Origin of the sequence: Pedobacter sp. KBW01, assembly GCF_003852395.1 — a bacterium.
GTDB lineage: Bacteria > Bacteroidota > Bacteroidia > Sphingobacteriales > Sphingobacteriaceae > Pedobacter.
Map to the genome: position 1 here is coordinate 115,344 of NZ_QAJQ01000027.1, position 57,671 is coordinate 173,014.

54 protein-coding genes (2 of these 54 cut by a window edge) are annotated in these 57,671 nt (G+C 36.5%); 45 read left to right on the forward strand and 9 right to left on the reverse strand.

Translation table 11 applies throughout. The features are described 5' to 3' along the window. The 4 genes from upp to DBR40_RS22745 all read right to left on the reverse strand — a co-directional run. Window positions 1–344, reverse strand: the 5' portion of a protein-coding gene (gene upp, locus DBR40_RS22730; RefSeq protein ID WP_124562029.1) for a uracil phosphoribosyltransferase. It extends 301 nt beyond the left edge of the window; the window shows 344 of its 645 coding nt (coding positions 1–344); the start codon lies at window positions 342–344; the stop codon falls past the left edge of the window. Between the two features lie 93 nt (window positions 345–437). Next, the gene (locus tag DBR40_RS22735) at window positions 438–1,706 is read right to left on the reverse strand and encodes a DUF7033 domain-containing protein (RefSeq protein WP_124562030.1); all 1,269 of its coding nucleotides are present in this window, start codon (window positions 1,704–1,706) and stop codon (window positions 438–440) included. A gap of 133 nt (window positions 1,707–1,839) precedes the next feature. Next, window positions 1,840–2,346, reverse strand: coding sequence for a DUF6702 family protein (locus DBR40_RS22740; protein WP_124562031.1), 507 nt, complete (start codon window positions 2,344–2,346; stop codon window positions 1,840–1,842). 43 nt (window positions 2,347–2,389) lie between these two features. Continuing rightward, entirely contained in the window at window positions 2,390–3,055 is a 666-nt protein-coding gene (locus DBR40_RS22745) for a class I SAM-dependent methyltransferase (protein ID WP_124562032.1), read from the reverse strand. Between the two features lie 240 nt (window positions 3,056–3,295). Between DBR40_RS22745 and DBR40_RS22750 the strand changes: the two genes are divergently transcribed. The 7 genes from DBR40_RS22750 to DBR40_RS22780 all read left to right on the forward strand — a co-directional run bounded on the left by DBR40_RS22750 (window position 3,296) and on the right by DBR40_RS22780 (window position 10,983). Next, window positions 3,296–3,880 carry a HupE/UreJ family protein gene (locus tag DBR40_RS22750; protein ID WP_124562033.1) on the forward strand — a complete coding sequence of 195 codons (585 nt, stop codon included), beginning with the start codon at window positions 3,296–3,298 and terminating at the stop codon, window positions 3,878–3,880. 11 nt (window positions 3,881–3,891) lie between these two features. After that, entirely contained in the window at window positions 3,892–6,264 is a 2,373-nt protein-coding gene (locus tag DBR40_RS22755) for a M1 family metallopeptidase (protein WP_124562034.1), read from the forward strand. 153 nt (window positions 6,265–6,417) lie between these two features. After that, window positions 6,418–8,460 carry an excinuclease ABC subunit UvrB gene (gene uvrB / locus DBR40_RS22760; RefSeq protein WP_124562035.1) on the forward strand — a complete coding sequence of 681 codons (2,043 nt, stop codon included), beginning with the start codon at window positions 6,418–6,420 and terminating at the stop codon, window positions 8,458–8,460. 77 nt (window positions 8,461–8,537) lie between these two features. Next, window positions 8,538–9,830, forward strand: coding sequence for a DUF3472 domain-containing protein (locus tag DBR40_RS22765; protein ID WP_124562036.1), 1,293 nt, complete (start codon window positions 8,538–8,540; stop codon window positions 9,828–9,830). Between the two features lie 56 nt (window positions 9,831–9,886). Continuing rightward, window positions 9,887–10,084: a YwbE family protein gene (locus DBR40_RS22770; RefSeq protein ID WP_090766720.1), complete on the forward strand. Its 198-nt coding sequence runs from the start codon at window positions 9,887–9,889 to the stop codon at window positions 10,082–10,084. Further along, window positions 10,084–10,626 carry a hypothetical protein gene (locus tag DBR40_RS22775; protein WP_124562037.1) on the forward strand — a complete coding sequence of 181 codons (543 nt, stop codon included), beginning with the start codon at window positions 10,084–10,086 and terminating at the stop codon, window positions 10,624–10,626. Before DBR40_RS22770 ends, DBR40_RS22775 begins: the two co-directional genes overlap by 1 nt. A 105-nt stretch (window positions 10,627–10,731) precedes the next feature. Further along, the gene (locus DBR40_RS22780) at window positions 10,732–10,983 is read left to right on the forward strand and encodes a DUF4834 family protein (protein ID WP_124562038.1); all 252 of its coding nucleotides are present in this window, start codon (window positions 10,732–10,734) and stop codon (window positions 10,981–10,983) included. A 34-nt stretch (window positions 10,984–11,017) separates the two neighbouring features. Here DBR40_RS22780 and DBR40_RS22785 read toward each other — a convergent pair whose 3' ends face one another. The 5 genes from DBR40_RS22785 to DBR40_RS22805 all read right to left on the reverse strand — a co-directional run bounded on the left by DBR40_RS22785 (window position 11,018) and on the right by DBR40_RS22805 (window position 15,061). Then, a complete protein-coding gene (locus DBR40_RS22785) occupies window positions 11,018–11,470 on the reverse strand; it encodes an SRPBCC family protein (protein ID WP_124562039.1) in 453 nt (150 codons plus the stop codon). Window positions 11,471–11,517: 47 nt separating this feature from the next. After that, complete coding sequence (locus DBR40_RS22790) at window positions 11,518–12,435, reverse strand: TIGR01777 family oxidoreductase (RefSeq protein ID WP_124562040.1); 918 nt, start codon at window positions 12,433–12,435, stop codon at window positions 11,518–11,520. Window positions 12,436–12,439: 4 nt separating this feature from the next. Beyond that, complete coding sequence (locus tag DBR40_RS22795) at window positions 12,440–13,255, reverse strand: DUF393 domain-containing protein (RefSeq protein ID WP_124562041.1); 816 nt, start codon at window positions 13,253–13,255, stop codon at window positions 12,440–12,442. Between the two features lie 151 nt (window positions 13,256–13,406). Then, entirely contained in the window at window positions 13,407–13,913 is a 507-nt protein-coding gene (locus DBR40_RS22800; protein ID WP_124562042.1) for a GbsR/MarR family transcriptional regulator, read from the reverse strand. 47 nt (window positions 13,914–13,960) lie between these two features. Then, window positions 13,961–15,061: an alginate lyase family protein gene (locus DBR40_RS22805; protein ID WP_124562043.1), complete on the reverse strand. Its 1,101-nt coding sequence runs from the start codon at window positions 15,059–15,061 to the stop codon at window positions 13,961–13,963. 129 nt (window positions 15,062–15,190) lie between these two features. Between DBR40_RS22805 and DBR40_RS22810 the strand changes: the two genes are divergently transcribed. The 38 genes from DBR40_RS22810 to DBR40_RS22995 form a co-directional block, all read left to right on the forward strand. Then, a complete protein-coding gene (locus DBR40_RS22810; RefSeq protein WP_124562044.1) occupies window positions 15,191–17,692 on the forward strand; it encodes a YfhO family protein in 2,502 nt (833 codons plus the stop codon). Between the two features lie 379 nt (window positions 17,693–18,071). After that, complete coding sequence (locus DBR40_RS22815; RefSeq protein WP_124562045.1) at window positions 18,072–18,926, forward strand: UDP-2,3-diacylglucosamine diphosphatase; 855 nt, start codon at window positions 18,072–18,074, stop codon at window positions 18,924–18,926. A gap of 21 nt (window positions 18,927–18,947) precedes the next feature. Then, window positions 18,948–19,937 carry a glycosyltransferase family protein gene (locus tag DBR40_RS22820; protein ID WP_124562046.1) on the forward strand — a complete coding sequence of 330 codons (990 nt, stop codon included), beginning with the start codon at window positions 18,948–18,950 and terminating at the stop codon, window positions 19,935–19,937. A gap of 85 nt (window positions 19,938–20,022) precedes the next feature. Then, window positions 20,023–21,003, forward strand: coding sequence for a DUF6427 family protein (locus DBR40_RS22825; protein WP_124562047.1), 981 nt, complete (start codon window positions 20,023–20,025; stop codon window positions 21,001–21,003). A 153-nt stretch (window positions 21,004–21,156) separates the two neighbouring features. Continuing rightward, window positions 21,157–21,891, forward strand: a complete 735-nt coding sequence (locus DBR40_RS22830) for a type III pantothenate kinase (RefSeq protein ID WP_124562048.1) — start codon at window positions 21,157–21,159, stop codon at window positions 21,889–21,891. Window position 21,892: 1 nt separating this feature from the next. After that, complete coding sequence (locus tag DBR40_RS22835) at window positions 21,893–23,191, forward strand: OmpP1/FadL family transporter (protein WP_233603963.1); 1,299 nt, start codon at window positions 21,893–21,895, stop codon at window positions 23,189–23,191. Next, window positions 23,191–23,757 carry a hypothetical protein gene (locus tag DBR40_RS22840; protein ID WP_124562050.1) on the forward strand — a complete coding sequence of 189 codons (567 nt, stop codon included), beginning with the start codon at window positions 23,191–23,193 and terminating at the stop codon, window positions 23,755–23,757. The genes DBR40_RS22835 and DBR40_RS22840 overlap by 1 nt, the downstream gene beginning before the upstream one ends. A gap of 262 nt (window positions 23,758–24,019) precedes the next feature. Continuing rightward, the gene (locus tag DBR40_RS22845; protein ID WP_124562051.1) at window positions 24,020–26,104 is read left to right on the forward strand and encodes a SurA N-terminal domain-containing protein; all 2,085 of its coding nucleotides are present in this window, start codon (window positions 24,020–24,022) and stop codon (window positions 26,102–26,104) included. 66 nt (window positions 26,105–26,170) lie between these two features. Beyond that, on the forward strand, window positions 26,171–26,686 hold the full coding sequence (locus DBR40_RS22850; RefSeq protein WP_124562052.1) for a DUF2480 family protein: 516 nt from the start codon (window positions 26,171–26,173) through the stop codon (window positions 26,684–26,686). A 100-nt stretch (window positions 26,687–26,786) separates the two neighbouring features. Then, the gene (locus DBR40_RS22855) at window positions 26,787–27,560 is read left to right on the forward strand and encodes a DUF3108 domain-containing protein (protein WP_124562053.1); all 774 of its coding nucleotides are present in this window, start codon (window positions 26,787–26,789) and stop codon (window positions 27,558–27,560) included. Between the two features lie 2 nt (window positions 27,561–27,562). Next, complete coding sequence (locus tag DBR40_RS22860; RefSeq protein ID WP_124562095.1) at window positions 27,563–28,126, forward strand: DUF3109 family protein; 564 nt, start codon at window positions 27,563–27,565, stop codon at window positions 28,124–28,126. Between the two features lie 191 nt (window positions 28,127–28,317). Next, complete coding sequence (rfbB, locus tag DBR40_RS22865) at window positions 28,318–29,370, forward strand: dTDP-glucose 4,6-dehydratase (protein ID WP_124562054.1); 1,053 nt, start codon at window positions 28,318–28,320, stop codon at window positions 29,368–29,370. Further along, complete coding sequence (gene rfbC / locus DBR40_RS22870) at window positions 29,370–29,918, forward strand: dTDP-4-dehydrorhamnose 3,5-epimerase (protein ID WP_124562055.1); 549 nt, start codon at window positions 29,370–29,372, stop codon at window positions 29,916–29,918. Before rfbB ends, rfbC begins: the two co-directional genes overlap by 1 nt. Further along, complete coding sequence (gene rfbD, locus DBR40_RS22875) at window positions 29,915–30,769, forward strand: dTDP-4-dehydrorhamnose reductase (protein ID WP_124562056.1); 855 nt, start codon at window positions 29,915–29,917, stop codon at window positions 30,767–30,769. Before rfbC ends, rfbD begins: the two co-directional genes overlap by 4 nt. A 104-nt stretch (window positions 30,770–30,873) precedes the next feature. Further along, window positions 30,874–31,734, forward strand: coding sequence for a glucose-1-phosphate thymidylyltransferase RfbA (gene rfbA, locus DBR40_RS22880; RefSeq protein ID WP_124562057.1), 861 nt, complete (start codon window positions 30,874–30,876; stop codon window positions 31,732–31,734). 283 nt (window positions 31,735–32,017) lie between these two features. Further along, window positions 32,018–33,154, forward strand: coding sequence for a GDP-mannose 4,6-dehydratase (gene gmd / locus DBR40_RS22885; protein ID WP_124562058.1), 1,137 nt, complete (start codon window positions 32,018–32,020; stop codon window positions 33,152–33,154). 260 nt (window positions 33,155–33,414) lie between these two features. Continuing rightward, window positions 33,415–34,143 (forward strand): tyrosine-protein phosphatase, encoded by a 729-nt coding sequence (locus DBR40_RS22890; protein ID WP_124562059.1) that lies wholly within the window; start codon window positions 33,415–33,417, stop codon window positions 34,141–34,143. Window positions 34,144–34,319: 176 nt separating this feature from the next. Beyond that, the gene (locus DBR40_RS22895; protein WP_124562060.1) at window positions 34,320–35,126 is read left to right on the forward strand and encodes a polysaccharide biosynthesis/export family protein; all 807 of its coding nucleotides are present in this window, start codon (window positions 34,320–34,322) and stop codon (window positions 35,124–35,126) included. Between the two features lie 11 nt (window positions 35,127–35,137). Beyond that, window positions 35,138–37,483: a GumC family protein gene (locus DBR40_RS22900; RefSeq protein ID WP_124562061.1), complete on the forward strand. Its 2,346-nt coding sequence runs from the start codon at window positions 35,138–35,140 to the stop codon at window positions 37,481–37,483. A 120-nt stretch (window positions 37,484–37,603) separates the two neighbouring features. Continuing rightward, window positions 37,604–38,893, forward strand: a complete 1,290-nt coding sequence (locus DBR40_RS22905; RefSeq protein ID WP_124562062.1) for a nucleotide sugar dehydrogenase — start codon at window positions 37,604–37,606, stop codon at window positions 38,891–38,893. Window position 38,894: 1 nt separating this feature from the next. After that, complete coding sequence (locus DBR40_RS22910; RefSeq protein WP_124562063.1) at window positions 38,895–39,890, forward strand: SDR family oxidoreductase; 996 nt, start codon at window positions 38,895–38,897, stop codon at window positions 39,888–39,890. Continuing rightward, the gene (locus DBR40_RS22915; RefSeq protein ID WP_124562064.1) at window positions 39,884–40,282 is read left to right on the forward strand and encodes a sugar 3,4-ketoisomerase; all 399 of its coding nucleotides are present in this window, start codon (window positions 39,884–39,886) and stop codon (window positions 40,280–40,282) included. The genes DBR40_RS22910 and DBR40_RS22915 overlap by 7 nt, the downstream gene beginning before the upstream one ends. Next, the gene (locus DBR40_RS22920; protein ID WP_124562065.1) at window positions 40,282–40,701 is read left to right on the forward strand and encodes a sugar 3,4-ketoisomerase; all 420 of its coding nucleotides are present in this window, start codon (window positions 40,282–40,284) and stop codon (window positions 40,699–40,701) included. The genes DBR40_RS22915 and DBR40_RS22920 overlap by 1 nt, the downstream gene beginning before the upstream one ends. Beyond that, window positions 40,691–41,242, forward strand: coding sequence for an acyltransferase (locus DBR40_RS22925; RefSeq protein WP_124562066.1), 552 nt, complete (start codon window positions 40,691–40,693; stop codon window positions 41,240–41,242). Before DBR40_RS22920 ends, DBR40_RS22925 begins: the two co-directional genes overlap by 11 nt. Beyond that, window positions 41,235–42,335 carry a DegT/DnrJ/EryC1/StrS family aminotransferase gene (locus DBR40_RS22930; RefSeq protein WP_124562067.1) on the forward strand — a complete coding sequence of 367 codons (1,101 nt, stop codon included), beginning with the start codon at window positions 41,235–41,237 and terminating at the stop codon, window positions 42,333–42,335. Before DBR40_RS22925 ends, DBR40_RS22930 begins: the two co-directional genes overlap by 8 nt. After that, window positions 42,325–42,936 (forward strand): DapH/DapD/GlmU-related protein, encoded by a 612-nt coding sequence (locus tag DBR40_RS22935; RefSeq protein WP_124562068.1) that lies wholly within the window; start codon window positions 42,325–42,327, stop codon window positions 42,934–42,936. The genes DBR40_RS22930 and DBR40_RS22935 overlap by 11 nt, the downstream gene beginning before the upstream one ends. Continuing rightward, on the forward strand, window positions 42,933–44,189 hold the full coding sequence (locus tag DBR40_RS22940; protein WP_124562069.1) for an O-antigen translocase: 1,257 nt from the start codon (window positions 42,933–42,935) through the stop codon (window positions 44,187–44,189). Before DBR40_RS22935 ends, DBR40_RS22940 begins: the two co-directional genes overlap by 4 nt. 61 nt (window positions 44,190–44,250) lie before the next feature. After that, window positions 44,251–45,171, forward strand: a complete 921-nt coding sequence (locus DBR40_RS22945) for a glycosyltransferase family 2 protein (RefSeq protein ID WP_124562070.1) — start codon at window positions 44,251–44,253, stop codon at window positions 45,169–45,171. Then, window positions 45,168–46,442 carry a hypothetical protein gene (locus DBR40_RS22950; RefSeq protein WP_124562071.1) on the forward strand — a complete coding sequence of 425 codons (1,275 nt, stop codon included), beginning with the start codon at window positions 45,168–45,170 and terminating at the stop codon, window positions 46,440–46,442. The genes DBR40_RS22945 and DBR40_RS22950 overlap by 4 nt, the downstream gene beginning before the upstream one ends. Before the next feature lie 59 nt (window positions 46,443–46,501). Further along, window positions 46,502–46,993: an acyltransferase gene (locus DBR40_RS27315; RefSeq protein WP_199748415.1), complete on the forward strand. Its 492-nt coding sequence runs from the start codon at window positions 46,502–46,504 to the stop codon at window positions 46,991–46,993. Window positions 46,994–47,113: 120 nt separating this feature from the next. Beyond that, window positions 47,114–48,988 carry an asparagine synthase (glutamine-hydrolyzing) gene (gene asnB, locus DBR40_RS22960; protein WP_124562073.1) on the forward strand — a complete coding sequence of 625 codons (1,875 nt, stop codon included), beginning with the start codon at window positions 47,114–47,116 and terminating at the stop codon, window positions 48,986–48,988. A 48-nt stretch (window positions 48,989–49,036) separates the two neighbouring features. After that, window positions 49,037–50,158 carry a glycosyltransferase gene (locus tag DBR40_RS22965; protein WP_124562074.1) on the forward strand — a complete coding sequence of 374 codons (1,122 nt, stop codon included), beginning with the start codon at window positions 49,037–49,039 and terminating at the stop codon, window positions 50,156–50,158. Window position 50,159: 1 nt separating this feature from the next. Further along, on the forward strand, window positions 50,160–51,302 hold the full coding sequence (locus DBR40_RS22970; RefSeq protein WP_124562075.1) for an N-acetyl sugar amidotransferase: 1,143 nt from the start codon (window positions 50,160–50,162) through the stop codon (window positions 51,300–51,302). Continuing rightward, window positions 51,299–51,913 (forward strand): imidazole glycerol phosphate synthase subunit HisH, encoded by a 615-nt coding sequence (hisH, locus tag DBR40_RS22975; protein ID WP_124562076.1) that lies wholly within the window; start codon window positions 51,299–51,301, stop codon window positions 51,911–51,913. The genes DBR40_RS22970 and hisH overlap by 4 nt, the downstream gene beginning before the upstream one ends. Continuing rightward, a complete protein-coding gene (locus tag DBR40_RS22980; RefSeq protein ID WP_124562077.1) occupies window positions 51,913–52,683 on the forward strand; it encodes an AglZ/HisF2 family acetamidino modification protein in 771 nt (256 codons plus the stop codon). Before hisH ends, DBR40_RS22980 begins: the two co-directional genes overlap by 1 nt. 3 nt (window positions 52,684–52,686) lie before the next feature. Beyond that, window positions 52,687–54,813 carry a bi-domain-containing oxidoreductase gene (locus tag DBR40_RS22985; protein WP_124562078.1) on the forward strand — a complete coding sequence of 709 codons (2,127 nt, stop codon included), beginning with the start codon at window positions 52,687–52,689 and terminating at the stop codon, window positions 54,811–54,813. Between the two features lie 6 nt (window positions 54,814–54,819). Next, the gene (gene wecB / locus DBR40_RS22990; protein ID WP_124562079.1) at window positions 54,820–55,917 is read left to right on the forward strand and encodes a non-hydrolyzing UDP-N-acetylglucosamine 2-epimerase; all 1,098 of its coding nucleotides are present in this window, start codon (window positions 54,820–54,822) and stop codon (window positions 55,915–55,917) included. 12 nt (window positions 55,918–55,929) lie between these two features. After that, window positions 55,930–57,671 carry the 5' portion of an alginate lyase family protein gene (locus DBR40_RS22995; RefSeq protein WP_124562080.1) on the forward strand. The gene runs 142 nt beyond the window's last position, so the window shows 1,742 of its 1,884 coding nt (coding positions 1–1,742); it begins with the start codon at window positions 55,930–55,932; its stop codon lies off the right edge, out of view.

A 57,671-nucleotide genomic window follows, 5' to 3' on the forward strand; every position in this document is an offset into this window, starting at 1 on the left:
ATAATAAAATCGCCACTCTTTTTAACTTTCCGGTAGGCCGAAATGAAACAGCACGGTGCTTTATCGAAAATGTTAAGTAAACCCTGCTGTAATGGCAAACCTGCACGGAGTATGGTAGCCAGCACAGGTTGTTCGGTTAATACTTCGCATGTTGACAATCCAAGTGGGGTAGTGATTTCTGTGGATGTATATTTAAGTGATTTACTGATCTCGTAAGCAAAAAATTCTCCAACCCTTTCCATATTTTTTCGAAAACGCATCGAGTCTTTCTGGATATTTTCATCCCGAAGTTCGGCAATAAAGGTATTGGCGATAGACTGGGTTTTGCTTAGATCGAAAATCATAATATTGGTTTTGCTGTGCCTGTTTAAAGATAGACGATAACAGGTTTTCTGCCCTAAATTTAGCAATTTTAAGCTTAAGAATTTAAATTAAAATCAATTGCCGGCGTAATTAAGCATCTCATTAAACACTCTTTTTAGTTTTTTATACTTAGGGTTCTCAGATAAACTTTTTAGCTGCCAGCTGCTGTAAAAAGTGCCGTTTACCACTTTTACCGCATCTACATATTGGTTCACCGTTTTTATAGCGTCGTCGGTAGTTAAATGCTGAAGCATGTGGTCGGTTAGGCAGTAAGGGTTTACAGTTAAAGGCGTAACCTTTTCGAGTTGTAAATCGTACCAGTTAAAAGGTGTGCAGGTTCCTGCCCTGAAACCGGGTACTGTGCTGTAACCCATAGAATAATCGGTAGTGATGCCAGAATTGAGGATGTTCAAATAACAGACCGGAAATTTTAAAATTTCCAATTGTTGGCTGCTTAAAGGAACTATATTCGGACGAATTTTCTTCAGCTTTGCCAGGCCATCTTTAATTTCGTTTATTTTATGTTTGTCGCTTGCACATGGCCTTAATAATCCAACTGCTTTCGCGGTAAGGGCTTTTGAGATCCCATTTATGTTACTGTGAGCTAATGGTACTGATGGGAAATCTACAAAGTATAAAGGCTGGTGTTTTTTAGTAAGGAATAGCTGGTTTACCTGATACAGTACCTCTTCACTTTTTACACTAACACCTGTTAGCTGATCAAATTTTGAACGGAAATAGCCGTTTTCCTTTTTGAAAACCGAACTGAAAATAAATCTGGCCTTATTTAAAACACCTTTCGGCATTTTGGGTGTAATGTTGAAATTGATGGTGGGTTGATGATAGAATTTTTTCTCATGGAATTTAAAATTCGGATGCTTTTTCAGGATCATGCTCTTGATGATCAATGCCCATTCATCGATAACCGGCCGGTTTAAAACCCGCCATTTGTGTTGCCGGCTTTTAGCGGGGTTAAAATCCGTTGCAGAAGTTTTTTGATGGAGATATTCTTCATACCTGCTGATGATGAAAAATGAAGCTGCAAAAACATCAAAAGTCAATGCAGAGCCCTCTACCGCAAACGGAACCTGGTAATCGCCAAACGAAATGCTTTTAAGTTTGATTTCTTCGAGTTTTTTGGAGAAGAGCAACGGTGTACTTTTAAAGAAAAGTTCATCACCCAGGGCTTCATCGCCATAGTTGATTTTTACACAGTCGCTTTGCAGAAAATACTGACTATTGCCTGTAAATTCCACTTCTGTTTTCAGTATATCCTTAAAAATAAAACTGAAAATATATTTAATCCGAGGCGTTAATATGTTGGAGAAGATGATTAGGTGCATAACTTATTTTAACAATACGGATTTAAAAAAAGATAACAAGAAATATTCCTCAGCTCATACTAACTTAAATAATATAGCTACTAAAATTAATGGTAATCTAACGCCTAACCATTATCTAATACAAAAAATACAATTAAAAGTTTGCCACAAACTTCTTTTCAGGGTAGAGTATTTTGCTGCTTTTACGGACAGGACCTTTCACAATATGTACAATACTCATCTGGTCATCAAATAGGTCGTAGAGAATGGTATTGTTAATTTCAATCGATTTTACAGCTGATATTTTTTCAACTTCCATGTAAATATTGGTGGCTTCGTGGTCTATTTCAAAGCCAATATAATTCATGGTTGTTACTTTTCCATTGGCCTTAACCTGCAAATGCGATAACAAGTATTTTTTAACCAGCTCATCCATCGCGTTTTTCATGTTGGGGTTGCTTAAGTCTGTTTTTTGTTTGTATAATCTGGCTAGAATCGATTCAAAATCATCTGAAAAAATTTTGCAGCTAATTTCAAGCGTTTTGTCTTTTGCATTAAAATTTACTTCTGTAGTACTCACATGTAAAGGGTGCTTAATGCCTGCCTCAACAGCAAAAAATGTACAACACAACAGCAGAACAACAAATTTTAATTTACGCATAGGTATATTTTGGACTATAACGCAAAGTTAACAGATAAATTGGCTACTTGTTAAATGTAATCAAGGTGTTATGTCCGAGGCGTTCTACCTGCAGGCTTTTAAAATCTAAACGGGCAAATATTCTGCTCAGTTTCTGGTGTGAGGGATGTACGTGTGTAAGTTTAATATTAAAATTTTCGTTGATCCAGTAACTGAGTCTGATAATTATTTTTTTTAATCCGCGTTCTTTTGTGAGTTCTTCCTGAAGAAATTTTTCGTTATTAACAACAATAAAACCGAAGCCATTTTTTTTAACCAGGTTATAAATACGTGTGGCAAACTGATCATCGTTAATGCAGTAGTACCAGCATATCCGGTTAAAAATCATGTCGTATTTACCCCGTGCCTCTTCCAGGTAACCCAGCGAAAAGTTTAGCGCTATGCTTTCGCTTTCAGCTTTGTTTTTAGCGATCTCCAAATAATTGCGGCTAATGTCATGCCAGGTAACTTTCGCGCCCCTTTTGGCGAATTCAATACTGTACTGGCCCGGGCCTGCTCCCAGGTCCAAAATACTTTTATCCCTGAAATCGGTTACACGGGTATTTATTGCATCTATAACCGCACCATCTACCTTTCTGTATTCGTTGGCCGCATATTTTTCTGCAAAGGCTTTTGGAACAGGATCAAAACCCTTTTGGGGCTTTTGAAAATAATATTTAAGCCTTAGCATAACACCATATAAAATGAAATAAATTACCCGTACCAATATACCTTGTTGGCCCTGTATAATGAAACAACAATTTAGTTTACAACTGTAAATACAGGTGTTTCTTAGAACTAGCTGTTTTAAAAACAGTAACAAATTTGGGATTTATCGTTTTCTGTAAAGGATATTTGGTGTTTTTGTAATTAAAAGTATAATTTTAGTCTTTATAAACTATTTTTAACCGAGATAGTTAGCTTACTATTCATGCCGTTACAAGATTTTGTCTTTTATTTTAAACTAGGTTGGGAACACATTATCAGTATTGATGCTTTGGATCATCAGCTTTTTGTTTTGGCACTTGTTGCCATTTACAGCTACAAAAATCTGAAACAAGTACTCATATTGGTTACCGCCTTTACCATTGGTCATTCGCTAACTTTGCTTTTAAGTGTTTTAGATTACATCAGGTTCGATAGTAAATGGGTAGAGTTTTTAATCCCCTGTACCATTGTAATTACCGCAATCAGTAATATGTTCAGAAAGAACTTTTCATTGAAATCGGTTAAAATTAACTATTCCCTGGCCCTGGGTTTTGGTTTAATACATGGAATGGGCTTTGCCAATTCCATCAGAATGATGCTGGCCAAAGACCAAAATATAGGTTGGGGGCTCTTTGGCTTTAATGTTGGCCTGGAAGCAGGGCAGATTTTTCTAGTAATGATTGTATTGTTCATTACCTTTTTAATTTTTAATTATACCCGGATCAAGCGCCTGAGCTGGGTTTTATTTATATCGGCAGCCGTATTTAGCCTGGCTTTAAAAATGGCTTTAGAACGAATTCCATTTTAACTAACATCATAATGAATAAACTGTTTACTTTAACAGGCTTGCTACTTTTTTCAGGTAGTTTAGCTTTTGCCCAAAATACTCAGAATAATCCTGGTAGTAACCACGGGAATAAATTTGAACAATTGGGTACCATTTTACCTACACCAAACGAACAACGTACTGCCAGTGGCGCACCAGGGGTTAAATATTGGCAACAACGTGCCGATTATAACATCAAATGTGAATTGGATGAGAAAAACCTGTTACTCACCGGGTCAGAAACGGTAACCTACACCAACAACTCGCCCGATCCGTTAACTTACATTTGGCTGCAACTCGATGAAAACGAACACAGTACCGATAAAAATGCCAATTACCAGGATGCAACTAAAATGCCTGCTTTTGGCACCACACAAAGTTTAGATCAGTTAAGTGCAAAAGGCAATAATGGTAACGGTATAAATATTACTAAATTAACTGATGCTACGGGTAAAAATTTAAAATATACCGTTAACAAAACCATGATGCGTGTTGATTTACCTGTTGCGTTAAGGACCGGACAGAAATTGATTTTCAACATAGATTGGAACTATAAAATTACAGACCGTATGGCTGTTGGCGGCCGTGGAGGTTACGAGTTTTTCCCGGCTGACGGGAATTATTTGTTTACCATGACTCAATGGTACCCACGTTTATGTGTATACAGCGATTTTCAGGGATGGCAAAACCATCAGTTTACAGGAAGAGGCGAATTTGCCTTAACCTTTGGCGATTTTAAAGTGCAAATGACCGTTCCGGCTGATCACCTTGTAGGCTCAACCGGCGAATGTATTAACTACAGTGCGGTTTTAAACCCAACTCAGTTAAGCAGATATAATGCAGCCAAAACTGCTGCAGCGCCAGTTGAAATTCAGACTTTAGCTGAGGCTAAAGCTGCCGAAGCTAAGAAATCGGCCGCTAAAAAGACCTGGGTTTTCAACGCAAACAATGTGCGCGATTTCGCCTGGACCTCTTCACGTAAGTTTATCTGGGATGCCATGCCTCAAAAAATACAGGCTAATAACAATACCGTAATGTGCATGAGCTTTTATGGAAAAGAAGCCTACAATTTGTATAGCAAATTTTCTACCCGTGCCGTAGCCCATACCATTAAAACCTATTCTGATTTTACGATCCCTTATCCATATCCGGTTGCGCAAAGTATTGAGGCAGCTAATGGAATGGAATATCCGATGATCTGTTTCAACTATGGTCGTACAGATGCAGATGGGACTTACAGTGAGAGCACCAAAAATGGGATGCTGGGTGTAATTATTCATGAAGTTGGACACAACTTTTTCCCGATGATTGTAAATAGTGATGAGCGTCAATGGACTTGGATGGATGAAGGTTTAAATTCCTTTGTTGAGTATTTAACAGAAGAGCTTTGGGACAATAAATTCCCAAGTAAAAAAGGACCGGCTTATACCATTGTAGATTACATGAAACTGCCAAAAGATGAGTTGGAACCAATTATGACCAATTCAGAAAATATTGCTCGTTTTGGCCCGAATGCCTATTCAAAACCTGCAACTGGTTTAAATATTCTTCGCGAAACGATTATGGGCAGAGAACTATTTGACTACGCATTTAAAGAGTATGCCAGAAGATGGGCTTTTAAACACCCAGAACCTGCCGATCTTTTCCGTACCATGGAAGATGCCAGTGGTGAGGATTTAGATTGGTTTTGGAGAGGTTGGTTTTACGGAACCGATCCATGTGATATTGCTTTGGACAGTGTGAAATTTGCAAAAGCCGATTTCCCGAAAGAAGTGCCTGCAGCAAGATCTAGAATGGTTAAGATTGATAAGCCTGCTGTAAATGCCTTTGAAGATATTTCGAAAATCAGAAACCGCGAAGACAAGAAAATCAATTTCTATGTAGATAAAAATACTGCCGCTCAGGATTTCTATTATAAATACGATAGAGGAATGGTGAGCATCGATACCACTGTGGTAACCAAAATGGAAGGAGCTGTTCCTGTTGAAGTAGTCGCATCTGCTGATCAGGATAAATATGAAAACAAATTCCTTTACGAGCTAAGTTTTAGCAATAAAGGCGGTTTGGTTATGCCAATCATTGTTGAGTTTACCTATAAAGATGGCACCAAAGAAATTGATCGTATCCCTGCGCAGATTTGGAGACACAATGAATTGAAAACTTCTAAATTTTACGTAAAAGATAAGGAAGTGGCTTCCATTTTAGTAGATCCATTACGTGAAACAGCTGATATCGATACCAGTAACAATGGCTGGGGTGGTAAAGCAAAAGAAAGTAAATTTAGAGTTTACAAAGCCAAAACCGGTGGTGCCGTTAGAGGCCAGTCGGTTGGGAAGAACCCAATGCAGCAGGCTGCAAGTAAATAACAAGAAAATCCCCGTTGAGCCTCAGCGGGGATTTTTTATTTGTAAGCAGTTTAAGTATTTTTTCAATTCACCCACACAAAATTACTTTTCGATGGTTGAATAAAGCATGCTAAATTGTTTAGCATCATAAAATTTCAGTAAATTTGGTTACCAATGAAATTTAAAATCACCTCAGAATACCAACCTACCGGAGATCAACCCAATGCCATCAAACAACTGGTTGATGGTGTAAACGCTAACGAACATTATCAAACTTTACTTGGTGTAACCGGATCAGGCAAAACCTTTACGGTAGCTAACGTAATTGAACAAACCCAAAAGCCAACATTAATTTTAAGCCACAATAAAACACTGGCTGCCCAGCTTTACGGCGAGTTTAAGAATTTCTTCCCCGAAAATTCTGTCAATTACTTTGTTTCTTACTACGATTATTATCAGCCAGAGGCGTTTATTGCTTCAAGTAATACCTACATCGAAAAAGACCTGAGCATTAACGAAGAGATAGAAAAGCTGCGCTTGCGCACCACATCATCTTTAATGAGTGGCAGGCGCGACATTATTGTCGTATCCTCTATTTCCTGTATTTACGGTATGGGTAACCCCGAAGATTTTTCTAAAATGGTTTTCCGTTTTGGGGTTGGACTAAGGATTTCGAGAAATGCTTTTTTACACAGTTTGGTGGAGATTTTATATTCGCGTACCACAACTGATTTTAAACGCGGAACATTTAGGGTTAAGGGCGATACTGTGGATATTTATCCTGCGTACCTCGATCATGCCTACCGCATTTCATTTTTTGGAGATGACATTGAAGAGCTGTCCTCCATTGATCCGGTTTCGGGTAAAACTTTAGAAAAATTAGAAGATATGGCCATTTATCCGGCCAATCTTTTCGTTACGCCTAAAGATCGCTTCAATTCTTCTATCTGGGGTATTCAGGAAGAACTGGAGATCAGAAAGAACCAGTTAATTGCCGACAGGCATTTACTCGAAGCCAAGCGTTTAGAAGAGCGGACTAATTTTGATATCGAAATGATGAAAGAACTGGGCTATTGCTCAGGTATTGAAAATTACTCGCGTTTTTTCGACGGCAGGCAGCCGGGTATGCGCCCATTTTGTTTGTTAGACTACTTTCCTGATGATTATTTAATGGTGATTGATGAAAGTCATGTTACGGTGCCGCAAATCAGGGCCATGTACGGAGGAGACAGGTCACGTAAACTTTCGTTGGTTGAATATGGTTTCCGTTTGCCGGCTGCGCTGGATAACAGACCGTTAAATTTTAATGAATTTGAAGCACTTGCCCCACAAACCATTTACGTAAGCGCAACACCAGCCGAGTATGAACTGGAAAAATCAGAAGGTGTAGTAATAGAGCAGGTAATCAGACCAACCGGCTTGTTAGATCCAATTATCGAGATCAGACCAGCCATTAACCAGGTTGATGATTTACTGGATGAAATAGACCTGACTATTAAAGATGGCGGGCGTATTTTGGTAACAACTTTAACCAAGCGTATGGCCGAAGAGTTAACCAAATATCTGGACCGTTTGAATATAAAAACACGGTATATCCACTCTGAAATTAAGACTCTGGAACGTGTAGAGATTCTTCGTGGTCTGCGATTGGGTGAGTTTGATGTGTTGGTTGGTATTAACCTTTTACGTGAAGGTTTGGATTTACCCGAAGTAACATTGGTTGCCATTTTGGATGCCGATAAGGAAGGCTTTTTGCGTTCAGAGAAATCGTTAATTCAAACCATTGGCCGTGCTGCACGTAACGATAAAGGAAGGGTTATCATGTATGCTGATGGTATGACAGACAGTATGGAGAAAACCATCGACGAAACTAACCGGCGTCGGGAAAAACAGATTGCTTACAACCTTGAGCATGGTATTACACCTAAAACGGTAGGCAAATCGCGCGAAGCAATTTTAGAACAGACTTCTGTCCTCGATTTCTCTCAAAAAGCAAGCGATAATAAAGCCAGGGCTTATATCGAAAATGCCGAAATCAGCATTGCTGCCGATCCAATTGTTCAATATATGGGCAAGGGAGAAATGCAGCGTGCAATTGACAATACCCGTAAGGATATGCAGAAGGCTGCCAAAGAGATGGACTTTTTACAAGCTGCAAAGTTGCGTGATGAAATGTTTGCGCTTGAGAAAATGTTTAACGAAAAATTTAGTAAGTAACGTTTTAGTTTTAATGCCTGATTTTTCAATAATTTGAATTAGAATTGCACTTCAACGAGTTATCTAAAAATCATTAAATGAAATCTTTAAAACTAGTAACGCTGATCGTACTCGGCGCTATCGGGCTGGATGGTTATGCCCAAAATCAAGCAAATATTACGCTCCCATTAGCAGGTAATGCATACAGTTCGCTTCACGAGGATTCTGAGAGAACCTTATCCAACAGGGGAATAGTAAACTGGTCAAACCAAAAAGAGTATTTCACCGCTTATTTCAGGGTTTCTAAGCCAGGTACGGTGATTGTTTCGCTTAATGAAAAGCCACTTGTTGATGGTCAGTCAACTATTGAATTTTCAATCAATAATCAACCTAAAAAAGTAAATTTTGATGAAAGTAAAGCTTTTGATGGCAAAATTGGCGAGTGGACGGTTAAAGATACCGGATACGTTGCCTTAACCATTAAGGGTTTAAGTAAAAGCGGAAACAAGTTTCCTTCCATTGCAAATTTGGTAATCAACGGATCGGCTATTGAAGGCAAAACAGCCTATGTTAAAAATAACGAAGGCAATTTCTTTCATTGGGGCCGTCGCGGACCATCTGTTCATTTAAACTATCTACAACCTGAAAATGTAAATGCCGAATGGTATTATAACGAAGTTACCGTGCCAAAAGGAGAAGATATTCTGGGTTCTTATTTTATGGCCAATGGCTTTGGCGAAGGTTATTTTGGGATGCAGGTTAACAGTCCTACCGAAAGACATATCCTGTTTTCGGTTTGGAGTCCTTTTAATACCGACGATCCTAAAAGCATCCCTGAATCGCACAAAATTAAAATGCTTAAGAAAGGTGAGAATGTGCATACCGGCGAATTTGGTAATGAAGGAGCAGGCGGTCAGAGCTATTTAAACTATATGTGGAAAGCAGGAAATACCTATAAATTTTTACTCCATGGCGTTCCGGGAAAAGATAGCCTAACTACTTATACCGCTTACTTTTTTGCACCCGAAACCAATAAATGGCAGTTAATAGCCTGCTTTACCAGGTCACAAACCAAAACTTATTTAAAACGTTTCCATTCCTTTTTAGAAAATTTTTCGCCTGTACAAGGAGATTTATCCAGAAAAGTTTTGTTTAATAACCAATGGATCTGCGATGATAAAGGCGTTTGGACAGAATTAAAATCGGCCAGGTTTACTACCGATAACACCGGCATGAAAGGTTACCGGATGGATTATCAGGGTGGGATTGACAAAGGAGCTTTTTACCTGAAAAATGGTGGCTTTTTTAACGATTACACCTCGCCAAGAAAAGTATTGAACAGAACCACTGTTGGTAAGCAGCCAGAAATAGATTTCAGTAAATTACCATAGATATTCAAAATTATTGTGGAATTTTGGTGTTTTATTCATCATCACAATACAGCACAATGGACGGGCAGAACAGAAAAGATATTTATCCGGGATTAGAAGTCGGAATTATTTTGAAGAAAGATCAAAGATCGGGAAACATTACCTACGGTATCGTTAAAGATCTTCTTACTTCATCCGCATTCCACTCTCGGGGAATAAAAGTTCGGCTCGAAGATGGCCAGGTAGGCCGCGTTGCTGAAATTGTTGAAGATTGATGAAACACCTTTATTTTGGCTTTTTAATTTTTGTCCTTACGGGTTCCGCCTCGGCTCAGGTATCCGATTCATTGAATAGGAGCCCTGTTGAAAATGCCCCCTCATCAGATACAGGAAAGATCAGGATCTGTGCACCATCAAGGGTCGGTGTAGTTGCTAATCGACCATTGTTTGTCATAAACAATACTGTACTAAACGGAGCAAGAGCGTTTGAATTTATTAGGCACACAAGTGTCGAAGTGATAAATGTGGTAAAGGATAGCCAGGGAACTGATAAATATGGACCAGCTGCAAAAAACGGTTTAATAGAGATTACCCTAAAAAAAGATATTAAGCTCTTAAATATTAAACAGCTATTAAAAGAGTATCGAATTAAAAAGAACTATTGGAATCTGCCAATTTTTATTGAATTAAAAAGATTGGTTACTTATGACGACTTTTATATTACTAATGATATTATAAAAGATGTAAAAGTGATTCAGTCAGAAGATAAATTATCCAACAGAGAAAAATTCATAAAAGTATGGTTAAAACCTTTATAAGCCTTTTTACGTATTATATTTGTAATCAAAATGCAATTAAAGACCTAAAAAGTAACAAAATAAATTTTGCTACGTCTATATTTGTAATAAGCGTAAATTATTAACATGACATTAATAAAATTCATTTTCATAACAATATTAGTGCTTTGGCTGATCAGAATGTTGGTCAGATTGATACTACCTATGCTGTTTAATAACTTGGCAAGTAAAATGCAAAGTCAGGCCACAGGTCAACAGCAACAACAAAGAAGGTCTAAACCAGAAGGTTCTATTTCAATAGATTATATGCCTCCAAAACCCCATCAAAGTAAAACGGATAAACTTGGTGACTTTGTGGATTACGAAGAAGTAAAATAAAATTGAACCCTGAACTTGTTTCAGGGGTTTTTGTTTATGGTCGCTCTGCCACTGATTTTATGACTTGATTTCGGGCAATTAATAATTTATGCATATACCGCTTCAAAAATAATAGATCCACCAAGCGACCAAGTGTGCCCATGGGAGATTGGAATGCAAAAATATCTGTCATTTCCGTATAGGCATCTGCTAAAGTGAAATGGTGTTGATGGTGGAGTGTTTTAAAAGGCCCACTTAGCATTTCATCAACAAAATAAAACGGAGGTTTCATTGCCGTAATTTTGTTTGTCATGTTAAAACTTAGCCCAAAATGCCTGGCTTGCCAGGTAACCTCTTCGCCAAGTCCGATTAAACCATTCGATCTTCCGGCAATAATTTTTTCTTTACTATCTTTCATTGATTCCATGTGCAGGTCTAAATCTCTGGATAAATCGAAGCACTTTTCTATTGGTGCATAAATTCTTGTTTTTAGCAATATGGTTGGCATCACTTTCGTTTTGAGTTTTCTAATTGATCCGGTTAGGCATACAAAACTTATTTTAAAATATCTTTAACTGCACGCTCAATGGTTGGGTGTTTAAATTCAAAGTCATTATTTAATAAAATTGTAGGCTTAACCCACCTGCTTTTTAAAATCAGTTCGGTTTCGGTGCCTATAATCTTTGCACCTATTGCCAATAACCAGGCAGGTGTTGGTAATCCAAAGTTTATTCCACAAGTTTTCCTAATTTGTGACATTAGAACATGGTTTTTAACAGGCTCTGGAGCCGTACAGTTAATAATACCGCTAATTTTTTCCTGTTCGAGTAACCATTCAATACACAAGGCTACATCTTGCTCATGCACCCAGCTTACATACTGCTCACCGTTGCCCTGCCTGCCACCCATGCCTGTCCTTGTAAGATTTAACAACCTCGGAAAGGCGCCATCTTCTTTACCGAGCACTATGCCCGTCCTTAAAGCTATTTTCCTCGTATGAGGAGTACTATTTTCAAAAAAGCTGCTTTCCCAGGCCTTACATACCTCTACTGAAAAACCTGTCCCTATTTCTCCATTAATTTCATCCTGATAGCGGTCTTCAGCATGGCGATATATAGTTGCAGAACTAATATTGATCCATAGATTAGGTGGGTTATCCATTTTCTGTATTACCTTTTCCAACAAAGTTGTTGGTTGCAACCTTGATTGGATAATTTCTTCCCTATTTTTGGCGGTGTACCTGCAGTTTACATTTTTGCCGCAAAGATTTACAAGTAGGTCGGCGTTTTTGAGCGCCTTAGTCCACTCGTCTGTTGTTTTTCCATCCCAAACTATAGTTTCAACATTCCCGTTTTTTGGCTGGGCTTTCCTCGAAAGGATAACGATTTCATCCGTTATTAAACTGAGATGTTTAGCTAGCACGCCACCCAAATAACCATTTCCCCCAGCCAGGACAATTTTTCTGTACTTCATGATTTTAAAATAATAAGATTAGTACTAAAACAATTAAACGGTAAAGTGCCCAGGTAATGCTCATGACCCAACTCAGGTTTAAAATTTTGCTTCGGCGCAAATGCTCCAGAAACATGAGTCCTGCAATCATTAAAAAATAGAGGATAAATAATATGGGATTGATTTGAAAATAATGAGAAGCTACCAGCATAGGTAAAAACAAAAGTGCTCCCGTGAAAGAAATGGTCATCATGTTACCCAGATAATCCCAAAGGTTATCTTTCTGGTAAAAAAGGATAATGATGCCTTGAAAAAACATTTGCCCGCCGCAGATCAGATATTCGCGGTAACTGGCACCCAAAGGTACAAATCGGGTTAACAGATGAGCGTAAGCGGTTAAAATATAGGCTGTAACCAGCCAGGTGAACAATAAATAAGCAATGCGATATTGAATTTTAAAACTGGGCTGCGTTGTATTTACTTTAACTTTTGCAGGGATAATAATTTTTCTGTTGTAAGATATAAAAGCATAAAATTTTTGCATCAAATAAACAAAAGGGCCAAATGAAAAGAGTGTTTTGAAGATGGGTAAGGCATGACTAATAATTTTAAACAGGCTTTGTATACCATAAGTTACCTCGCCGGTTAGGGTATTTACCAGTGCAATTTCATTGGCTGCTCGCTGACGATCAACCAGCGGGCAGATATTGGCGGGCATGTTTTGATAAGCTTCACGCCCCTTTTTATCCAGCATGCCGGTTTTAATAAATGTTTGGGTATAGGCATAGCACATTGGACATTCATTATCGAACAGGATAACGTGATTTTGGAGTGTTTTCATTTTATTTAAATTTTAGTATTTTCAGTAAATATTGAAACATACGCTTGAAAAATAAAGCTAGGTTTAATACACTAGCTTAGCTCTTTCTTGATACTTACTACTTAATTCTTACATCCTGCATTTGGTACTCGATACCTGGCTCTTCTCCCATTTACTTAAACACCTTCAATATTGATCCCCAGAACCAGTTTTCTTCTGCTTTAAGCATGGTTTCCAAAGTTTTGTCAACATTACCAGCCAATTTGTTTATATCCGTAATCGATTTTTTGAAAGTCTTAAACTCCGGATCTTTATCATCTCCTTCAACGTTCGAGAGTTCATTTAATACCTTTAAAACTGGTTCAAGTTCTCTTTTTTTACGTTCTTTGGCTACCTGGCGGGCAATGTTCCACACGTCTTTGTCGGCAAAGAAGTACTCTTTACGTTCACCAGCTTTGTGTTGTTTTTCAATTAGTCCCCAGCTAATCAAATCGCGGAGGGTCATGTTGGCATTTCCCCTCGAGATACTCAGCGTTTCCATTATCTCTTCAGTGGTAAGTGCATCTGCAGAAATTAGCAACAAAGCATGTACCTGTGCCATGGTACGGTTAATGCCCCATTCTGAACCCAGTTTGCCCCAGGCTTCTATAAATTTTAACTTTGCTGCTGCTAATTCCATACACAAATATAAATTGTTTTATTAAACTTTCAAGAATTATTGAAAGTTTAATTATTTTGAAATTTATTGCTATCCCTTTGCAACTGATCCAAAATACCCATCCAGCTTTTTTCTTTACCATTAACCGATTGGAGCACCCCGATTAAAGTCGGGTCAAAATAAATCGCTAATTTCAATACCGGCAATGCCAGTTCTGGTTTAAACATGGTACCCGGTGCAAATCCTGCTTCGTTATTTTTAGCCCGGTCCCGGTCGAACTTTACAGTCGTATTTACATATTCTTCGTGCTGTTTTTCGCCTTTTATGTAAGGTATTAGCCAGTTAACAGATTTTTGAATCGATGAACCTTTTGGCGATTCGTAGCTGTAAAAATTGATTCCTCTCGCGCGGTCAATCATAATGGCTAGCCTTAGCATGGGTTCTAAATCGTAAATGTGGTAGTGCATGGCATCACGTTCTTTAAAATCCAGGCTGGTACCGTCGGCATATAAGTTAATGTTGATGTGGCTTTTGAGGTTATCGATAGTCCAGATAATGAAATCAGAATTGTTTAATGCGTAGCCAATTTCGCCAACTACTTTTAAGCGGTGAGCATTCCAGTTGTTAATGGCTGTGGCTCTTCCCGCTTTCATTCGCTTGCTGTTAATTTCAGTTAGCGCAGTTTCAGCAAGCCACTTTTCAATTGTGTTTTTAGCTTGAGGTTTGATGTCTGTTTTAATCAGGTCGTATGCTTCTACAGCTTCATTCAGGTTGGTATCGTCGATCGGATCGCCGTTGGGTCGGTTTGTTTTTGCCCAGGCTTCAAGAAATTCTACACATTTGTGGAGATATTTTTGGTCATCACTTAAACGATATTGCAAAGCCAGTGCAAACATTTTGTTCATATCGGCCAGTGCCAGCCGTGTGCGTTCTTTTTTAGGATTACCTTTCAGTAAACCTTCAGTACGGATGGTATCAACAGGATTAGGTTGCTCTTCGAGGTAGTTTAATGCATTTTTTGCGAAGCCTGCATATAATTTTTGAGATTCGGAGTTGTTTTTAAGTTGGGTTTTAAGTTTTTTAATTTCATTGTTATTTAGGCTAACCACTTGCGAAAAAGCAGTTAATGCCAGACTTAGTAATACGATTGTCGCAGCAAACTTTCTCATCTTTAAATAGATTGAATTTTTATTCTCTAATACAAATCTAGTTTTTATTCGCGATGCATTTAATTTATTACTTTTTTATACCGCCCATTTTTTTATTTTTGACGTTCGTTTAAACTTAAACAAACCTTAATGAATAACTGGTTTAATAAAAATGGCATACACCTGGCCATTATTGCATTTTTTGTAGTCATTACATTTGCCTACTTCAGTCCTGTTTTACAGGGTAAAGCGCCACAACAAGGCGATGTTTTGCAGGCAAAAGCCATGCAGAAAGAAATTATGGATATTAAGGAAAAAGATGGTAAAGGACCTCTTTGGACCAACCAGATGTTTGGCGGTATGCCCGCTTATCAAATCTGGGTTCAATATCCTCTAAACATTACTACTTATGGTATCGATGTAATAAAAGGTGTATTTCCTGATCCAGTGGGAACGGTTTTACTTTATCTTTTAGGTGCTTATTTATTATTCTGCGTACTAAAAATAAACCCATGGCTTGCTGCGGCAGGCGCCATTGCTTTTGCGTTTACTTCGTACAACTTCATTATTATTGCTGCCGGGCATAGTAACAAGGCGTTGGCTATAGGCTTCTTTGCCCCTATATTGGCAGCGATAATTCTTACGCTGCGAGGCCGTTATTTGGTTGGGGCTAGTTTACTGGCCTTGTTTATGGCGTTAGAAATCCGCTCTAACCACATCCAAATGACCTATTATTTGTTTATGGCGTTGGCTATTTTGGCTGGTATAGAACTTTATCATGCCTTTAAAGCTAAGCAACTGGCTACATTTGGTAAAGCTATTGCCTATATTGTAGCGGGTATTTTTTTATCGGTGCTGGTAAATGCAGGTACCTTGTGGACCACCTATCAGTATGGTAAAGAAACCATTCGTGGTAAATCTAACCTTACTACCGATAAAGCTGAGCCATCAAATGGATTAGATAAAGAATATGCTTACCAGTGGAGTCAAGGTGTTGGCGAAAGTTTCTCTTTCTTAATTCCTAACATTTATGGTGGTGCAAGCAGTATCGATGAAATCATTAAACCTGAAAGCAATACCTATAAAGCAGTTGAAAAGAATCTTTCAGGTGTAGACCCACGTCAGGCTATTGGTTACATGGCCCAAAACCTTGGAACCAACCAGTACTGGGGAAATAAGCCGGGTACTGCAGGTCCTTACTATTTTGGCGCTATTATTTGTTTCCTTTTTGTGTTTGGCTTATTTATTGTTAAACACCGTTGGAAATGGTGGATTTTAGGGACAAGTATTTTATTAATGTTCCTTTCTTTTGGAAGTAACTTGCCATTTATCTCCGATATTTTCTTTGATTATCTGCCTGGTTATAATAAATTCAGAGCAGTAGAATCAATATTGGCAATTGTAGGCTTCCTGGTTCCTTTGTTGGCTATTTTGGCTGTTAAGGAAGCGCAAGAAGGAAAATACGATCAGAAATATCTGGTGCAACGCTTAATCTGGTCGGCTGGTATTACCGGTGGCTTTGCTTTAATTATTGCTGTAATTCCAACTGCGTTTTTCAGCTTTACGCAAGCCAATCAGGCACAGGTTTTAGATGCATTAACCCAAACTTTACAGAATAACAGAGGTGCTGCAATGGAAATTTTAAATGCCATTGTTGCAGATCGCGTTGCTTTGGCGCGTGCTGATGCTTTGCGTACCTTGTTGTTCGTTACCATTGGTTTTGGTATTACTTGGGCATTTATCACCAAAAAAATGAACATGCAACTGGCTTTTGGTTTGCTGGCTTTGTTTGTTTTAATCGATTTATGGCAGGTAGACCGCCGTTATTTAAACAACCAGAATTTTGTAAACAAATCGGATCTGGCCAGCCATTATCAGCCGCGTGATGTAGATAATTTTATTTCGGCTGATAAGGATCCCAACTTTAGGGTTTTCGACTTATCATTGGGCGATCCGTTTAAAAGTGCAGAAACTTCTTATTTCCATAAAACAGTTGGTGGTTTCCACTCTGCAAGGTTAAAACGTTTCCAGGAACTGGTAGATAAGCAAATGACCAAAAGCATCAACCAGGATGTGCTGGACATGTTAAATACCAAATACATCATTACACAAGATCCTCAAAACGGATCTTATAAAATGCAGCGCAATGCAACGGCCGCCGGTAATGCGTGGTTTGTACAAAGTGTGCAGTTTGCAAAGAATTCTGATGAGGAAATGAAAGCCATCAGCAGTTTCGATGCTAAAAAAGAAGCTATTGTTGATGAGAGTTACAAAGATTTAATCGATACCAAACGTTTAGGCACTGGCCAGGAAGGTTTTATTCGCTTAACTACTTACAATCCTGATCATTTAACTTACGAGTATTCTTCTGCTAAAGATGTAATTGCCGTTTTCTCTGAGATTTACTACAAGGAAGGCTGGAAAATGTATATCGACGGTGTAGAAAAACCATACTTCAGAGCTGATTATGTTTTACGTGCTGCCCAACTGGAAGCAGGTAACCACAAACTCGAATTTATTTTCCATCCAACAGCTTACTATGCGGGTGAGAAAATTTCGTTGGCAGGTTCTATCCTCTTGTTAGCGGGATTAGGTTTCGGGTTTTATAACGAAGAGAAGAAGAAAAAGAAAGCAGTTAAGGCCAAGGCCTAAGTTGCGTTTTAGTATACAAGCCCCATAGGATTTCGATCTTATGGGGCTTTTTTGTTGATGAAAAATTCTGTTTATCAAACTAACTCAGCAATTACCAGCTTATACAATTAACCTCTTTTAACAGACATTATCCGATTGAATAATAATTTAACAATGTGGTAACATTTGTTTGATAAACAGCATCTTACCTTTGTGTTGTAAAATCAGATGATATGTTAGAATCTTTCTTTGCCGTGTGTTTATTGATTGTTGTACTTTATTTCTTTAGCCCTTTTGAGGTAAAACTCGATGAGGAAGAGGAGTGGTAACACATCTAATTTATACTGGAACTGCCTAAACAGGGCGGTAATAAGATTCTTCCCCCTAAAATTTCCCGTTTATGGACAAGAGAAATGTTGATGTAGTCGTGATCTCCGACGTGCATTTGGGCACCTATGGCTGCCATGCTAAAGAGCTTTTAAAGTATCTTAAAAGTATTAAACCCAAAACATTGATTTTAAATGGCGATATCATTGATATCTGGCAGTTTAGCAAAAGTTACTGGCCCGAATCGCACATGAAAGTCATCCGTAAGCTGATGAAGTTTGTTTCGGAAGGCGTGCAGGTGCATTATTTAACTGGCAACCACGATGAGATGCTCCGCAAATTTGATGGTATGGAAATGGGTACATTCCATCTTCAGAATAAACTAATTTTAGAACTCGACGGTAAAAAAGCCTGGTTTTTTCATGGTGATGTGTTTGATGTGACCATGCAACATTCTAAATGGCTGGCCAAACTGGGTGCGGTAGGTTACGATACCTTAATTCTGATCAATAGTTTTGTAAACTGGGTATTAACGGCACTAAGAAGAGAAAAAATGAGTTTCTCGAAAAAAATAAAAGCTAAATTTAAAGATGCTGTTAAATTCATTAACAGTTTTGAACAAACTGCAGCTGAACTGGCGATTGAAAAAGGTTATCAATACGTAGTTTGCGGACATATCCACCAGGCCGAAAAAAGGGAAATTGCTACCGATGAAGGAAGTGTTACCTATTTAAACAGTGGTGATTGGGTAGAAAGTTTAACCGCTTTAGAATATGAAAACCAAAATTGGACGGTTTTTAAATATGAGCATCAGCATTTTATCAAAGATGAATTGGACGAAGGACTCCTGTCTGACGCCGAAGATTTGAAGAGTAAACTGGATATAAATATTCTTTTGCAGAATATAAAATATGAAATTGCCCAATAATTTTAGATATTCGGGCATAAAATGAAGATACTTTACGCGATACAGGGAACCGGAAATGGACATATTAGCAGGGCCAGGGAAATTATTCCTTTGCTCCAAAAATATGGTGAGCTTGATATTTTAGTGAGCGGCACACAGGCCGATGTTAAACTCAGTCAGCCGGTAAAATACCAGTTGCATGGTTTTAGCTTTATTTTTGGCAAAAAAGGTGGTGTAGACCATTATAAAACCTGGCTGAACATGAATCTTTTCCGCTTTAGAAAAGACATGAAACAGCTTCCCCTGAAAGATTATAACCTGATTGTTAATGACTTTGAGCCGGTAAGCGCCTGGGCATGTAAGCTGCAGGGCATTGAATGCGTTTCATTAAGCCATCAGGCCGCTTTTAAATCGAAAAAAGTACCACGGCCGAAAACTTTGGACTGGGGAAAACTGATTTTAAGCCGTTATGCCCCCACCAAATATCATATTGGCTTCCATTTCGATCGTTACGATACTTTTATCCATACGCCGGTAATCAGGGCCGAAATCAGAAACCTGGAAAGTATAAATTTGGGGCATTACACGGTGTATCTTCCGGCTATTGATGATAAACGTTTGGTAAAGCTTTTTACCCAGATCCCGAATGTGAAATGGGAAGTTTTTTCTAAACACAGTAAAGTAGCTTATCAGGAAGGCAATGTTTTTGTAGAGCCTGTAAACAACGAAAAATTCAATAAAAGCTTAGCTAGCTGCGAAGGTTTATTTACGGGTGGTGGTTTTGAAGGGCCAGCCGAGGCACTTTATTTAAAGAAAAAATTGTTGGTTGCCCCTATGCGTTTTCAGTTTGAACAGCAGTGCAACGCTTATGCCTTAAAGCAGTTTGGTTTGCCGGTTATTTGGGGAAGCAGCCGCAACTGGTTGCCAATTGTTAAAGACTGGGTAGAAAATCCCCAAAAACACGAATTTAATTTTCCAGATGAAACTGCCCAGATTATTGATGATATGGTGAAAAAATATGCCAGGATCTAGCTTTCAGCTTTTGACTTCAGTCTTTAAGTTTTCTGCTCTTTGGAGTTAAATTATTTTCTTTACTTTGCCTAATCGTTAAAAAGGCATGATTAATCAGTTTAGAAAGCTAAATCCAGTTAACCTCATATTTTTGCTGGCCTACACATTTTTTATGCGTATGGCTATCTTTTATGAAACACCTTCGCAGTTAAACTTCGATTTTCTGGAGCCTTTTGCCCGCTTATTGATCAACGTAGATCTCGATAATGCTTTTACAGCACAAACGAATATTTTTATTGCGGCGGTTTTGGTTTATGTGCAGGCCTTAATTTTTAACAGGGTTGTAAACAATCATAACTTATTGGGTAAACCAAGTTTTTTGCCCGGATTAATGTTTGTAACGGGCACAAGTTTGTTTATGCCATTTATGACTTTAAATCCGGCGCTGATTTGTAATTTCCTGCTCATCTGGATTATCGATAAGTTTTTAAAACTGGGAAAAAGTGCCAATTCTATAACCACGGTTTTCGATATCGGGATGATCATTGCCATTGGTACCCTGGTTTATTTCCCTTTTATGGGCATGCTGCTCATGATTTTTTTAGCATTACTGCTTTTTAGGTCGTTTAACTGGCGCGAATGGGTAGCCGGGCTAATCGGTTTTATTACCGTATTCTTTTTCCTTGCCGTATTTTACTATTGGAAAGATAATTTGAGCTCTTTTTATCAAATCTGGAAACCTTTGGGTAATAAGTTTCCATCGGTGTTTAAAATCAACTATAACGATTATTTGGTGCTTATTCCGGTAGCCATTATCATTATCCTGGCATCGTTACAATTGCGCGAAAATTTCTTCAGGAGTTTTATCAGTACGCGGAAAAGTTTTCAATTGCTTTTTTTCATGTTTATTGTGGCTATTGTTAGTTTTTACCTCAAACCTAATTTTCGTACCTGGCATTTTCTGCTTTGCGTGCCACCGGGGGCAGTACTGTTAGCTTACTATTTTAGCAATGCCAAAAAGCGCTGGTTTTACGAAACTTTGTTCCTCTTGTTCGTGCTTTCGGTGCAGTACTTTCTGTTTGTTTAACCTTTTTTAACAAATAACTGGAACGAAACTTGACAAAGATTAATAGCTTTGTGCATGATTTTAGCGTTAAAGCTTTTTTAAGTTTTAATTTGATGGATAGAATTGAGATCTTCGGAATTTCTAAAGTATAAAATTGATAAAGAGAAATTTTAAATGCGCACGTTAAGCATTGATATTGGAAATTCTGCTGCTAAGGTGGCTGTTTTTTTAAATAAAGAAATCGTTCACCATCAGCGTTTTAATAAACTTGGGATTATTGATCTGGCTCAGCTGATAGAGAAATTTTCACCAAATAAATCAATTATAAGCAGTGTTAATCAGGAAATTAGCCAGCTTGAGGGGTTTTTAAAAAAACATACTGAATATACGCGTTTTTCGGCCTTGTTAACCAATGGTGTGCAAAACAGATATAAAACGCCTGCCACTTTAGGATTAGATAGATGGGCTGCTGTTTTGGGTGCAAACGGATTATTCCCGGCAAGTGCCAGCTTAATTGTAGATGCGGGGACATGCATCACCTACGATGTTTTAAGCCTATCAAAAGCATATTTTGGTGGAAGCATCAGTCCGGGGATTAATATGCGTTTCAGGGCAGTACACGAATTTACCGGACGCCTGCCTTTGGTAGAGTGGAATGAGCAGGAAGAAATAACAGAAGGGACTGACACACAATCGGCAATTAAAAATGGCGTTTTACAAGGTGTAATAAATGAAATTGAAGGCTTTATTGCCCTAAATAATAAAAAAGAGAGTGCTTTGAAGGTAATTATAACCGGTGGCGATGCTAATTTTTTGTATAAGCAATTACAAAACAGCATCTTTGCGCCTCAAATTATAAAAGATCCCTACTTGGTATTAAAAGGATTAAATGAAGCTATTGCAGATTAAAATGTACAAAAGAATAAATTATATTGCAGCCATACTCGTTCTAGTTGGTGGTTTAAGTGCTCAGGCACAGGTTACTACATCATCGCCATATTCAAGATATGGGCTTGGTAATATAAAAGGCTCTTTGTTGCCTCAATTGCGGGCAATGGGTGGAATTTCTACTGCTGTAAACAAAGTAAGCGGTTTTAACTACATCAATATGCAGAACCCTGCATCATATGCCGGTATTTCGTTAACCACTATCGATATTGGTATGAGCGCAAGTATCAATAACTTAAGCAGAGGCAATTTAAACGAGAGTACCTTTAACTCTACTTTTAGCCATTTGGCCTTTGCAGCACCAGTAGGTAGAAAATCGGCTTTGAGCTTTGGTATTTTGCCTTATTCTGATTTAGGTTATACTTACAGGAACAAGGTTAAAATTGATACTACTTCGGTTGATCAGGTTTACGAAGGTGAAGGCGGTTTATCGAAAGCATACTTTGGTTACGGCTATCGTTTTGGCGATCATTTAAGAATTGGGGCCAACTTAGAATACATTTTTGGTAACCTGCAAACTACGCGTTCAACCGAATACAGCAGCGCAATTGTTGGGGCCTATAATGCCAAACTTCAAAATAAAAACAGTGTAGGTGGTTTAGCTTATTCTTATGGTATCCAGTACGATTTTAATGTAGGTAAGAAAACATTGGTAACCCTGGGTTATTCGGGTAGCACTTCGGGTAAAATAAATTCGAGCCAGACCTTTTTCGCAACCCGTTATCTTAGAGATGCGAATGGCAATGAGCAGCCAGCATTGGATACTTTGAGTAGAATTGATAAAGGAAAATCTAACCTTACTTTGCCATTAACCCATAACTTTGGTATAGCTATTCAGCAGAATGATAAATGGATGATCGGTGCTGATTTTAGAATGAGCAAATGGTCGGAAACCACAATCAATAATGTTAGCCAGGGTTTGCAAGACAGCTGGGGAGCATCGTTAGGTGGCCAGTGGACTCCTGATGCTTATTCTTACAACAGTTATATGAAACGTGTTGATTACCGCTTAGGCTTTAATTACGATAAAACGTATATTCAGGTAAACAATCAGAACATTAAACAAATGGGCGCTTCATTGGGTTTTGGTTTCCCGCTACCATCAGCAAATGGAGGTACGGCATTTTATAAAATTAACTTTACAACCGAGGTTGGGCAAAGAGGAACTTTAAACAATAACCTGGTTAAAGAACAGTATATTAATTTCCACCTTGGCTTTACCTTAAACGATACCTGGTTCCGTAAGTACCGCGTAGACTAATGAATTTAAAAACATTTTTATATGGTCTGTTTCTGGCGTTGCCATTGTTTTTGGCTTCTTGTGGAGACGACGATCTAAAAAATGCGAATTCAGTTTCAGCAGGTAAGGTAACCTTAACACGCGACCGTACCATTGGTGTTGAGATTATTTACAGCGACTCGGCCAGGGTAAAGGCAAAAGGCTATGCGCCAATACTGGATAAGATTACACCTTCTAACGGTGGTTCTTACCAGGAAATGATTAAAGGCGTAAACATCGATTTTTACAATCCACAAGGCACAGTTGATGGAAACTTGGTGTGCGATTATGCTATCAGGAAAGATACTGAGCTTAAAACCGAATTCCGTAAAAATGTGGTGGTAAAGAATAGCAAGGGCGATACTTTTTCCTCTCAGGAGTTAATCTGGGATGAATCGAAGAAGATTTTCTATTCAAATCAAACCGTTGATATTTTGAGCGTAAACGGTGACTTTACAAGGGCAAAGGATTTTAAGGCTCCTCAGGATTTCAGTACTTATGAAATGGGACCTGGAACAGGTGAAATTAACTCGAAGGGAACTTTATAGCTGGATCTGGAATAGTGGTGGCACCTTAACTTATGTAGTATGGAGGAGGTAAAATGGATAATGTATTAAGAATCCATCAAAATACAGCGGTTTTGAAGCTAATTTTATAGGCAAATCCCGCCATCTTCCATCAGCCATCTTACCTCCTACATCCCCCTTATAATTAAGCGTTTGATAAATAAAATTTTGTGTTTTCTTTTTTAATGCAAATTTGTATCTTGCGCCCTCTTAAAAAAGAACTAAATAAATTTATAATTACAATATGGGATTAATGACATTTTTGCGTAACCGTGCGGGCTATATCCTGGTCTTTGCAATCGGTTTTGCAATTGTTGCATTTTTAGTAGGCGATGCAATTAACGTAGGTAAACCTTTTTGGTCTGCAAATCAAAAAGTTGTCGGATCTATTGACGGTAACGAAATCAGTATCGATGATTTCGGACCAAAGGTTGATCAGGGTGTAAACCAAATGAAACAACAATATGGCGGTAGTGCAAATGCACAAATGACTGCTATGGCTGTAGATCAGGCCTGGAATGCAGAACTGGCTAAAGTTTTATTAACAAAGGAGTACGATCGCTTAGGTTTAACAGTATCGGAAGATGAGTTGATGGATTTATTGCAAGGTCAGAACCCTAGCCCATTAATTAAACAGTATTTTTCTAATCCTCAAACCGGCCAATTAGACCGTGTAACCCTGATGAACTTTTTAAAATCAAAAGAACCTCAGGCTTTACAACAATCTGATATGTTGCAACAGGAGATTAAAAACCAGGCGTTACAAACCAAATATTCTAACTTAATCCGTAATTCGGTTTATGTAACTTCGTTAGAAGCTACTGATGAATATAACAACCGTAACAAACTGGCTAACTTCAAATATGTAAGTTTAGATTATACTTCTATTCCGGATGCATCAGTTAAATTAACGGACGGAGATTATTCTGAATACTATGATCAGAATAAAGCACGTTTTAACAATCCAACTGAGACCCGTGCTTTCGAATATGTAACTTTCAGCATTAGCCCAAATAAAGCCGATTCATTAGCGATTAAAGCGCAGGTGGATAAAATTGCTGCCGATTTTCAGGTAGCTAAAAACGACTCACTTTTTGCAGCTATCAATTCGGATGTTAAAGTTCCTTTTGCTTACCTAACGAAAGGTAAATTAGATCCGGCTGTTGATTCTGCAGTATTTGCATTGCCTGCAGGTAGTTTTTATGGTCCTAAATTATCTGGTAATTCTTATAAAATTGTAAAAGTTGTAGCCAGCCGTTTCTCTCCTGATTCGGTAAAAGCCAGCCACATCTTAATCGACCCGGCTAAAGTTGGTGGTGAAGATAAAGCAAGCAAGTTAGCCGATTCATTAAAAGGTTTAATTTTGAAGGGTGGCAATTTTGCTGAGCTTGCTAAAAACTACAGTGTAGATGGTTCGAAAGATAAAGGTGGCGAGCTAGGTACTTTTGCACGTGGTGCTATGGTGCCTGAGTTTGAAAACGCAGCATTCGATGGCAAAGCAGGAGATATTAAAGTAGTTAAATCTCAGTTCGGATACCATATTCTTAAAATCGAAAAACAAATCGGTTCATCTAAAGTAGCTAAACTAGCTTATGTTGAGAAAACATTAGCTGCAAGCAGCAAAACACAGGCAGCGGCTTATAAAGCTGCAAGTAATTTCCTTGCTGATGTGAAAGGAAACGATTTTGCAAAACTTGCTACACAAAAAGGATTAAAAGTTGCCGTTGCTGATAGAGTAGCAGCTACACAAGGTTTCGCAGCAGGTTTAGATAACCCGCGTAAGTTAATCCAGGATGCTTATGCTGCTGATAAAGGTGATGTGTTACCTGAAATTTATACCATGAGCAATGCTTATGTTGTAGCACGTTTAACCAATGTTAGTCCTAAGGGTACCCTATCGTTAGCCGATGTTAAAAAAGAAATCGAGCCAATGGTACGCAATGCGGTTAAAGCTAAATTGTTAAAAGAAAAACTGGTTAATGCCGGTAAAGGAAATATCGATCAGGTTGGTGCGAAGCTAGCTCGTCCGGTTAGTCCAGTACAGAACATTGTATTTGCTAACCCGGTAATTCCAGGTGTAGCACAAGAAAACGCTTTGGTTGGTAGCGTATTTGGTTCTCAGCCAGGAAAATTATCTGCTCCTGTTCAGGGCGAGCGTGGTGTTTATGTATTCTCAGTTGATGGATTTACAAACCCTGCACCAATTGCCAACATGTTTAAACAAAAAGAAGGTATGTTATTAAGCTTAGGTCAGCGTTCATTAGGAGCGGCTTTCCAGGCTTTACAAGATAATGCACAGATAAAAGACAATCGTGTGAAATTCTATTAATTAGAAAATACGTAATTTTGTAACCGTTCCGATCAATTATCGGAGCGGTTTTTTTTATTTAAGGCCATGGAAATTCAGGAAAACATCATCAATAAAGTAGCAAACAGTGGTTTGGTAAGCTTAAACCTCGAAGACTTTTATCATAAAGGCGAAAGAGTGCTTTATGATATTGTAGATAATCTTTTTCATGGACTGATGCTGAAGGAGAAAGATTTTAGGGAATTTATCAAAAATCACGACTGGGTACAATATCAAGATAAGAACGTAGCGATCATCTGCTCTGCCGATGCCATTGTACCCACATGGGCTTATATGCTGTTGGCGAATAGAATGAAGCCTTACGCCAACGAGGTAGTGTTTGGCGGACTGGATACTTTGGAAGCTGTACTATTTTCGAAAGCACTGGCTAAAATTAATCCGCAGGATTATGCGAATGAACGTGTCGTGGTAAAAGGCTGTGGCGACATTGAGGTGCCTGTAGCCGCCTATGTAGAGGTGACCAATCTGCTAACACCAGTTGTTAAAAGCATCATGTTTGGCGAGCCTTGTTCTACCGTTCCGGTTTATAAACGAAAAGATTAAAAATTGGTTTGCTTTTTGTATACCTTCATGAAGAAAAGAATATGTTCCCTTTTTTAAAGACGATGTTTCTTTTCTATACACACAAATGAATACAAAAGCGATGAAAAAACTGTTTTTAATAGTCACGGCTGCACTATGCAGTTTCCATGTATTGGCACAGGAGCTCCCTCTCAAGAAGGAGCCTGTATTTCAGGAAGGAGAAGTTTTAAAATATAAATTGCGTTACGGTTTTATAACAGCTGCCGAGGCCACGATAAAAGTTGCCAATTCTGATTTAAAGTTTGATAATAAGCCAACCTATAAGCTTACGGTTGATGCGGAGACCTCAGGAACTTTCGATATCTTTTATAAGGTTAGGGATCATTACGACTCTTACATCGATAAAACAGACCTGTTACCTTACTTCTATCAGGAAAATATCCGTGAGGCCAGTTACCGGCGTCAGGATAAGGCAAGGTTTAATCAGGATGGTAAGAAAGTAGTCTCGAACAGGGGAACTTTTACTACCCCAACCAGCCAGACTTTCGATCTGGTATCAGCCTATTATTTTGCCCGTAGCCTTGATATCAGTAAGATTAAGGTTGGCGATAAATTTAAATTGAACTATTTTTTGGGTGATGAAATTTCAGCCCTCGAAGTAGAATATATAGGTAAAGAAACCATAAAGAGCAAACTCGGCAATATCCGCTGTTTAAAATTTAGTCCATCTATTAAGCCGGGCCGGATATTTAAAAAAGACAGCAGATTGTACCTTTGGGTAACCGATGATGGCAACCGTGTGCCGGTAAAAGCACAGGTAGAAATATTGGTGGGCGCAGTAACAATGGAATTAAAATCGGCCGATGGGCTGAAATATGCTTTAGCAAAAGAGTAATGATGATTGAAGTAGAACAAGTGCTGGTGCACGAAGATGTATTGAAAGAAAACTTTGTTTGTAACTTAAGCAAATGTAAAGGGATCTGTTGTGTAGAGGGCGATTCGGGTGCACCCTTGGATAATGACGAAAAAGCAATTTTAGAAGATATTTATCCAAAAATAAAGCACTTGTTAAACGAAAAGGGGATTAAAGCCATTGAAGAGCAAGGCGTGTACGTGGTTGATGAAGATGGCGATTTGACCACGCCTTGTGTCGATAAAAATAAAGAGTGTGCCTATGTGCTTTTTGAAGGTGGGATAACCAAATGTGCCATTGAAAAAGCTTATGAACAAGGTTTGGTAGACTGGCAAAAACCTATTTCGTGCCACTTATACCCTATCCGTATCACTAAATATCCAGAATTCGATGTCCTGAATTACGATCGTTGGCACATCTGTCACGATGCCTGTACATTTGGACGTGAGCTTAAAGTACCGGTGTATAGTTTCTTAAAAGGACCGCTTATCCGTAAATATGGAGAGGCCTGGTATAAAGAACTGGAGAGTTCGGTTGCGGCGATGTAGTGCTATCGTCTACAATATTATAAGATATATTGACTCTAAATACCATTAAACTAATTTGGAATTCAATATTGAGGCTATATTAAGCTAATTGCTTCTAAACTATTTCGTTCAGTTTTCTGCTAATGTCACAATTAAGTTGGTTTTTGAAGAAATCTAACTTAATTTAGCCAACTGAAATTCATTTAATAACTGTGAAAAAAATTTTAATTACTGGTGGAGCGGGCTTTATTGGCTCTCACGTAGTTCGCCGTTTCGTTAATAACTATCCTCAATATGAGATTATAAATTTAGACAAGTTAACCTATGCAGGTAATCTGGCTAATTTAACCGATATAGAAAACAAACCGAATTATAGCTTTGTAAAAGCAGATATTACCGATGCACAAGCGATTGATGAGCTTTTTAAAAGCGAAAATTTTGAAGCTGTAATTCACTTAGCTGCAGAAAGCCATGTTGACCGTTCTATTTCCGACCCAACCGCTTTTGTAATGACGAATGTGATTGGTACCGTAAATTTATTAAATGCGGCCAGAGCTTACTGGAAAGGTAGTTATGACCAAAAACGTTTTTATCATGTAAGTACGGATGAGGTTTATGGTGCCTTAGGTGAAGCAGGGATGTTTACCGAAACTACTGCTTACGATCCACACAGCCCATATTCGGCCTCTAAGGCCAGTTCGGATCATTTTGTTCGTGCTTATCACGATACTTATGGTATGGACTGTGTAATTTCTAACTGTTCAAACAATTATGGCTCACATCATTTTCCTGAGAAACTGATTCCGTTAGCCATTAACAATATTAAAAACAACAAACCTGTACCCGTTTATGGTAAAGGCGAAAATGTGCGCGACTGGTTATGGGTTGAAGACCATGCCCGTGCCATTGATGTGATTTTCCATAATGCTAAAACCGGCGATACCTACAACATTGGTGGCCATAACGAATGGAAAAATATCGATCTGATTAACCTATTGTGTAGCATTATGGATGAAAAATTAGGTCGCAAAAAAGGTGAATCGGCTAAACTGATTACCTATGTAACCGACCGTGCAGGGCACGATTTGCGTTATGCTATCGATTCGACTAAATTACAGGAACAGTTAGACTGGGTGCCAAGCTTACAGTTTGAAGAAGGTTTAGCCAAAACTGTTGACTGGTATCTGCAAAATGAAGACTGGCTAAACAATGTAACCTCGGGTAATTATCAATCTTATTACGCACAACAGTACAGCCATAAATAATGGAAATTGAACAAACTGGATTAAAAGACTGCCTGATTATTAAACCGCGGGTATTTGAAGATGCCAGGGGGTATTTTTTTGAAAGTTTTAACCAAAGTGCCTTTGAAGAGAAAACGGGTTTATCGGGTAGGTTTGTACAAGACAATGAATCTCATTCTTCTTATGGTGTAATCCGTGGATTACATGCCCAAACGGGCGAATTTGCTCAAGCTAAACTGGTACGTGTAACCAAGGGTGAGGTTTTGGATGTTGCGGTTGATATACGTCCAAGCTCGCCAACTTATGGTAAGCATTTCGCAGTACGTTTAAGCGCCGAGAATAAGCTCCAAATGTATATTCCACGTGGTTTTATACATGGCTTTTCGGTATTGAGTAAAACTGCTGAGTTTTTGTATAAATGCGATAATTTTTTCAATAAAGCTTCAGAAACGGGTGTAATTTATAACGATGCGGACCTGAATATCGACTGGTTAATTCCAGAAAACGACAGAGAAATATCTGAAAAAGATCTGCTTCTAAAACCTTTTTCTGCATTACAGCATATATGAGCAAGATATTAGTAATTGGTGCTGGTGGTCAACTAGGCCAATGTTTAAAAAACGTAGCCGAGCTTAGGGGGATTGCTGATATAGTTTTTCCTTCAGAACAGGATGCCAATATCTTAGATGAAGGTGTTTTAAATGCATTGTTAGCTATAGAACAACCAGCTTTTGTAATCAATTGCGCGGCTTATACTGCTGTAGATAAAGCTGAAGATGAGATTGAACTGGCAAAGGCCATAAATGAGACCGGAGCAGATTATCTGGCCTCTGCTTGTGCAGCACATGGCTCAACATTAGTACATATTTCTACAGATTTTGTTTTCGAAGGTAATGAGGTAAAACTGCTAAAAGAAGGTGATGAAGCAAAACCTATCAATGTTTATGGTGTAACTAAACTTGATGGAGAAAAGGCTGTAGCAGCCAATTTACCAGCCCATTTTATTATCCGTACCAGCTGGTTATATTCTGAATATGCGAATAACTTTGTTAAAACCATGTTGAAACTAGGGGCTGAGCGGGATGAACTGAATATAATTGCCGATCAGGTAGGTACACCAACTTATGCGATAGATTTGGCCAATGCGATTTATGATATTATCGAGTCGGGCCAAAAGGCTTATGGCGTTTACCACTACAGTAATGAAGGGGTAACTTCGTGGTTCGATTTTGCAACCGCCATATTTGATATTAGTAAAACTGCGGTTAAGGTAAAACCAATTCCAGGATCGGCTTATCCTACTAAAGCTACGCGACCAGCTTTTTCGGTAATGGATAAAACGAAAATTAAAACTACTTTTAATATAAAAATCCCTTATTGGAGAGATAGCCTGGTGGATTGTATAGCGAAGCTTCGCTAGTAGTTTGCAGTTAACAGTTTGCAATAGAAAATATAGTTAATTAACAAGATATGAGCTGTAGTCGTGACCAATGACTACTGAACAAATAAACTAATCACAATACTATGAAAGGTATAATTTTAGCTGGTGGTAGCGGCACACGTTTGCATCCTTTAACATTGGCTTGTAGTAAACAAATGATGCCGGTTTACGATAAACCGATGATTTATTATCCGCTTTCTACTTTGATGCTGGCGGGTATAAAAGAAATCCTGATTATATCTACCCCGCACGATCTGCCTAATTTTGAGAAATTGTTGGGGGATGGTGTTGCATTGGGCTGTAAATTTAGTTATGCGGTGCAGACAGAACCCAATGGTTTAGCACAGGCTTTTGTAATAGGCGAAGAATTTATTGGTAAGGATAAAGTTGCCCTGGTATTGGGCGATAATATTTTTCATAGTGATGGATTGACCAAATTGTTACAAGCCAGCGCTGATCCAGATGGAGGTGTAGTATTTGCTTATCAGGTTGCAGATCCGGAACGCTATGGCGTGGTTGAGTTTGACGAAAATAAAAAAGCCATTTCAATTGAAGAAAAACCAGTAAAACCGAAATCGGATTATGCTGTACCTGGATTGTATTTTTACGATAACGAAGTGGTAGAAATAGCCAAAAATATCAAACCTTCTCCTCGCGGCGAATATGAAATTACCGATGTGAACCGTATTTATTTAGAACGAGGTAAATTAAAGGTAGGCGTATTGAGCCGCGGTACTGCCTGGTTAGATACGGGAACTTTTACTTCTTTAATGCAGGCTGGTCAGTTTGTACAGATTATTGAGGAAAGACAAGGATTAAAGATTGGTTGTATTGAAGAGATTGCTTATCGCATGGGCTTCATCGATGCGGAGCAGCTTAAGGTTGTCGCTACTCCATTGGTTAAGAGTGGTTATGGCAGTTATTTACTGAAGTTGATTAAATAAAGGGGCTGTCCGAAAAAAAGGTTAAACAACCCCTTTTGTATTCGGGTACCTGATGGAGAAATTTTCCAGCAGCCAATTCTCATACGTAAGGTTTTTCTTTTTGGACACTCTCATATTCAATTTATATTAGATCACCTATTAATGTAATTGCATCGATAGGTGATTTTGTTTTATATCCTGATCTTTGTTAAAGATTTTTACAGATTGCTCCAACATTTCAAAATAGCATATTGATCAAATAAATTATTCTGTATGTTTGTAGTTTATAAAAGATTAATAATATATGAAGGTTGCCTTAATTACAGGTGTTACGGGACAAGACGGAGCTTATTTGGCAGAGTTTTTACTCAAAAAGGGTTATTTTGTTCATGGATTAAAGCGGCGTTCATCATCATTTAATACCGATCGGATCGATCACCTATATCAGGATCAACATGAGCAGAATGTATATTTTAAATTGCATTATGGCGATTTAACTGACTCGACCAATCTCATTCGTATTATCCAGGAAACGCAACCCGATGAGATTTATAATCTGGCGGCGATGAGCCATGTGCACGTGAGCTTCGAAATGCCAGAATATACAGCCAATGCAGATGGTATTGGGACCTTACGCCTTTTAGAGGCTGTTCGTATATTGGGACTAACCGAAAAGACAAAAATTTATCAGGCTAGTACCTCTGAGCTATATGGTTTAGTACAGGCAGTGCCGCAAAGCGAAACTACGCCTTTTTATCCACGCTCTCCCTACGCTGTAGCCAAAATGTATGCCTATTGGATCACCGTAAACTACCGCGAGGCTTACAATATGTTTGCTTGTAATGGTATTTTATTTAATCACGAAAGCCCTTTAAGGGGCGAAACGTTTGTTACGCGAAAAATAACCCGTGCTGCTGCTAAAATTGCCTTGGGGTTACAAAAATGCCTTTATCTGGGTAATTTATCTGCCCAAAGAGACTGGGGACATGCTAAAGACTATATTGAGGCGATGTGGTTGATTTTACAACAGGAAAAACCTGAAGATTTTGTGATTGCAACAGGTGTTACAACAACCGTTCGGGATTTTGTTCGAATGAGTTTTGCCGAATTGGGAATTGAAGTTGAGTTTTCGGGAAAAGATGAAAATGAAAAAGGGGTAATTATTGGTTTAGATGTAGAGCTGGTTAATGGTTTAGGTTTAGATTCTGAGAAATTGTTTTTAGGAAGTACCATTGTACAGGTAGATCCTAAATACTATAGGCCAACAGAGGTAGATTTGTTATTAGGTGATCCAACCAAATCTAAGACCCAGCTGGGATGGGAACCAAAATATAACTTAGCTGCTTTAGTGAAAGATATGGTTATTTCTGACCTTCATTTAATGCAAAAGGATGGATATTTAAAAGAAGGTGGTTTCAAAATTTTAAATTATTTTGAATAATTTCCAGCATGCGATTTATTGTAGGTTAAGTTTTTATTAATTTTTTGTGATAGTCGGCAAGCACAATCGTTTGTTTTGCGGTATTTCGACAATGTATCTGATTTAGTCTACTGTTTATTGGGAAATAAGCTAAATTAACTTAGCTTTACACTATTAAATAAACGTTCTCACAAAATATTTCGTTGTATTGTTGAAATTTTTTAGGCTTTGGTTCACGAAATGTGAAGTAATTTATTTGATTTTTTTTCCTGTTGTAAAATATGTTTAACTTTTTTAATAAGAAGAATAAAATTACCGATATTTCCTGGCTGGGAATAGATATGCATTCCCATATCTTGCCAGGCATTGATGATGGTTCTCCGGATATAGCAACATCAGTCAGGTTTGTGAAATCACTTTCGGAGCTTGGTTTTGAGCAGTTAATTGCAACACCGCATATTTTAAAAGAACTCTATCCCAATACACTTGAAAGTATAAGTAAGGCTAAAATAGATTTACAAATAGCACTTAACCAAGCCAATATCACTACAAAATTAAATGCCGGAGCCGAATACATGGTTGATCAGGATTTTACTTTGGATCAAGATCTATGTCCGCTTGATCAGAAACATTTATTGATAGAGATGTCTTATCTATCAGAAAGCCCTGGCATTAGCCAAACCATATTTGATGTATCAATAAAGGGTTATCACCCCGTATTGGCTCACCCAGAGCGTTATACATTTTATTTTAAGGATAAAAGCCGATTAAAACGTTTTAAAGAAAAAGGATGCTTGTTACAACTGAATTTATTATCTGTATTAGGGTACTATGGTAAAGATGTGAAGCAATTAGCAGAACTACTTTTAAAAGAAAAAATGTATGATTTTGCGGGTACCGATTTACATCATGATAAACATTTAACTGCATTGACAGAATCAGTTCAGTCAGGAAGATTGTTTGATTTAATCGGTAGCTATGGGTTTAAAAATCAGGAAATTTTCGGGTAGATTTTTTTGACTAATGGTTCTATTTATTTTAGCCCCTTAAAAAACTGGAGTAGTTTATTGCTGATACTTATAATAATAAACCCGACCCTAAATAATGTCTTTTAGATATTACAATTAAATGATTAAGTTTGCGAACTGTTCGTAATCTACAATATTATTGGAACAGATTTATATCTATGAATAAAAAAAATAATGTGAACAAGGGAGCTAAAGTAGCAGTTTTGTTTTTTGCTATTACCCTTGCCTGTTCTTGCGTTAGCAATAAAAAAATTGCTTATTTTCAAGACATTCAATCAGTTAAGCAAGCTCGATTAGATAGTGCCATAGCTTTTACAGAGCCTGTAATACAACCAGATGATATCTTAAGCATCAATATCTTTACGTTAAATCCTCAAAGTGGTGCAATTATAAATCAAGCAGCCTCAACGCCCACACTGGGAGGGAATACCAATAATAGCGTATCAACTCAAAACACGGGTTTTTTAGTTGATAAAAACGGAGAGATAGAACTTTCCCTTATCGGAAAGTTAAAAGTAGCAGGTTTAACAACTTACCAAGCGAGGGAACTGATCCGCGAAAAGGCTACTGATGTTTTTAAGCAACCTAATGTGCAATTACGTTTTGCCAATTTTAAAGTAAGTGTATTAGGGGAAGTAAATGCGCCTTCTGCCTATACATTACCAAATGAAAAAGTGACAATTTTAGATGCCTTAAGTTTAGCAGGCGATTTAACTATTTATGGACGTAGAGAAAACGTGTTAATTGTTCGTGATAACAATGGGAAAAAAGAATTTGCGCGATTGGATCTGAATTCGAGCAATATTTTTAGTAGCCCATTCTACTATTTAAAACAGAATGATGTAATATATGTAGAACCAAATAAACGTAAGGTTTCTGCATCTAATTCAGCTCAAATTCAAACCATTGGTGTAATTGCATCTGTAATTTCAGTAATCGTTTTAGCTATTTCTAATTTTAAATAAGTAATTGCCAAATGAATAGTAATCTAGAAATGAACAAGGTGCAGGCTAAAGACGAGATTGACATTAATTTTAAAGATATTTTTAATAAACTTTCTGATAAATGGAGCTGGTTTCTTATCAGTGTTTTGATCTGTTTATTTGCTGCTTTTATATATGGGAGATACACTGCCCCGAGCTATCAGATCAAAGCCAAATTAATTGTAAACGATGACCAAAAAGGGAGTGGAATAGGGAAACAGGCCGGGTCTTTAATGGATTTAGGTGGGATAATGGGGGCTAAAAACTCTGTTGATAATGAAGTTGAGATCTTGAAAACAAGATTTTTGATGGAACAAGTCGTTAGGGAAATGCAGTTAAATATTGTATATGCAAAGAAAACAGATTTTGTTAGCCGCGAATTATATCAAGCCCCTTTTAAAGTTAATATTATAAAGGGAGTCGACACAATTGTTACAACAAAATTAGATGTAATTAAGGTCTCCTCAAATAAGATTTTGGTCAGCGCTAAAAGCTTTAAAAAAGAGGTTACTTGGAATGAGCCATTTAGGATTAATGGTATTGGAGTGTTATGTATTGAGCAAAATGTGAGCAAACAATTGGATAATAGTGAATATTATGTAAGCATAAGTTCGATTGATTCGAGAGTTGCCTTTCTTATGAGTCAATTATCTGTTGGAGCCAGTAATAAACAAGTAAGCATGATAGATCTGAAACTATCATATCCATTGCCTAATAAAGGAGAAGACATTTTAAATACAATAATAAAAAAATATACTCAATCTAATCTAAATGATAAAAATGCCGTTGCAGATAGTACTTATCGTTTTATAAAAGAGAGATTAAATGTTATTGCATCAGAGTTAGGAGATGTAGAAAATAAGGTTGAGACGTTTAAACAACGAAATAAATTGGCCGACATGAGCGAACAAGGGAAATTGTTGGTTCAGAACTCCGGTGATTTTGCTTCAGAACTTGCAAAAGCAGAAACTCAGGTTAGTGTGATCAATGAATTGGAAAAATATTTAAAAGACAACGTAAATAATAAACGTGTATTTCCTTCGTCATTGATACCACAGGACATGGTATTTGCTAATATTATGGAGCATTATAATTCTTTGCTCATTGAACGAGAGAAACAACTATTGGGATTAACAGAACAAAGTCCGTTCATTCAAAATATAGATCAGCAGATTAGAGAGTTGCGTGGTAATATGTTGTCTAATATTCAAAGCACAAAAAAAACAGCATTACTAAATAGAGATAAGCTCCGAAGACAACTAAATTCTGCAGAAAACCAAATTTCTGGTGTTCCTCAAATAGAAAAAAATTATTTGAAGCTAGCAAGAAATCAGCAAATTAAGCAAGAATTATATATTTTCTTAATGCAAAAAGCAGAAGAAACTGCCATTTCTAAAACAGCTAATATTTCTATTGCTAAAACGATAGATCCACCAAAATCTGATGTATTTCCTATTAGCCCCAAAAAAAGTTTCTTTTATTTAATTGGTTTAATAATTGGGTTGATTATTCCTCTTGGCTTAATTTTTGCACTGGATTTTCTTAATACTAGTATAAAAACAAAAGAAGAGATTACTGCGCTTACAAATGTGCCTATTATTGGAGAAATTAGCCATAATGCTAGTGATGATAATCTTATTGTCGCTAATCAAAGTCGCTCGGCCATTTCTGAACAATTCAGAGCCTTACGTACCAACCTTTCGTTCTATTTAAAGACGGAAAATGAAAAGGTTATACTTTTGACATCCAGTATGAGCGGAGAAGGTAAGTCGTTTACAGCAATTAATTTAGGTAATATCCTTGCTTTGGCTGGAAAGAAGGTATTGCTAATGGAACTGGATTTAAGAAAACCAGGATTATATGCTAAATTGAATGTTCAGAATGACATTGGCTTTAGTAATTTTACAATCAGTCCTGCAATCAAACTAGTGGATATCGTAAAGCCTTTATCTATTAACAAAAATTTATTTATTGTCTCATCTGGGCCATTGCCTCCTAATCCTGCTGAAACTCTAATAAATGAGCATGTGCCAAAACTTATTGAAGAATTAAAAAAAGAATTCGATTATATTATAATGGATGCTCCACCAGTAGGAATTATTGCTGATGCACAATTACTTTCCCGATATGCTGACGTAACTTTATATTTGGTTAGACAAAAAATCACACAGAAGGATCAATTGAAAATTGTTGAAGATTTGTATCAGACTAAGAAAATGAAAAATTTAGGGATTATAGTCAATGATATTATAAGTAAATATTATGGTTATGGTTATGGTTATGGCAACTATGGTCAAAGTGCAGATGTAAAATGGTATCAAAAATTTTTTAAAAAATAATTAATGAGCAATGATATGCGAGGTTTAGGATTCGGGTATTCTATTCAATTAAGTTAAAGTTTTGAATATTAAATTAAAATAACTAAACCTTGAGTTTTTAAATATTAATAAAATTTATAAATGAGTAAATATAAGATTGCTGTTATTGGTTTAGGTTATGTAGGATTACCGTTAGCAGTGGAATTTGGCAAGAAATTTCAAAGTGTTGGTTTCGATATTAATACTGAACGGATTAACGAACTAAAAAACGGAACTGATTCCACGTTGGAAGTTAGCGATGAAAATTTAAAATCGATTATTGTAGATGATACAAATCAGGTTGGATTATATGTTACTAACCAGATTGAAAAAATAAGAGAGTGCAATATTTTTATTATTACTGTTCCAACACCGGTTGATAAATATAATAAACCAGACTTAACTCCGCTAAAAAAAGCTAGTGAAACAGTTGGAAAGGTATTGAAAGTAAACGATATCGTAATTTATGAATCAACAGTATATCCTGGAGCAACAGAAGAAGAGTGCATTCCTGTGCTGGAAAAAATATCAGGTTTAAAATACAATGTTGATTTCTTTGCTGGCTATTCACCAGAACGAATAAATCCTGGCGATAAAGAGCATACAGTTTCAAAAATTTTAAAAGTTACTTCTGGTTCTACTCCTGAAATTGCAGAAATTGTAGATCAACTTTATGGCTCAATTATAGTGGCCGGAACTTTTAAGGCTTCCTGCATTAAAGTTGCCGAAGCTGCGAAGGTAATTGAAAATTCTCAACGCGACATTAATATTGCTTTTGTTAATGAACTAGCTAAAATTTTCAATCTTCTTGATATTGATACCAAAGAAGTTTTAGAAGCTGCAGGTACCAAATGGAATTTCTTGAAATTTAGTCCAGGCTTGGTTGGTGGTCACTGCATTGGTGTTGATCCTTATTATTTAGCACAAAAGGCACAAGAAGTGGGTTATCATCCTGAAATTATATTGGCAGGAAGAAGATTAAATGATAGCATTGGAGCTTATGTCGCCGATGAAACAATTAAATTACTAGTTAAAAAACAGGTTAATGTTGCAAAAGCAACTTTACTTGTAATGGGGATAACTTTTAAAGAAAATTGTCCAGATGTAAGAAATACAAAAGTGACCGATATTATTGGAGAACTTCAGAAATATCACGTAAACGTTGTTATCTTAGATCCATTAGCGAATAAAGCAAATGTAATGCACGAATATGGTTTAGAAATCATCAATAGCCTTGATGAAGTCTCTACCACTAAATTTGATGGTGTGATATTGGCCGTAGCACATAAAGAGTTTATGAGCATGGATATTTCATCACTAAGAAAAGAGAATTCAGTTATTTTTGATGTAAAGGGGGTGTTGCCAAAAGCACTTGCTGATAGAAGATTGTAAAATGATCATTCATCAAAACAAAATTAAAGAAAGTTCTTTCCTTATTACTGGGGGGGCGGGTTTTATTGGATCTAACTTAGTTGCTTTTTTACTACAGCACAATGCAAGAAAAGTTCGTGTATTAGATAATTTTAGTAACGGACACCGAAAGAATATTGTTGATTTTATTTCGAATCCTGCTTTTGAGTTAATCGAAGGAGATATACGTGATTTATCCACATGTAAAACCGCATGTGAAGATATCGATTATGTTTCGCATCAGGCAGCATTGGGTTCCGTTCCCAGATCAATTAATGATCCTATAACCACAAATGAAGTGAATGTCAACGGGTTTCTTAATATGTTGGTTGCAGTAAAGGATTCTAATGTTAAAAGAATGATTTATGCAGCCTCGTCTTCTACTTATGGAGATAGCAAATCGTTACCAAAAATAGAATCGATTATTGGTAATCCCCTATCCCCATATGCTGTTACCAAATACGTAAATGAATTGTATGCTCACGTTTTTGCACTTAACTATGGCGTAGAAACAATCGGTTTAAGATATTTTAATGTTTTTGGGCCTAAACAAGACCCAAATGGTGCTTATGCGGCCGTTATTCCTTTATTTGTTCAGGCTATTCTTGATGGTCAGTCACCTTTTGTAAATGGTGATGGGGAGCAAACAAGAGACTTTACTTATGTAGACAATGCTGTTCAGGCTAATGTTAATTCTATGTTAGTAGAAAACATTAAGGCGGTAAATCAAATCTATAATATTGCTGTTGGTGATAGAACTTCTATAAAACAGATGTTTCAGATTTTAGTAAATATTGAAAATAAACAGTTAGAACCAACTTACAGGGAAGACAGAAAGGGTGATGTGAGAGATAGCTTGGCTGATATTTCAAAAGCCAATGAACTGATTAATTATAGTCCAAAAGTTAGATTCGAAGAAGGACTAATAAAAACATATAACTGGTATAAGAATAACCAAGCATTTATAAAGCAATGTTAGAAGATGTAAAACTGATTGATTTACCGAAAATATTGGATGAACGCGGAAATCTTTCATTCTTTGAAACCAACAACCATCTTCCATTCGATATTAAAAGAACATATTGGATTTATGATGTGCCTGGAGGAGAAACTAGGGGGGGACATTCTTATAATACAAACGAAGAGTTTGTAATTGCCCTGTCCGGAAGCTTCGATATAATTTTAACAGACGGTTTTGAAGTGAAAACATTTTCTTTAAATAGATCTTATTACGGTTTATATATACCTTCCGGCATTTGGAGGCATATGGGGAATTTTTCTACTAATTCTGTCGCTTTTGTAGCCGCCTCTACAGATTATGATCCATCTGATTACGAGCGTGATTATGCAGCATTTATTAATAAGAGATAATGGAAAACATTACAGTTTATAATTGCAATACTTTTGAACTTCCTAAGATCAAAGATAGGGCAGGTAATATCACAGCTGTTCACAATGATATTGAAATTCCTTTTTCTATCAAGAGAGTTTTTTATCTGTATGATATACCTGGTGGTGAATCTAGAGGGGCCCATGCACATAAAGAGTGTCATCAATTTCTTATAGCGGTTAGTGGGAGTTTCGAGATACTATTAGACGATGGCAAAACTAAAAGAATTGTACAATTAAATAGGCCTTATTTTGGACTACACATCCCTCCTGGCATTTGGGCTTCTGAGATAAACTTTTCTTCTGGGGCTATCTGCTTGGTATTTGCTTCCCATTACTATTTGGAAACAGATTATATTAGACATTATGAAAACTATTTAGATTATAAAAATGGCAAGTAAAATCCATCCCTTATCTGATGTTCAATCTGATAATATCGGTGATGATACATATGTATGGCAATTTTCAGTTATACTACCAAAAGCTAAAATTGGAAGTAATTGTAATGTGAATGCAAATTGTTTTATCGAAAACGATGTAACTATTGGAAATAATGTTACTATTAAATCAGGAGTGCAAATTTGGGACGGTGTAATATTAGAAGATAATGTATTTATAGGTCCCAATGTAACTTTTACTAATGATCTGATTCCTAGGTCAAAAATTTATCAGGATGAGGTTATTAGGACTTTGGTATGTAAAAATGCTTCAATAGGTGCAAATTCTACTATTGTAGCAGGGCATTCGATTGGAGAATATGCATTTATCGGTGCTGGTAGCGTAATAACTAAGGATATTCCCCCTTTTACCGTGTGGTACGGAAACCCTGCCAGTCATAAAGGTTTTATTACTAAGGATGGCATAATTTTAGATCTTAATCTGATAGATAATAAAACGGGAGATCAATATTCCTTTTACGAAAACGAATTTAGAAATGATTAAATTTTTAGACCTATACAAGATTAACCAAGTTCATAAAGAAGAGCTTTTAGATGCCTTTTCTAGGGTTTTAGATTCAGGATGGTACATTATGGGGAATGAGCTCAAAACCTTTGAAAAAGAATTTGCAGCTTACTGTGGGGTGAAACATGCTATTGGAGTTGCAAATGGATTAGACGCCTTGATTCTAATAATCAGAGCCTATAAGGAAATGAGTATTTTTAAAGATGGAGATGAAATAATAGTTCCTGCAAATACTTATATCGCTAGCATTCTTGCTATTTCTGCAAATAATTTACTCCCAGTTCTTGTTGAGCCTGACCTTGATAATTTTAATATAGATGCTAATTTAATCGAAGCAAAAATCACTTCTAGAACAGTAGGTATTTTACCTGTACATTTATATGGCCAACTGGCCAATATGGATAAGATCAATAAAATTGCCCAAAAATATAAACTTAAAGTTATAGAAGACTGCGCCCAATCACAAGGAGCTGTTAATTATGATGGTGAAAAGGCAGGCAATCTTGGCGATGCAGCAGGCTTTAGCTTTTATCCGGGAAAAAATTTAGGGGCATTGGGTGATGCTGGCGCTATTACTACAAATGATGACCAACTGGCAGTAACACTAAGAGCATTATTAAATTATGGTTCGCATGTTAAATATGAGAATCTATTTAAAGGCTTGAATAGTAGGTTGGATGAATTGCAAGCTGCTTTGTTAACTGTCAAGTTGAAACATTTAGATAGTGAGACATTGGTCAGAAAATCTATTGCCAATAGATATATCGATGGGATAAAAAATAAAAAAATTGTATTGCCAAAGGTTGAAAATCAAGATGCCCATGTTTGGCACTTATTTGTTATTAGGACTGACAATAGAAACCATCTTCAACAATATTTAACCGATAATGGTATACAAACGATTATTCATTATCCTATTCCACCTCACAAACAATTAGCTTATAAAGAATTTAAGTCTCTTGATTTAAAAATTACAGAAAACATTCATAACGAAGTGCTTAGCCTTCCTATCAGTCCTGTTATGGATTTAGATGAAGTTGATAAAGTTATTAAGTTGCTTAATGAGTACTAGTTTTATAAATAAAGTAAAAAAAGTTACTTTTAATTGGGTAATTATTACTGTTTATTCTAAATTACGTGTTTTAAAATACTGGATGTTGTCTGATTGTAAGCGTATTAAAGGGAGCGCAATCCGAAATTCACCTGTTATTACAAATGGTATGGGTGAAATATTATTTGGAAATAAGGTTAACCTAGGCGTTAAAATATCACCATTTTTTTTGAATACATATATTTATCTAGAAGCTAGAAATGAAAAAGCATTTATCTCAATTGAAGATGGTGTTTGGATAAATAATAATGCACATATCATATCTGACGGTCCCGGCATCACAATTGGAAAAGACACATTAATTGGCCCTAATTTTACGGCCTATGATAGTGACTTTCATGATTTAAGACCTGATAAGCGATTAACTGGTATTCCTTTGACCGGTGCAATAGTAATTGAACAAAATGTTTTTATTGGATCAAATGTGACCATCCTGAAAGGAGTTACGGTTGGAAAAAATGCCGTAATTGCCACAGGATCCGTAGTTACGAAGTCTATCCCTAAAAATGCAATTGCTGGAGGTAATCCATGTAAGATAATTAAAGAAAATATAGCAGAATGAAGTTGATCAAAACCTCCTTTTTTTCAGCTATAATAACATTTATTCGGATAAGTTCGGGTTTCGTAGCTGGTAAAATTGTTGCAGCAATTACCGGTCCGGCAGGTGTTGCACTTATAGGGGGCTTCACTAATTTTATTGCTGTTATTTTAACCTTTGCAAACGGGGCTATAAATTCTGGGATTGTAAAATATACTGCTGAATTTAATAATAATGAGCTTAAAATTAAAGAATTATTTAGTACCTCATTAAGGATTTCTGTAGTATGCTCGGCGGTATTTGGATTTATCTTAATCATTTTTGCCCCTTATTTGGCAGAGTGGGTATTATCCAATTCGATTTTTACTAATCCAATTAGGGTGTTAGGTATTACAGCTATCCTATATTCTTTAAACACGTTGCTCATCTCAATTTTGAATGGAATGAGACAGATTAAAACATTCACTATAGTAAATACATCAGGTACTATAATTGGATTAGCGCTTACTATTATCCTGGTTTATTATTATAAGCTTCAGGGGGCGCTTTATTCTCTAGTACTAGCTCAATCAATAGTTTTTTTTCTCACGGTAGCTTTGTTATATAAAAGCCCATGGTTTTCTTGGAGTTTTTTCAAGTCGCCCTTTAACAAAGATCTCGGAAAAAAATTGGCCGGATACAGTCTAATGTCTATAGTTTCTGCTGTTACAATTCCTGTTTCCCAAATTATTTTAAGAAATCTCCTTATTGCCCATATTGGAATTAATGAGGCTGGTTACTGGCAAGGCATGATGAGAATTTCGGATGGCTATCTTTTATTAGTCACTTCATCGTTAACTACCTATTATCTGCCCAAATTATCTTCTTTAAAAACTAATGCAGAACTACGTAGTGAAATCTTTAATGGCTATAAAATTATTTTGCCAGTTGTATTTGTTGGATGTATTATCATCTATATTTTGAGGTTTTTTATCATAAAAACATTGTATACCACTGCATTTTTAGAAATGGAACATTTGTTTCTTTGGCAATTAATTGGAGATTTTTTCAAAATAGCAACATTTCTATTGGGTTATTTAATGGTAGCCAAAGCAATGATCAAACATTACATTGCTACAGAAATTATATTTAGTACAACATATGTAATTTTTGGTTATATATTTATAAATCATTTTAAATTAACTGGCATTACTATTGCTTTTGCGATTAATTATTTCGTTTGTTTTATTTTTATGATATTTGTATTTAAGAAAATCCTGTTTCGAAAAAAAGGATAATTTTATAATAAAATAATAGATAAGACCTAATTCCTTTTAATAAAACAGATCACCATATATTATGGCTAAAACCAAAACTCTGCAGGTAGACATATTGATAATAACTTATAATCAAGAAAACTATATTGCAGAAGCAATTGAAAGCGCACTTAAACAAACGTATGAAAATTGCAGGGTTATTGTTGCTGATGACTGCTCTACAGATTCTACGCGGCAGATAATTGATAGGTATCAAAAATTAGCGCCAAATAAGCTGATAAAAGTATATAATGAAAAGAACGTTGGAATTACAGCAAATTGCAACGCCGGATTTAAAGCAGTAACTGGAGATTACTTCGTGATAATGGGTGGAGACGATGTTTTATATCCAAATAAAGTTGAAGAGCAGCTTAAATGGTTTGGGGAAAACTCAGATAAAATACTTTGCGGACATAATCTGGATTTAATTGATGAGTCTTCAATCCACTTTGGTACTTATAATACTCTATCGAAAAAACCAGGTAAGGGTGCATTTCAATGGATAGAATTAGGGATGCTTCAAGGCTGTATGTCTATCATGATTAAGTTAGATACGAAAAAGGAAATTGCTTTTGATGAAAGATTGATATATACATCAGATTTGAAATTCTTTATAGATTTTTTGGGCATCGAAGGGAAATATGGGTTTTCTGAAGAATATTTAGGCGCATATAGAAAAACTGAAACATCTATTACTGCTAGTAAATGGGATGCCTGTGTTAGAGATGCAGCAATGATGTATGATATATTGAAAATAGAAGGCCCGGCATCATTTCAGAAATTTATTAAAAGAGGAAAAGGATATGTAGTCGATTATGGAATAGCTTTAAGAAATTTCAATAAAAAGGAGTATAAACGAAGTTTTAATGAATTTATAAAAATAATTTGTAAAGATGTAACCTTTTTGAAAGCATATTTAAGATTGGCTCAGGTTACAGTTGCTTTATTAATTGGGAAGAAATGAAAAGAATAAAATTCATTGGTTTATTTATACTAGTCTTCTTTTATATTTTCGGCCCTGTTTTTCGACCTATCGGTGCATGGATGGATTTAATATTCGTTACGTCGTTAATGCTCTCATTTTATGGTGTATTTGTCGCTAAATTGAAAATACCAAGGTACTTTTCGGTATTTTTTATTTTAGTTTTTGTATTTGCATATGTGCTGGTTTCTATTTCCATGTACCCACCAACTGCTCAAGAGGATTATATCAGGGTAATATTAATTCCTATAAGAATCCTATTTACAATGTACGGTGGTTACGTAATAGTTCATTTACTTAGTGTAAACTATGAAACTGAATATTTTGTATCACTTCTAAAATTTATTTTTATCTCGATTGTCGTACATGCAACAATTATGGCTTATCAATTTTATGATCCTGATTTTAAAGAGCTGATTTATTTGTATACATCGACTGGAGACTACCGAGGTTCAAACGAATATAATTTTAGGATGGGAGGTTTAACAGGAAATCCAGGAGATTCAGTATTGTCTGTAGTTCAGTCTTTAGGTATTATCATTATTCCATGGATATATAAAAATGTTAAAGCATACTGGAAAATATTGACAATTTTAGGTGGGGTTTTAATATTCTATTCCATCCTAATTTGTGGTAGAAGCGGAATTTGGTCAACAATTATTTTTCTTCCGGCATCAATATATTTTTCTTCAGATAATAAAGGAATTGCGTCATTGATTAAATTAGTACCTAAAGTTTTACTTTTTTTGGGATTTTTCATAGCTGTTTTATTTTTATTTGATAAAACAGAGGCCGACTCCCCATTAAATTATGCGCTAAAAAGAAGTTTGGATACCTTTTTGGATTATAAAGAATCTGGATCGTTTGATGATCATACAGTTGATGTTTTAACCTCACATGTATTCTTGCCAACAGACCCTATTACTCTATTATTTGGAGATGGAGAACATGTCGTGAACACACAATTTACAAGAACTTTATTATCTGATATAGGTTTTGTTCGCAATATATGGAGTATGGGTATCTTTATTGCCTTTTTATTTTGGTATCCAATACTATATTATACAATGATTGCATTTAAACTACTTAAGAAGTATAAGCCGGCAGGATTACTTTTCTGTTTTTCATTGATTATGCTGATTTTTCATGCAAAGGAGAGTTACTTATATGTTAGGATGTTCCTTTCTATCTACTCATTAATGTTATGTTCATTATATCATAGTATAAGAAAAGAATATCATCAGCTGAATTGATTATGTATATTATTGCTAAATTTTATTTTCTTTTAATCAGATTCGCTAGACGGGTGAAGATGATTTTACTCAAGCCATTGTTTAAAAAATATGGTAAGAATTTTATCTTCGATCCTAATGGAGTGTATAGTTACCGTACAATTCAAGTTGGAGATGATGTCTTTATTGGCCCCGGAGCTACTTTATCTGCAAGTGAAAGTGGGATTGTTTTTGGCAATAAAATTATGCTAGGCCCGAATGTTACGATGATGGGAGGAGATCATAATGTTATGGAAATTGGTAGATATATGTATGATGTTGTTGAAAAAAAACCAGAAAACGATATCCGAATTGTTGTTGAAGATGATGTTTGGATTGGATCTGGAGCAACCGTGTTAAAAGGAGTTACTTTAGGTGAAGGCTCTATCGTAGCTGCCGGAGCTGTGGTTAATAAAGACGTTCCACCTTACGCCATTGTTGGCGGAATTCCGGCAAAAGTATTGAAGATGAGATTTACTGAGCAAGAAATAATTATGCATAAAAAACGTATTGATAATCCAAACGTTAGCTAAACTTAGTTGTTTTTTGATATAAAATAGGGAATTAGCCAAAACATAATTTTAAAATACTAAGAATAATCGTTCGACTGTGATTGGTCATTCTAAAAACCGAAGAAACTAAAAAATTGCTCAATGTGTGGAATAAGTGGGATCCTTAATTTTAATCAACAAGAAGTTGATAAAAACTTAATTACAAATATTAATAATATGTTGTCACATAGAGGACCTGACTCTGGAGATGTGGCAATTATAGGAAATGTAGCATTAGGACATAGAAGATTAAGTATCATTGACCTTTCAGAAAGTGCGAACCAGCCTATGGTGGCAAATGATAACTTTACCATTGTTTTTAATGGTGAAATTTATAATTTTCAAGAAATCCGTGAAAAGCTCATTGCAAACAATATAACCTTCAATACCAATTCTGATACTGAAGTTGTCCTCAAATCATTTATAGTTTATGGTACTGATGCATTTAAGCTGTATAATGGCATGTTTGCCCTTGCGATTTATAATCACAGCTCTAAAGAATTGGTTATTGCCAGAGATCAGTTTGGAATTAAACCTTTATATTATTTTTTAAACAAAGATGTGCTTGTGTTCGCCTCGGAGATGAAATCTATTCTTTCTTATCCTGGCCTTGAGTTTACGTTGAATAAACAGGCGCTTGTAGAATATTTCTGGTTTGAAAATGCACTTGGCGATAACACTTTCTATAATGAGATAAATGAAATAAAACCGGGCACCTTTGTTAAGGTTAATGCTGATGATTTTAAAGTGGAAACGTATTTTGATATAAATCAGATAAAAGAAATAGAGATCACTGAAGAAAAAGCCGCTGAGAAGATAAAAGAATTGTTTGAAGCAAGTGTTAAAAGACATTTAATTAGTGATGTTCCGGTGGGTGTGTTTTTAAGTGGCGGAGTCGATTCATCGGCCATAACGGCCTTTGCTTCAAAGCACTATCAAGGTAAGCTCAAAACATTTAGCGTAGCTTTCGATTTTGATAAAGGTGTAAATGAATTAAATTTAGCCAAAGAGGTTGCAGAAAAATATAATACAGATCATCATGAGATTAAGATTACCGGTGCCGATCTTGTGGAAGTCCTCGAAGAACTTGTAATAGCTCATGATGAGCCATTTGGGGACGCTGCAGATATACCATTATATCTTCTTACGAAAAAATTAAAAGGGACCATAAAAGTAGTACTTCAAGGGGATGGAGGGGATGAGTTTTTTGGAGGGTATAGTAGATATTTAACGATTACCAACTCTAAGAAATATGCGCGTTTTTCTTTTGTCTCAAAATTGATTTCTTTCTTGGGTACGAAAAATCCTAAATTACTACGTATACAGAGATTTTTAAATGCTATTGGTCAGAAAGAACCTTTTAAGCGAAATGCGCTATTGCTTACTATGGAATCCAAATATTCTAATCCACTTCAGGTGCTTAATCGAGATTTTTATAAAGAGGTTGATCAGCTTGACCAATTTAAAAGATTTAAAGAAGTTTATGATTATTATCCAAAGGATATGGATCCAACACAAGCTGTATTTTATACAGATGTCCAAACTATTCTGAAAGATACTTATTTTGAAAAAGTTGATAAATCGACAATGGCAAATTCAATGGAAGTTAGAGTTCCTTTTATAGATAAGGAATTAACAGAATTTGCTCTAAGTATTCCTGCTAGAATCAAAACGAAACAAGGCGAGCAAAAATATCTGCTAAAAAAAGCAATGGATCAAATTGTTCCAGATAAGATCCTTTATGGTAAAAAGAAAGGCTTTGGTGTTCCATATGCTTATTGGTTAACGACTAGTTTAAAAGATTATTTCATTGAACAAATTTCAACTAAGGAAGCAGGAGCTTACCTTGATAAAAATAAAATTATAGAAATGTTCGAGATACACAAAAAACATGAAGGAAATTATGGTTTTATATTATGGAAAACACTTATTTTTGCAATTTGGGTAAATAATAAGTCAAAAATAATGAATAATTAATGGCTCTTCGAAGTAATTTAAATAGATGTTAGTGTGCGGGATAAAGATATGAATGGAATAGTTTTTATTTGTGGAGCTAACGATTTCCATGCAATGGATAAATATTGGCTTACCGCGAAGTTTGTTTCTCCTGGGAAAGTTCTTCTATTAACTGACTCAATCGAATATGTTGGTCTACCTAGGTTGATCGCAGATGATTTTCCAGTTCATCGCCTTTTTATTATTGACAAATTTGTATTGAAAAGGCAGTCTTCCCTTGGAAATATTTGGCGAAATGTAGTGAAATTGCTATTCATTCCAATCCAACTATTTTATTTGAAGAAATTTTACAAAAGGCACCCAAATTATATCTTTCATGCAATACCAATGTATTATATGATACTGTGCTATTTGGCAAAGATACCTTTTGTTGGAACCCCTCAGGGAAGTGAGATATTAGTAAGGGCTTTTAAATCAGTTTTTTACAGAAAAATGGCTGTTAATGCCCTAAGAGCCGCAAAGCATGTTGTAGTTGATTCTCTTAATATGCAAAGCAGGGTTTATGAATTATCTGGTGTTAGGGCTTCTTTAATTAAAAATGGTTTTGATACTAAAGATATTTTGAAAAATACGGGTGATCAAATATCTAGAAATGTTGTTTTGTCTGTTAGAGGAATAAATCCCCTATATAGAATAGATGAAATATTAAAAGCAAGGGTTGCTTCAGGCATAGATATACCAATTTCTTTTGTATATCCAGCAGCCGAAGAAGATTATAAAAAACAATTAACGAAAGACTTTATAAATGCCGATTCGGATTTGGGAAGATTGAGTAAGCCTGAGTTATATACAGTAATGAAAAATACTCTATTAGCCATTTCAATTCCTGCAAGCGATTCTTCTCCAAGATCGGTATATGAATGTATCTTTGCTGGCGCAATTGTTGCAGCAACCTATTCCCGATATATGGATGAATTACCTGTATGTATGAGGGAACGGATTTATATTGTGGATATTGATGATGAAAAATGGTTTGATAAGGCAATAGAATTTGCTAAGAAAACAATAAAAAAACCATTTCAACCTTCTGAGGCTGCACTCGAAATGTGCGATCAGGAAAGGACAATAAAGAAAGTTATTGAAAAGGTTTATTATATAAATAATACTAATATTATCGAAAACATAGCATAAAATGAGTAATAATAGAATATATCAAATATGCACAAATTGTGTTATGGATACTTCGGATTCGAAAATAGTTTTCGATGAGAAAGGCGTTTGTGATCACTGTAATGATTTTTATCAGAATACAAAACCAAACTGGCATACAGATGAAAAAGGTTTAGCGGAGCTTGACGACACAATAAAAAAAATTAAGAAAGAGGGAGAAGGAAAAGATTTTGATTGTATACTAGGGATGAGTGGAGGAGTAGACAGTTCTTATTTACTCCATTTAGCAGTAACAAAATTGGGGCTTAGACCTTTGGTTTTCCATGTTGACGGTGGTTGGAATTCGGAATTAGCGGTAAACAACATCCAGGTAATGATTGATAAACTAGGCTTGGATTTATATACAGAAGTAATTAATTGGGAAGAAATGAAGGACTTTCAATTAGCCTTTTTCAAATCTGGTGTACCACATCAAGATATTCCTCAAGATCACGCTTTTATCGCAACCCTTTATAATTTTGCAGATAAGTATAATATCAAATACATTCTAAACGGAGGTAACATCTCAACAGAATGCGTTCGTAATCCGATGGAATATTTATATTATGGTACTGATATGGCTCAAATTAGAGACATCCGTAAGAAATTTAGTACCAATCCAATGAAAACATATCCATTCAGTCCGGTATTAAGACATAAATTCTATTTAAGATATGTGAAAGGTGTTCAGGTAATTAAACCATTGAATCACATGCCATATGTGAAAGAAGATGCTTTAAAGCTATTGGCGGAAACCTATGGTTGGACACCTTACCCTCAGAAACACTTCGAATCTAGGTTTACAAAGTTTTACGAGGCTTATTGGTTGCCAAAGCGTTTTGGATTCGACACTAGAAGAGTCCAATACTCAAGTTTGATTTTAACAGAACAGATGTCGCGAGAAGCTGCTTTAGAAAAATTGAAGAAGCCTGCATATAATCCCGAAACAATCGAGGATGAATTTAAATACATCGCTACCAAACTTGGAATCAGTGTTGCTGAATTACGAAGCTATTTCGACATGGAAAAGAAATTTTATTGGGATTACAGAAATCAGCTAGCCATGTTTAAAACCGGAGCTAAAATATTGAAATTCTTAGGGATAGAAAGGTCGATTAAACGATGATAACGATTATAGATTACGGTTCAGGTAATATTAGTGCTATTGGCAATATCTATGAAAAGCTAAACATTCCTTTTCAAATTGCGAAAACACCAGAAGATGTTGTAGGTGCAAAGAAAATATTTTTGCCCGGAGTTGGCGCATTTGATGAAACCATTTCAAAACTTGATGAAACCGGCTTTAGGACAGTTTTAGATAAAGAAGTGCTAGAAAATAGCGTACCAATTATTGGGATTTGCGTAGGTATGCAGATTTTGGCAGAACGAAGTGATGAAGGTAAATTGCCTGGCCTTGGCTATATCAAAGGTCAGGTTAAGAAAATTGACGAAACCGCATTAACACAGAAGCCAAAATTGCCCCATTTAGGTTGGAATACAGCAGAAGTGCAAAAACCAAATCAATTATTTAACGAGATAGACCACGAAATTGGATTCTACTTCCTGCATACCTATTATTTTGAGTGTGAAAACCAAAACGATGTTTTGGCAACTACAACTTATGGCAAATCTTTTGCCTCTGCGGTAAGTCATAATAATGTGTATGGAATTCAATTTCACCCAGAAAAAAGCCACCATAACGGTGTAAAATTGCTTCAAAATTTCGCGCTAATATAATGCTCAAATCAAGAATTACCCCATGCCTGTTGGTTCATAATAAAGGACTGGTTAAAACTACAAATTTTAAGGATTCGAAATATGTAGGAGATCCTATCAACGCTGTTAAAATCTTCAATGAAAAAGAAGTAGATGAATTGATGGTTTTGGATATAGATGCTACAGTAGAAGGCCGTGGCCCCGATTTCGAATTGATTAAAAACCTAGCGGTTGAATGCAGAATGCCATTTTGTTATGGCGGAGGCGTAACAACTGTTGCTGAGGCTAAAAAAATTATCAGCTTGGGAGCTGAGAAAGTGGCACTAAGCGCTGCAGCTATTAACAGGCCAGAGCTTTTGCGTGAAATTGGAAATGCAGTTGGTGTACAAAGTGTGGTAGTGGTGCTAGATGTAAAAAAGAAAGGCTTTTTAGGGAGTTATGAGGTTTTTACGCACAACGGTAAAAAAGCATCTGGTGTAAAACTAAAAGACTTTTTACAAAAATTAAATGAAATCGGCATCGGTGAACTGGTTGTTAATTCTATTGAAGACGATGGGAAAATGACCGGATTCGATTTTAAATTATTTGATCTCGCAAGAGAAGCGACCAGCATGCCAATGACAATTATCGGTGGCGCAGGAAGTTTAGACGACATTAAACAAGCCATTTCCAGATACCAAACGATTGGAGTTTCGGCGGGAAGCCTTTTCGTATTTAAAGGAAAATATAGGGCCGTGCTCATTAGTTATCCCGACCGTAACGAAAGAAAAGAATTATACCAGATTAAATAGTTGATGAAACAGATTATACAGTCTTTTAAAACAGGCGAAACACTATTGGAAGAAATTCCTGCTCCACAGGTAAGAAAAGGCAGCGTTCTTATACAAACTACACGTTCTCTAGTTTCCCTTGGTACAGAGAGAATGCTGGTTGAATTTGGTAAATCTAATTTATTATCGAAGGCCAGACAACAACCTGACAAAGTAAAACAGGTGTTAGACAAAATAAAAACAGAAGGCTTGGTGCCAACACTAGAGGCTGTTTTTAATAAACTTGGAGAACCATTACCACTTGGTTATTGCAATGTTGGTAAAGTAATTGCGGTGGGCGAAGGAGTAACAGAATTTAATGTAGGTGATCGAGTAGCATCAAATGGTCAGCACGCCGAGTTTGTTTCCATTCCTAAAAACCTGGTTGCACATATTCCAGATAACGTTACAGATGAGGAAGCTACATTTACCGTAATTGGTTCTATCGGTTTACAGGGGATTAGACTGTTAAATCCCACATTAGGCGAAACCGTTGTTGTTGTAGGAATGGGTTTAATCGGTTTAATTACCGCACAATTACTTATTGCCAATGGCTGTAAAGTAATTGGGGTAGATATCGACGACGAAAAACTGAATCTGAGCAAAAAATGGGGAGTAGTTCCTTTTAATCCTAAAACTGGCGATCCTGTTAAGTTTGTAGAATCGCAAACACAAGGAATTGGATGCGATGGCGTAATTATCACGGCTTCTGCAAAAACAGATGAAATTGTATCCCAAGCAGCTCGGATGAGTAGAAAAAGAGGTAAAATTATTTTGGTTGGTGTAATTGGACTTAATCTCAGCAGAGCTGAATTTTATGAAAAGGAATTAAGCTTCCAAGTATCTTGTTCTTATGGCCCGGGAAGATACGACGAAAACTACGAACAACGTGGGCAAGATTATCCTTTATCCTTCGTAAGGTGGACAGAAAAAAGAAACTTTGAAGCTGTTTTACAAGCTATTTCTTCACAAAAACTTTTAGTAAAAGAAATGGTTACCGAAGTGGTTGAGTTAGATAACTTTTCTACCATATATGGAGAAATAGGCAGTAGAAGATCAATCGCTTCAATTCTTAAGTATAACGAAACTCCAATTGCCAATCCTTACACTACAGTACAAATTAAAGATGCAAGTTTTGCAGGCTCTAAAGGAACGATTGGCGTTATCGGCTCAGGTAATTTCACGAAAATGACAATGTTGCCGGCGCTAAAAAATACAGGTGCCGGATATAAATTTATTGCAAGTGCTGGAGGCGTAAGCGGAACAGCTTTGGCAAAAAAATATGGCTTTAGTCACTCAACAACAGATTACAAAGAAATCTTAAATGATACCGATGTAGATTTGGTATTGATTACTACCCGACATGATAAACATGCTGAGATAACGCTGGAAACGTTACAGGCAAATAAACACGTTTTTGTAGAAAAACCTTTAGCGTTAAACGCAGATCAACTTTCGCAAATTGTAGCTGCTTACAATCGAGATCGTACGAATCCAGTTACGCTTACTGTGGGTTTTAACAGAAGATTTTCGCCACATGCGGTAAAAGTAAAAAGTGTGTTGGGCAATGCGCCAATGAATATCATTGCAACAATGAATGCTGGTTTTATCCCCGATAGCGTTTGGGTGCATGATATGAATGTGGGTGGCGGAAGAATTATTGGTGAAGCTTGTCACTTTATAGATTTGATTACCTATTTCACCGGAAGCAAAGTTAAATCTGTTTGTATGAATGCTATGGGGATTAATCCAAAAGAAAATACCGACAATGCTTCAATCTTGTTGAAATATGAAAACGGATCAACCGGAGTAATCAATTATTTCGCCAATGGATCTAAAGCTTATGCGAAGGAGAGAATTGAGGTTTACAGTCAAGAAAGAACCGCTATTATTGACAATTTCAGGTTAACAACCGCTTATGGCTTTAAAGGCTTTTCTAAATTAAAAACAAGCTTGGATAAAGGGCACAGCGATCAATTCAAATTGTTAATTGATCGTGTAAAAACGGGAGGAAAATCACTTATTCCTTTTGATGAAATATTAAATACAACAAAAGCCTCTTTTGCAGCAATTAGCAGTTTAAAAGAAGGAAAATGGATAGATATTGATTAAGAAAAGATGTTAGTAACTATTATAGCAGGTGCCCGACCTAATTTTATGAAAATTGCACCTATTGTGCATGCCATTCAGGCTGAAAACGCTAAGGGAAAAAATATTGATTTCAGATTGATACACACAGGACAGCATTTTGATAAAAAAATGTCTGGCGATTTTTTTGAGCAGTTGGGAATTCCAGAACCACATGCCAATTTGGAAGCTGGCGGCGGAACCCAAGCTGAGCAAACTGCAGCAATTATGGTGCGGTTTGAGCAAGAACTGTTGGCTAACCCAACAGATTTGGTATTGGTGGTTGGCGATGTAACTTCAACAATGGCTTGTGCAATTACTGCTCAGAAGCTTAAAACGCCTGTTGTACACGTTGAAGCTGGTATTCGTTCAAATGATTGGACAATGCCAGAAGAAATCAACCGTTTGGTAACCGATAGTATTACTAACTACTTTTTCACTACATCGGCATTTGCCAATAAAAACCTAAAGGAAACTGGAATTGCAGACGATAGGATCTTTTTTGTTGGAAATACAATGATCGATACTTTGTTGAAAAACAGAAATAGATTTACCGCACCTCCAATTTGGAACGAAGCAAATTTAACTGAAAAGGGATATTTGGTTTTAACCCTTCATCGCCCTGCGAATGTAGACCAAGAGCAGAATTTAAAATTGTTGATGAACGAAATTATCGCGAACAGCAATGGCGTTCCCATTATTTTTCCTGTTCATCCGCGTACAGCTAAAAATCTACAGGGTTTAGGCATTTATGCTCCAAATTTGCATTTTATCGAGCCATTGAGCTACTTAGAATTTAACTATTTGGTTGAACGTGCCAAATTGGTTGTAACTGATTCGGGTGGCATTACAGAAGAAACAACTGTGATGGGCGTACCTTGCGTTACGTTAAGAGATAATACTGAACGACCAGAAACCATAACCGTAGGTACAAACGAATTGATCGGAACAGATCCTAAAGCAATTGCTCCTGCATTTGGTAAACTTTTTAAAGGCGAGTGGAAAAAAGGTGGCATACCCGAATTGTGGGACGGAAATACAGCGGTTAGAATTGTTGCACATTTATTAGAAATTGGAATCAAAGGATAATTGCCGGTAAGGATGATAGCTAAACTTAAGAAAGTTGTTCAATTGATTAATAATATGGGCTGGAGATATATCATCTTTAGAGCAGGTTTTGAACTGAAAAAACGAACAGGACTTCTTAAAAGTAAATTTCCAACAAACCCAACTCCTAAAACTTATTACTCGTTACAAAGCTGGAAAGAAAACCAAGCGAAGTTTTTCTTTGAAAGCAAAGAGACATTGGCCATTGATTTACCATTGTCTGAGAAACTAAAAGCTGATTATAACAAACTCGACCAGTATATCTACCCATTTTTTTCTGGATTGGATTTTGATTTGGGAAAAGATTATGATTGGATTACGAACCCTTCAACAGAGCATAAGTATAATTCAAAACTTCATTGGCTAGATATCAACGATTACGACCCTAAAGTTGGCGATATTAAATTTGTGTGGGAGCCTTCACGCTTTTCGCATCTTTATACCATCATTCGATATGATCAACGGGCAGGAATAGATTGCTCAGCTAGAGTATTTTCTGAAATTGAAAGCTGGATGGATGCAAATCCAATCAACCAAGGACCCAATTATAAATGTAGCCAGGAAATTTCGCTGCGTGTAATGAACTGGACTTTTGCTCTTTATTATTACCAGAATTCAGAAAACCTCACTAACGAACTGTTCGAGCGCATACAACATTATATTTATTGGCAGGTTGAACATGTATACCAAAATATTAATTTTTCAAGAATTGCAGTTAGAAATAATCATGCCATTACCGAAACCTTGTTATTGTACCTGTCAGGATTGCTGTTTCCAAAATTTCCTACTGCTGCGAAATGGAAAACCAATGGTAAAAAATGGTTTGAGCAAGAAATTGCCTATCAAATTTATGAAGACGGTACGTTTTTGCAGTTTTCTATGAATTATCATCGTGTTGTTGTGCAATTATTAACTTGGGCAATCACGATTTCAAAGAATAATGGCGAACAATTTGCTCCTGTTGTTTACAAGCGAGCGGAATCAAGTTTCTACTTCCTGATTAATGCTATCGATATCAAATCTGGCTGGTTGCCAAATTATGGTGCGAACGACGGAGCTTTATTTTTTAAATTGAGCGATCATCATTACAGAGATTATCGACCACAATTAGAGGCCTTGTGCAACGCGCTTTCCTTAAATTGGCCTTTAGATAAATGTGAAGACAGGTTATGGTACGGTATTAAGGATACACGTAATGTAGACTACGTTGATATTAAGATGGGCGTTAATGCCTTCAAAAATGGAGGTTATTTTAGCTATAGATTAGAAGATAGTTTTGCATTTATCAGATGCGGAAATCATAAAGATCGACCCTCTCAGGCAGATAACTTGCATTTCGACCTCTGGCATAATGGTATAAATCTTTTGCATGATGGAGGGAGTTATAAATACAACGCAAGTTCGGATGTTCTAAAATACTTTATGGGATCTGCCTCTCATAACACAGTGATGCTAGAAGATTATGATCAAATGGATAAAGGGGCTAGATTTATTTGGTATAATTGGACCCAAAGTGAAAGTACTTCAATATCTGAAGCAAATGATCAATTTTTTTTCGAAGGCGTGATTAAGGCTTTTTTGCATTTAGGTGAAAATATTAAACATAAAAGAACAATAATTTTCCATAAAAATTTGAAAAAGTGGGAAATTGAAGATGTGATCATCAATAAACCAGCTGGATTGAAGATGAAACAATTGTGGCATACCAGTTATCCTGAATTATTGCATATTGAAGC

What these genes read in the sequence shown, in the direction of transcription:
- DBR40_RS22735 (WP_124562030.1), bottom strand. Translation starts at nt 1,706, where the DNA reads ATGCACCTAATCATCTTCTCCAACATATTAACGCCTCGGATTAAATAT.
- DBR40_RS22740 (WP_124562031.1), bottom strand. Translation starts at nt 2,346, where the DNA reads ATGCGTAAATTAAAATTTGTTGTTCTGCTGTTGTGTTGTACATTTTTT.
- DBR40_RS22745 (WP_124562032.1), bottom strand. Translation starts at nt 3,055, where the DNA reads ATGCTAAGGCTTAAATATTATTTTCAAAAGCCCCAAAAGGGTTTTGAT.
- DBR40_RS22750 (WP_124562033.1), top strand. Translation starts at nt 3,296, where the DNA reads ATGCCGTTACAAGATTTTGTCTTTTATTTTAAACTAGGTTGGGAACAC.
- DBR40_RS22755 (WP_124562034.1), top strand. Translation starts at nt 3,892, where the DNA reads ATGAATAAACTGTTTACTTTAACAGGCTTGCTACTTTTTTCAGGTAGT.
- uvrB (WP_124562035.1), top strand. Translation starts at nt 6,418, where the DNA reads ATGAAATTTAAAATCACCTCAGAATACCAACCTACCGGAGATCAACCC.
- DBR40_RS22765 (WP_124562036.1), top strand. Translation starts at nt 8,538, where the DNA reads ATGAAATCTTTAAAACTAGTAACGCTGATCGTACTCGGCGCTATCGGG.
- DBR40_RS22770 (WP_090766720.1), top strand. Translation starts at nt 9,887, where the DNA reads ATGGACGGGCAGAACAGAAAAGATATTTATCCGGGATTAGAAGTCGGA.
- DBR40_RS22775 (WP_124562037.1), top strand. Translation starts at nt 10,084, where the DNA reads ATGAAACACCTTTATTTTGGCTTTTTAATTTTTGTCCTTACGGGTTCC.
- DBR40_RS22780 (WP_124562038.1), top strand. Translation starts at nt 10,732, where the DNA reads ATGACATTAATAAAATTCATTTTCATAACAATATTAGTGCTTTGGCTG.
- DBR40_RS22785 (WP_124562039.1), bottom strand. Translation starts at nt 11,470, where the DNA reads ATGCCAACCATATTGCTAAAAACAAGAATTTATGCACCAATAGAAAAG.
- DBR40_RS22790 (WP_124562040.1), bottom strand. Translation starts at nt 12,435, where the DNA reads ATGAAGTACAGAAAAATTGTCCTGGCTGGGGGAAATGGTTATTTGGGT.
- DBR40_RS22795 (WP_124562041.1), bottom strand. Translation starts at nt 13,255, where the DNA reads ATGAAAACACTCCAAAATCACGTTATCCTGTTCGATAATGAATGTCCA.
- DBR40_RS22800 (WP_124562042.1), bottom strand. Translation starts at nt 13,913, where the DNA reads ATGGAATTAGCAGCAGCAAAGTTAAAATTTATAGAAGCCTGGGGCAAA.
- DBR40_RS22805 (WP_124562043.1), bottom strand. Translation starts at nt 15,061, where the DNA reads ATGAGAAAGTTTGCTGCGACAATCGTATTACTAAGTCTGGCATTAACT.
- DBR40_RS22810 (WP_124562044.1), top strand. Translation starts at nt 15,191, where the DNA reads ATGAATAACTGGTTTAATAAAAATGGCATACACCTGGCCATTATTGCA.
- DBR40_RS22815 (WP_124562045.1), top strand. Translation starts at nt 18,072, where the DNA reads ATGGACAAGAGAAATGTTGATGTAGTCGTGATCTCCGACGTGCATTTG.
- DBR40_RS22820 (WP_124562046.1), top strand. Translation starts at nt 18,948, where the DNA reads ATGAAGATACTTTACGCGATACAGGGAACCGGAAATGGACATATTAGC.
- DBR40_RS22825 (WP_124562047.1), top strand. Translation starts at nt 20,023, where the DNA reads ATGATTAATCAGTTTAGAAAGCTAAATCCAGTTAACCTCATATTTTTG.
- DBR40_RS22830 (WP_124562048.1), top strand. Translation starts at nt 21,157, where the DNA reads ATGCGCACGTTAAGCATTGATATTGGAAATTCTGCTGCTAAGGTGGCT.
- DBR40_RS22835 (WP_233603963.1), top strand. Translation starts at nt 21,893, where the DNA reads ATGTACAAAAGAATAAATTATATTGCAGCCATACTCGTTCTAGTTGGT.
- DBR40_RS22840 (WP_124562050.1), top strand. Translation starts at nt 23,191, where the DNA reads ATGAATTTAAAAACATTTTTATATGGTCTGTTTCTGGCGTTGCCATTG.
- DBR40_RS22845 (WP_124562051.1), top strand. Translation starts at nt 24,020, where the DNA reads ATGGGATTAATGACATTTTTGCGTAACCGTGCGGGCTATATCCTGGTC.
- DBR40_RS22850 (WP_124562052.1), top strand. Translation starts at nt 26,171, where the DNA reads ATGGAAATTCAGGAAAACATCATCAATAAAGTAGCAAACAGTGGTTTG.
- DBR40_RS22855 (WP_124562053.1), top strand. Translation starts at nt 26,787, where the DNA reads ATGAAAAAACTGTTTTTAATAGTCACGGCTGCACTATGCAGTTTCCAT.
- DBR40_RS22860 (WP_124562095.1), top strand. Translation starts at nt 27,563, where the DNA reads ATGATTGAAGTAGAACAAGTGCTGGTGCACGAAGATGTATTGAAAGAA.
- rfbC (WP_124562055.1), top strand. Translation starts at nt 29,370, where the DNA reads ATGGAAATTGAACAAACTGGATTAAAAGACTGCCTGATTATTAAACCG.
- rfbD (WP_124562056.1), top strand. Translation starts at nt 29,915, where the DNA reads ATGAGCAAGATATTAGTAATTGGTGCTGGTGGTCAACTAGGCCAATGT.
- rfbA (WP_124562057.1), top strand. Translation starts at nt 30,874, where the DNA reads ATGAAAGGTATAATTTTAGCTGGTGGTAGCGGCACACGTTTGCATCCT.
- gmd (WP_124562058.1), top strand. Translation starts at nt 32,018, where the DNA reads ATGAAGGTTGCCTTAATTACAGGTGTTACGGGACAAGACGGAGCTTAT.
- DBR40_RS22890 (WP_124562059.1), top strand. Translation starts at nt 33,415, where the DNA reads ATGTTTAACTTTTTTAATAAGAAGAATAAAATTACCGATATTTCCTGG.
- DBR40_RS22895 (WP_124562060.1), top strand. Translation starts at nt 34,320, where the DNA reads ATGAATAAAAAAAATAATGTGAACAAGGGAGCTAAAGTAGCAGTTTTG.
- DBR40_RS22900 (WP_124562061.1), top strand. Translation starts at nt 35,138, where the DNA reads ATGAATAGTAATCTAGAAATGAACAAGGTGCAGGCTAAAGACGAGATT.
- DBR40_RS22905 (WP_124562062.1), top strand. Translation starts at nt 37,604, where the DNA reads ATGAGTAAATATAAGATTGCTGTTATTGGTTTAGGTTATGTAGGATTA.
- DBR40_RS22910 (WP_124562063.1), top strand. Translation starts at nt 38,895, where the DNA reads ATGATCATTCATCAAAACAAAATTAAAGAAAGTTCTTTCCTTATTACT.
- DBR40_RS22915 (WP_124562064.1), top strand. Translation starts at nt 39,884, where the DNA reads ATGTTAGAAGATGTAAAACTGATTGATTTACCGAAAATATTGGATGAA.
- DBR40_RS22920 (WP_124562065.1), top strand. Translation starts at nt 40,282, where the DNA reads ATGGAAAACATTACAGTTTATAATTGCAATACTTTTGAACTTCCTAAG.
- DBR40_RS22925 (WP_124562066.1), top strand. Translation starts at nt 40,691, where the DNA reads ATGGCAAGTAAAATCCATCCCTTATCTGATGTTCAATCTGATAATATC.
- DBR40_RS22930 (WP_124562067.1), top strand. Translation starts at nt 41,235, where the DNA reads ATGATTAAATTTTTAGACCTATACAAGATTAACCAAGTTCATAAAGAA.
- DBR40_RS22935 (WP_124562068.1), top strand. Translation starts at nt 42,325, where the DNA reads ATGAGTACTAGTTTTATAAATAAAGTAAAAAAAGTTACTTTTAATTGG.
- DBR40_RS22940 (WP_124562069.1), top strand. Translation starts at nt 42,933, where the DNA reads ATGAAGTTGATCAAAACCTCCTTTTTTTCAGCTATAATAACATTTATT.
- DBR40_RS22945 (WP_124562070.1), top strand. Translation starts at nt 44,251, where the DNA reads ATGGCTAAAACCAAAACTCTGCAGGTAGACATATTGATAATAACTTAT.
- DBR40_RS22950 (WP_124562071.1), top strand. Translation starts at nt 45,168, where the DNA reads ATGAAAAGAATAAAATTCATTGGTTTATTTATACTAGTCTTCTTTTAT.
- DBR40_RS27315 (WP_199748415.1), top strand. Translation starts at nt 46,502, where the DNA reads ATGATTTTACTCAAGCCATTGTTTAAAAAATATGGTAAGAATTTTATC.
- asnB (WP_124562073.1), top strand. Translation starts at nt 47,114, where the DNA reads ATGTGTGGAATAAGTGGGATCCTTAATTTTAATCAACAAGAAGTTGAT.
- DBR40_RS22965 (WP_124562074.1), top strand. Translation starts at nt 49,037, where the DNA reads ATGAATGGAATAGTTTTTATTTGTGGAGCTAACGATTTCCATGCAATG.
- DBR40_RS22970 (WP_124562075.1), top strand. Translation starts at nt 50,160, where the DNA reads ATGAGTAATAATAGAATATATCAAATATGCACAAATTGTGTTATGGAT.
- hisH (WP_124562076.1), top strand. Translation starts at nt 51,299, where the DNA reads ATGATAACGATTATAGATTACGGTTCAGGTAATATTAGTGCTATTGGC.
- DBR40_RS22980 (WP_124562077.1), top strand. Translation starts at nt 51,913, where the DNA reads ATGCTCAAATCAAGAATTACCCCATGCCTGTTGGTTCATAATAAAGGA.
- DBR40_RS22985 (WP_124562078.1), top strand. Translation starts at nt 52,687, where the DNA reads ATGAAACAGATTATACAGTCTTTTAAAACAGGCGAAACACTATTGGAA.
- wecB (WP_124562079.1), top strand. Translation starts at nt 54,820, where the DNA reads ATGTTAGTAACTATTATAGCAGGTGCCCGACCTAATTTTATGAAAATT.